Source organism: Streptomyces sp. NPDC001717, assembly GCF_042892775.1.
Taxonomy (GTDB): domain Bacteria; phylum Actinomycetota; class Actinomycetes; order Streptomycetales; family Streptomycetaceae; genus Streptomyces.
Genome location: NZ_JBIAUK010000048.1, coordinates 1 through 51,782, shown reverse-complemented (window position 1 = coordinate 51,782; position 51,782 = coordinate 1). Strand labels below are relative to the sequence as shown.

At 72.0% G+C, this 51,782-nt stretch carries 44 protein-coding genes; 24 read left to right on the top strand and 20 right to left on the bottom strand.

All coding sequences use genetic code 11. The features are described from left to right. The 8 genes from ACFYZL_RS38755 to ACFYZL_RS38720 all read left to right on the top strand — a co-directional run. Positions 1 to 870, top strand: an 870-nt coding sequence (locus ACFYZL_RS38755) for a thioesterase family protein (RefSeq protein ID WP_388685727.1), incomplete at its 5' end; no start/stop codon positions are given. Positions 871 to 940: 70 nt separating this feature from the next. Continuing rightward, positions 941 to 3,349 carry an FAD-dependent monooxygenase gene (locus ACFYZL_RS38750; RefSeq protein ID WP_388685725.1) on the top strand — a complete coding sequence of 803 codons (2,409 nt, stop codon included), beginning with the start codon at positions 941 to 943 and terminating at the stop codon, positions 3,347 to 3,349. A gap of 12 nt (positions 3,350 to 3,361) precedes the next feature. Continuing rightward, positions 3,362 to 4,402 carry a carbon-nitrogen hydrolase family protein gene (locus tag ACFYZL_RS38745; RefSeq protein ID WP_388685722.1) on the top strand — a complete coding sequence of 347 codons (1,041 nt, stop codon included), beginning with the start codon at positions 3,362 to 3,364 and terminating at the stop codon, positions 4,400 to 4,402. Next, positions 4,399 to 5,511 (top strand): cupin domain-containing protein, encoded by a 1,113-nt coding sequence (locus ACFYZL_RS38740; protein ID WP_384752553.1) that lies wholly within the window; start codon positions 4,399 to 4,401, stop codon positions 5,509 to 5,511. The genes ACFYZL_RS38745 and ACFYZL_RS38740 overlap by 4 nt, the downstream gene beginning before the upstream one ends. A 103-nt stretch (positions 5,512 to 5,614) precedes the next feature. Further along, positions 5,615 to 6,526 carry a fumarylacetoacetate hydrolase family protein gene (locus tag ACFYZL_RS38735; protein ID WP_388685720.1) on the top strand — a complete coding sequence of 304 codons (912 nt, stop codon included), beginning with the start codon at positions 5,615 to 5,617 and terminating at the stop codon, positions 6,524 to 6,526. A gap of 9 nt (positions 6,527 to 6,535) precedes the next feature. Beyond that, positions 6,536 to 7,294, top strand: coding sequence for an Asp/Glu racemase (locus ACFYZL_RS38730; RefSeq protein WP_384746554.1), 759 nt, complete (start codon positions 6,536 to 6,538; stop codon positions 7,292 to 7,294). 130 nt (positions 7,295 to 7,424) lie between these two features. Next, positions 7,425 to 8,234, top strand: coding sequence for a PaaX family transcriptional regulator C-terminal domain-containing protein (locus tag ACFYZL_RS38725; protein WP_388685716.1), 810 nt, complete (start codon positions 7,425 to 7,427; stop codon positions 8,232 to 8,234). A 35-nt stretch (positions 8,235 to 8,269) separates the two neighbouring features. Continuing rightward, positions 8,270 to 9,079 (top strand): crotonase/enoyl-CoA hydratase family protein, encoded by an 810-nt coding sequence (locus ACFYZL_RS38720; RefSeq protein ID WP_388685713.1) that lies wholly within the window; start codon positions 8,270 to 8,272, stop codon positions 9,077 to 9,079. Positions 9,080 to 9,156: 77 nt separating this feature from the next. Here ACFYZL_RS38720 and ACFYZL_RS38715 read toward each other — a convergent pair whose 3' ends face one another. The 6 genes from ACFYZL_RS38715 to ACFYZL_RS38690 form a co-directional block, all read right to left on the bottom strand. Continuing rightward, positions 9,157 to 11,067: a beta-galactosidase gene (locus ACFYZL_RS38715; protein ID WP_388685710.1), complete on the bottom strand. Its 1,911-nt coding sequence runs from the start codon at positions 11,065 to 11,067 to the stop codon at positions 9,157 to 9,159. Beyond that, a complete protein-coding gene (locus ACFYZL_RS38710; protein WP_388685707.1) occupies positions 11,064 to 12,101 on the bottom strand; it encodes a zinc-binding dehydrogenase in 1,038 nt (345 codons plus the stop codon). Before ACFYZL_RS38710 ends, ACFYZL_RS38715 begins: the two co-directional genes overlap by 4 nt. Further along, entirely contained in the window at positions 12,098 to 13,093 is a 996-nt protein-coding gene (locus tag ACFYZL_RS38705) for an inositol monophosphatase family protein (protein WP_384746559.1), read from the bottom strand. The genes ACFYZL_RS38710 and ACFYZL_RS38705 overlap by 4 nt, the downstream gene beginning before the upstream one ends. Continuing rightward, positions 13,090 to 14,358 (bottom strand): aspartate aminotransferase family protein, encoded by a 1,269-nt coding sequence (locus ACFYZL_RS38700; RefSeq protein ID WP_384746560.1) that lies wholly within the window; start codon positions 14,356 to 14,358, stop codon positions 13,090 to 13,092. The genes ACFYZL_RS38705 and ACFYZL_RS38700 overlap by 4 nt, the downstream gene beginning before the upstream one ends. A 244-nt stretch (positions 14,359 to 14,602) precedes the next feature. Further along, positions 14,603 to 15,205, bottom strand: coding sequence for an HAD family hydrolase (locus ACFYZL_RS38695; RefSeq protein ID WP_388685702.1), 603 nt, complete (start codon positions 15,203 to 15,205; stop codon positions 14,603 to 14,605). Positions 15,206 to 15,231: 26 nt separating this feature from the next. Beyond that, positions 15,232 to 16,458 (bottom strand): MFS transporter, encoded by a 1,227-nt coding sequence (locus ACFYZL_RS38690; RefSeq protein WP_384746562.1) that lies wholly within the window; start codon positions 16,456 to 16,458, stop codon positions 15,232 to 15,234. A 170-nt stretch (positions 16,459 to 16,628) separates the two neighbouring features. Here ACFYZL_RS38690 and ACFYZL_RS38685 point away from each other — a divergent pair, with 170 nt between their 5' ends. Both ACFYZL_RS38685 and ACFYZL_RS38680 read left to right on the top strand, forming a co-directional pair. Next, positions 16,629 to 17,396 (top strand): DeoR/GlpR family DNA-binding transcription regulator, encoded by a 768-nt coding sequence (locus ACFYZL_RS38685; protein WP_384746563.1) that lies wholly within the window; start codon positions 16,629 to 16,631, stop codon positions 17,394 to 17,396. Between the two features lie 391 nt (positions 17,397 to 17,787). Continuing rightward, positions 17,788 to 18,840 (top strand): LuxR C-terminal-related transcriptional regulator, encoded by a 1,053-nt coding sequence (locus ACFYZL_RS38680; RefSeq protein WP_388685698.1) that lies wholly within the window; start codon positions 17,788 to 17,790, stop codon positions 18,838 to 18,840. A gap of 33 nt (positions 18,841 to 18,873) precedes the next feature. Here the strand turns inward: ACFYZL_RS38680 and ACFYZL_RS38675 are convergent, their stop codons facing one another. The 4 genes from ACFYZL_RS38675 to ACFYZL_RS38660 all read right to left on the bottom strand — a co-directional run bounded on the left by ACFYZL_RS38675 (position 18,874) and on the right by ACFYZL_RS38660 (position 24,613). After that, complete coding sequence (locus ACFYZL_RS38675) at positions 18,874 to 20,019, bottom strand: ABC transporter substrate-binding protein (RefSeq protein ID WP_388685696.1); 1,146 nt, start codon at positions 20,017 to 20,019, stop codon at positions 18,874 to 18,876. A gap of 139 nt (positions 20,020 to 20,158) precedes the next feature. Further along, positions 20,159 to 22,825, bottom strand: coding sequence for a SpoIIE family protein phosphatase (locus tag ACFYZL_RS38670; protein ID WP_388685730.1), 2,667 nt, complete (start codon positions 22,823 to 22,825; stop codon positions 20,159 to 20,161). Between the two features lie 261 nt (positions 22,826 to 23,086). Next, entirely contained in the window at positions 23,087 to 23,785 is a 699-nt protein-coding gene (locus ACFYZL_RS38665; protein ID WP_388685694.1) for a sigma-70 family RNA polymerase sigma factor, read from the bottom strand. Between the two features lie 147 nt (positions 23,786 to 23,932). After that, a complete protein-coding gene (locus tag ACFYZL_RS38660; RefSeq protein ID WP_388685691.1) occupies positions 23,933 to 24,613 on the bottom strand; it encodes a hypothetical protein in 681 nt (226 codons plus the stop codon). A gap of 213 nt (positions 24,614 to 24,826) precedes the next feature. Here ACFYZL_RS38660 and ACFYZL_RS38655 point away from each other — a divergent pair, with 213 nt between their 5' ends. After that, complete coding sequence (locus tag ACFYZL_RS38655; RefSeq protein WP_388685688.1) at positions 24,827 to 26,050, top strand: nitrate/nitrite transporter; 1,224 nt, start codon at positions 24,827 to 24,829, stop codon at positions 26,048 to 26,050. Then, entirely contained in the window at positions 26,047 to 27,141 is a 1,095-nt protein-coding gene (locus ACFYZL_RS38650) for a sugar ABC transporter permease (protein WP_388685686.1), read from the top strand. The genes ACFYZL_RS38655 and ACFYZL_RS38650 overlap by 4 nt, the downstream gene beginning before the upstream one ends. Here the strand turns inward: ACFYZL_RS38650 and ACFYZL_RS38645 are convergent. Continuing rightward, positions 27,138 to 28,358 carry an acyl-CoA dehydrogenase family protein gene (locus tag ACFYZL_RS38645; protein ID WP_388685683.1) on the bottom strand — a complete coding sequence of 407 codons (1,221 nt, stop codon included), beginning with the start codon at positions 28,356 to 28,358 and terminating at the stop codon, positions 27,138 to 27,140. The two genes, ACFYZL_RS38650 and ACFYZL_RS38645, sit on opposite strands and share 4 nt — an antisense overlap. A gap of 143 nt (positions 28,359 to 28,501) precedes the next feature. Here ACFYZL_RS38645 and ACFYZL_RS38640 point away from each other — a divergent pair, with 143 nt between their 5' ends. Together ACFYZL_RS38640 and ACFYZL_RS38635 are read left to right on the top strand one after the other, a co-directional pair. Continuing rightward, a complete protein-coding gene (locus tag ACFYZL_RS38640) occupies positions 28,502 to 30,286 on the top strand; it encodes a CoA transferase (protein WP_388685680.1) in 1,785 nt (594 codons plus the stop codon). Further along, on the top strand, positions 30,283 to 31,971 hold the full coding sequence (locus tag ACFYZL_RS38635) for a class I adenylate-forming enzyme family protein (RefSeq protein ID WP_388685677.1): 1,689 nt from the start codon (positions 30,283 to 30,285) through the stop codon (positions 31,969 to 31,971). Before ACFYZL_RS38640 ends, ACFYZL_RS38635 begins: the two co-directional genes overlap by 4 nt. A 58-nt stretch (positions 31,972 to 32,029) precedes the next feature. Here the strand turns inward: ACFYZL_RS38635 and ACFYZL_RS38630 are convergent, their stop codons facing one another. The 5 genes from ACFYZL_RS38630 to ACFYZL_RS38610 form a co-directional block, all read right to left on the bottom strand. Continuing rightward, the gene (locus tag ACFYZL_RS38630) at positions 32,030 to 32,836 is read right to left on the bottom strand and encodes a metal ABC transporter solute-binding protein, Zn/Mn family (RefSeq protein ID WP_384746573.1); all 807 of its coding nucleotides are present in this window, start codon (positions 32,834 to 32,836) and stop codon (positions 32,030 to 32,032) included. Further along, positions 32,794 to 33,669 (bottom strand): metal ABC transporter permease, encoded by an 876-nt coding sequence (locus ACFYZL_RS38625; protein ID WP_388685674.1) that lies wholly within the window; start codon positions 33,667 to 33,669, stop codon positions 32,794 to 32,796. The genes ACFYZL_RS38630 and ACFYZL_RS38625 overlap by 43 nt, the downstream gene beginning before the upstream one ends. Beyond that, complete coding sequence (locus ACFYZL_RS38620; RefSeq protein ID WP_388685671.1) at positions 33,666 to 34,301, bottom strand: ATP-binding cassette domain-containing protein; 636 nt, start codon at positions 34,299 to 34,301, stop codon at positions 33,666 to 33,668. Before ACFYZL_RS38620 ends, ACFYZL_RS38625 begins: the two co-directional genes overlap by 4 nt. A 140-nt stretch (positions 34,302 to 34,441) precedes the next feature. Beyond that, entirely contained in the window at positions 34,442 to 35,653 is a 1,212-nt protein-coding gene (locus ACFYZL_RS38615) for an RCC1 domain-containing protein (RefSeq protein ID WP_388685669.1), read from the bottom strand. Between the two features lie 52 nt (positions 35,654 to 35,705). Next, positions 35,706 to 36,920, bottom strand: coding sequence for an RCC1 domain-containing protein (locus ACFYZL_RS38610; protein ID WP_388685666.1), 1,215 nt, complete (start codon positions 36,918 to 36,920; stop codon positions 35,706 to 35,708). A gap of 643 nt (positions 36,921 to 37,563) precedes the next feature. On the opposite strand from ACFYZL_RS38610, the gene ACFYZL_RS38605 reads away from it, so the two are divergent. The 8 genes from ACFYZL_RS38605 (at position 37,564) to ACFYZL_RS38570 (ending at position 44,650) form a co-directional block, all read left to right on the top strand. Then, positions 37,564 to 38,088 carry a hypothetical protein gene (locus tag ACFYZL_RS38605; RefSeq protein ID WP_388685664.1) on the top strand — a complete coding sequence of 175 codons (525 nt, stop codon included), beginning with the start codon at positions 37,564 to 37,566 and terminating at the stop codon, positions 38,086 to 38,088. After that, positions 38,085 to 39,320, top strand: a complete 1,236-nt coding sequence (locus ACFYZL_RS38600) for a hypothetical protein (protein ID WP_388685662.1) — start codon at positions 38,085 to 38,087, stop codon at positions 39,318 to 39,320. The genes ACFYZL_RS38605 and ACFYZL_RS38600 overlap by 4 nt, the downstream gene beginning before the upstream one ends. Continuing rightward, a complete protein-coding gene (locus ACFYZL_RS38595; RefSeq protein WP_388685659.1) occupies positions 39,317 to 40,198 on the top strand; it encodes a hypothetical protein in 882 nt (293 codons plus the stop codon). The genes ACFYZL_RS38600 and ACFYZL_RS38595 overlap by 4 nt, the downstream gene beginning before the upstream one ends. A gap of 13 nt (positions 40,199 to 40,211) precedes the next feature. After that, entirely contained in the window at positions 40,212 to 41,627 is a 1,416-nt protein-coding gene (locus ACFYZL_RS38590) for a hypothetical protein (protein ID WP_388685657.1), read from the top strand. A 142-nt stretch (positions 41,628 to 41,769) separates the two neighbouring features. Next, a complete protein-coding gene (locus tag ACFYZL_RS38585) occupies positions 41,770 to 42,483 on the top strand; it encodes a response regulator transcription factor (protein ID WP_384746582.1) in 714 nt (237 codons plus the stop codon). Beyond that, the gene (locus tag ACFYZL_RS38580) at positions 42,480 to 43,919 is read left to right on the top strand and encodes a sensor histidine kinase (protein WP_388685654.1); all 1,440 of its coding nucleotides are present in this window, start codon (positions 42,480 to 42,482) and stop codon (positions 43,917 to 43,919) included. Before ACFYZL_RS38585 ends, ACFYZL_RS38580 begins: the two co-directional genes overlap by 4 nt. Before the next feature lie 99 nt (positions 43,920 to 44,018). Further along, on the top strand, positions 44,019 to 44,426 hold the full coding sequence (locus ACFYZL_RS38575) for a hypothetical protein (RefSeq protein WP_384746584.1): 408 nt from the start codon (positions 44,019 to 44,021) through the stop codon (positions 44,424 to 44,426). Then, complete coding sequence (locus ACFYZL_RS38570; protein ID WP_384746585.1) at positions 44,423 to 44,650, top strand: hypothetical protein; 228 nt, start codon at positions 44,423 to 44,425, stop codon at positions 44,648 to 44,650. Before ACFYZL_RS38575 ends, ACFYZL_RS38570 begins: the two co-directional genes overlap by 4 nt. 694 nt (positions 44,651 to 45,344) lie before the next feature. Here the strand turns inward: ACFYZL_RS38570 and ACFYZL_RS38565 are convergent. The 4 genes from ACFYZL_RS38565 to ACFYZL_RS38550 form a co-directional block, all read right to left on the bottom strand. Further along, positions 45,345 to 46,532: an amidohydrolase family protein gene (locus ACFYZL_RS38565; protein WP_388685651.1), complete on the bottom strand. Its 1,188-nt coding sequence runs from the start codon at positions 46,530 to 46,532 to the stop codon at positions 45,345 to 45,347. A gap of 35 nt (positions 46,533 to 46,567) precedes the next feature. Then, complete coding sequence (locus ACFYZL_RS38560; protein WP_388685648.1) at positions 46,568 to 47,698, bottom strand: MAB_1171c family putative transporter; 1,131 nt, start codon at positions 47,696 to 47,698, stop codon at positions 46,568 to 46,570. Between the two features lies 1 nt (position 47,699). Further along, a complete protein-coding gene (locus tag ACFYZL_RS38555) occupies positions 47,700 to 48,218 on the bottom strand; it encodes a hypothetical protein (RefSeq protein ID WP_388685645.1) in 519 nt (172 codons plus the stop codon). A gap of 369 nt (positions 48,219 to 48,587) precedes the next feature. Continuing rightward, positions 48,588 to 49,034, bottom strand: a complete 447-nt coding sequence (locus tag ACFYZL_RS38550; protein ID WP_388685643.1) for an XRE family transcriptional regulator — start codon at positions 49,032 to 49,034, stop codon at positions 48,588 to 48,590. 292 nt (positions 49,035 to 49,326) lie between these two features. Here ACFYZL_RS38550 and ACFYZL_RS38545 point away from each other — a divergent pair, with 292 nt between their 5' ends. Both ACFYZL_RS38545 and ACFYZL_RS38540 read left to right on the top strand, forming a co-directional pair. Next, the gene (locus ACFYZL_RS38545; protein ID WP_388685641.1) at positions 49,327 to 50,940 is read left to right on the top strand and encodes a PhpK family radical SAM P-methyltransferase; all 1,614 of its coding nucleotides are present in this window, start codon (positions 49,327 to 49,329) and stop codon (positions 50,938 to 50,940) included. 37 nt (positions 50,941 to 50,977) lie between these two features. Further along, a partial coding sequence (locus tag ACFYZL_RS38540; protein ID WP_388685639.1) for a beta-ketoacyl synthase N-terminal-like domain-containing protein occupies positions 50,978 to 51,782 on the top strand: 805 nt, incomplete at its 3' end.

Below are 51,782 nucleotides of genomic sequence, written 5' to 3'. Positions count from 1 at the left end.
ATCACCGGCGACACCTACATCCGCGATGCCGACGGCTACTTCTGGTACGTGGCCCGCAGCGACGACATGATCGTCTCCTCCGGCTACAACATCGCCGGCCCCGAGGTCGAGAAGGCCCTCGCCACCCATCCCCACGTGGAGGAGTGCGGTGTCGTCGGGGCCCCGGACGGCGAGCGCGGCATGCTCGTCAAGGCGTACGTGATCCTGCGCCCCGGGGTCGCACCCGACGCGACCACGGTCAAGGAACTCCAGGACCACGTGAAGCGGACCGTCGCGCCCTACAAGTACCCGCGCGCCGTCGAGTTCGTCACCGAGCTCCCGCGCACGAGCAACGGCAAGCTCCAACGCGCCGAACTGCGCAGGCTCGCCGGATCCGCCGGCCCGCGCCGGGTGGTCCCGACGCCGTCCCGGGCGGAGGACCGCGCCGCCGGAAGCCCCGAGGCCCTCGTGCGGAACCTGCCGAGCATCGTCGTCGAGCGGCGCGTCGAATGGCAGGACACGGACGCGGCCGGCCACTACCACCACTCCACCGTCGTGCGCTGGGTCGAGGCGGCCGAGGCCGCCCTGCTGCGGCGACTGGGGCTCTCGCACCTCTTCGGCAGCACGCCCAGGGTCCACTTCGAGGCCGACTACCGGGCCCGGCTGTGGTTCGGCGAGGCCGTCCGCACCGAGCTGAGGGTCACCGAGGTCGGTACCGGTTCGCTCCACTACGCCTTCACCGTCCGGGGCGAGGGGGAGGGCGTGGCCGCGAGCGGCCGGATGGTCATCGCCCACTCGGCCGCGCGCGCCACCGGCTCCACGGCCTGGCCCGACGACGTCCGCGAGGTCCTCACCAAGGCCGGGCCCCAAGCGCCCGAGCTCTTCGCGTGATGTGTCGAATTCTTGACGATCGCCAAATCGGCGACATAGTCTTTTGCTCGGAACCACTTGGAGGAACACCGTGCGCGTAGCAGTCATCGGAGGGGGGCCGGGCGGGCTGTACTTCGCGGCCCTGGCCCAGCAGCTCTCCCCGGAGTGGGAGATCACGGTGTGGGAGCGCAACGCCCGCGACGACGCGTTCGGCTTCGGCGTCGTCTTCTCCGACGAAACGCTCGACGGCATCGCACAGGCCGATCCGGCCGTGTTCGCCGCCATGTCCGCGCAGTTCGCCCGCTGGAGCGACATCGACGTCCGCTACGACGGCGAGGTCCACGTCTCCGGCGGCCACGGCTTCGCCGCCCTGGACCGCAACCGGCTGCGGGAGATCCTGCAGACGCGCTGCGCGGACCTCGGGGTGACCGTCCACTACGGAACCGAGGCCCCGCCCGTGGGGGAACTCTCCGCCGGCTACGATCTGGTCGTCGCCGCGGACGGGATCCGCTCCACGGCCCGCGACACGTATCAGGGCAGCTTCCGCACGGAGTTGGACGAGCGGCACTGCCGCTACATGTGGCTGTCCACCGACCGCGTCTTCGAGGCCTTCACCTTCATCGTGGAGAAGGGGGACTTCGGCAGCATCCAGGTCCACGCCTACCCGTACGACGGCGAGCGCAGCACGTTCATCGTCGAGATGGCCGAGGAGGACTGGCGGCGCGCGGGGTTCGAGGCCTTCGCGGAACGGGAGTTCGCCCGCGGCGAGAGCGACGTCGCGAGCGTCCGCCGGTGTGAGGAGATCCTGGCCGGCCACCTCGACGGCCACCGGCTGATCCCCAACGCCTCGAAGTGGATCCGCTTCACGACCGTCCGCAACGCCTCCTGGAGCCACGACAACGTCGTGCTGCTCGGGGACGCGGCCCACACCGCCCACTTCTCCATCGGCTCCGGCACCAAGCTCGCCATGGAGGACTCGCTCGCCCTGGTCGCGTGCCTGCACGAACACCCCGACGTGTCCTCGGCGCTCGCCGCGTACGAGGGCGAACGCCGGCCGGTCGTCGAATCCACCCAGCGCGCCGCCCAGGCCAGTCTCGAATGGTTCGAGAACATCGGCCGCTACACGGGCCAGGACCCGCGGCAGTTCGCCTTCAACCTCCTGACCCGCAGCCGCCGCGTCACCTACGACAACCTGCGCGTACGGGACGAGCGGTTCACCGACGCGGTCGACTCCTGGCACGCCGCCCTGAGCGCGCCCCCGGCCATCGGGACCGGTGGCGCGGACAGCGCCCCCGGAGCCGTGCCGCCGATGTTCCGCGCGTTCCGGCTGGGCGGCCTGCACCTGCGCAACCGCGTCGTCGTACCGCCCACCGCCCTGTACACGGCGCGTGACGGCGTCCCCGGCGACTTCGAACTCGTCCACCTGAGCACGCAGGCGCTCGGCGGCGCCGGCCTGGTCTTCGCCGGAATGACGGCGGTGAGCGCCGACGGCCGGGCCACCCCGGGCTGCCCGGGCCTGTACACGGACGAGCAGGAGGCCGCCTGGCGGCGGATCGCCGGCTTCGTGCACGGCCAGTCGGACACCTGCCTGGGCATCCAGCTCACCCACGCCGGCCGCCGCGCCGCGACCGCCGTGCCCCGGCCCGACGGCAGGGCCGCGCCGCTCGGCCCCTCGGGGTGGCCGCTCGTCGCCGCCTCCCCGCTGCCCTGGAACGAACTCGCCGGCATCCCGCGCGAGGCGACCCGCCAGGACATGGACGCCATCGCCGCCGATTTCACGGCCGCCGCCGAACGTGCCCACCGGGCCGGATTCGACGCCCTCGAACTCCAGTACGGACATGGTCACCTGATGTCCGGGTTCCTGTCCCCGCTGACCAACACGCGCACCGACGAGTACGGCGGCGGCCTCGCCGGCCGGCTCCGCTTCCCCCTGGAGGTGCTGCGCGCGGTGCGCGCCGTCTGGCCCGAGGGGAAGGCGCTCGTGGTCCGCGTGTCCGCCGCGGACTGGGCCGAGGGCGGCACCAGCGAGGCCGACGCGGTGGAGATCGCCCGGGCCCTGGCCGCGGCCGGAGCCGACGCGGTCGACGTGTCCACCGGCGAGGTCGTCCCGTACGAGCGGCCCCGGTACGGCCGGAGCTACCAGACCCCGTACGCCGACCTGATCCGCAACGCCACCGGCGTCCCCACGATCGCCGTCGGCGCCATATCCACCCACGACGACGTGAACTCGATCGTCCTGGCCGGCCGGGCCGACCTGTGCGCCGTCGGCCGCGCCCACCTGCACGACCCCCTGTGGACGCTGCACGCCGCGGCCGCCCAGGGCTACAGCGGCCCGGCGGCGCCCTGGCCCGCCTCCTGGAAGGCCGGCAGCGGCCGCCCGCCGGGCGCCCGTACGGACCGCGTCCCGCCCCGCCTCCAGCTGCTCCGCGAGGCCGCGCCGCCCGTGCACCAGCGCTGGGTACCGCCCGTTCCGGCCGCCGCCGCGGCGACCTGCCGCTGACCTGGAGACCCGATGGACCATCTGCCACGCTTCACCGCCGCCGCCGTGCAGGCCGCTCCCGTCTACCTGGACCCCGCGGCCACCGTCGACAAGGCGATCGCGCTGATCGCCGAGGCCGCCGCGGCCGGAGCCGAACTCGTCGTCTTCCCCGAGGTGTTCGTCCCCGGCTACCCGTACTGGAACTGGACGATGAACCCGGTCCAGGGCTCGCCCTGGTTCGAACGGCTCCGGCGCTCCGCCGTCGACGTCCCCGGCCCGCACGTCGACCGGCTGCGCGAGGCGGCCCGCCGGCACGGCGTCGTCCTCGTCATCGGGGTCAACGAGCGCAGTGCGTACAGCCTCGGCGTCCTCTACAACACCCTGCTCACCATCGGACCCGACGGGGAACTCCTCGGCGTGCACCGCAAGCTGGTGCCCACCTGGGCCGAGAAGCTCACCTGGACCGGCGGCGACGGAAGTTCGCTCAAGGTCCACCAGACGCCCGTCGGCCCGCTCGGCGCCCTGGCCTGCGGCGAGAACACCAACACCCTGGCCCGCTTCACCCTTCTCGCACAGGGCGAACTCGTCCACGCCTCCTGCTACATCGCCCTGCCCGTGGCCCCCGCCGACTACGACATGGCCGACGCCATCGCGGTCCGCACGGCGGCCCACAGCTTCGAGGGCAAGGTCTTCTCCGTCGTGGCCTGCTCCACCATCTCCCCGGAGATCGTGGACCTGCTCGCCGGGGACGACGAGGAACTGCGCGAACGGTTCACCCGCCCGCGCAGCGCGCTCTCCGGGATCTTCGGCCCCGACGGCCGTCCGGTCACCGAACCGCTCGTCGACGACGAGGGCATCGTCTACGCCGAGATCGACCTCGCCCGCTGCGTCCAGCCCAAGCAGATGCACGACATCGTCGGCCACTACAACCGCTTCGACGTCTTCCGGCTGCACGTCGACGACCGCCCCCGCACCCCGGTGACCTTCGCATCCGACACCGCGGCCGGCACGGCACCCCCGCCCACCGCACCTCTCCGCGCCGCTACGGCCGGCCCCATCGAGGAGGACTCATGACCACCGACTACGACGACAGCCGGCTGGGTCGCGCCCGGGTGACGACCAGCCCCGAACTCACCGCCTACTACGGCGAACTCGCCGAGCTCGAAGCGGGCGCCCTGTGGACCGTCGCCAACGACATCGAGCCCTGGTACCCGCAGCCCAAGTCCGTCCCGGTGCTGTGGCGTTACGAGCAGCTGCGGCCGCTGGTCCACAAGGCCCTGCCCCTGGTGAAGGCCGACGACGCCGGTCGCCGTGTGGTCATGCTCGTCAACCCCGGCCGCAAGGACGTCAGCGCCGCCGTGGGACTGCTCTACACCGGCCTCCAGATCATGGGACCCGGCGAGGCCATGACCGCCCACCGCCACCAGGCGGCCGCGCTGCGCTTCGTGCACGAGGGCACCGGCGCGTGGACCATCGTGGACGGGCAGAAGCTGAAGGTCGCACCGGGAGACTTCGCCATCACGCCGAACGGCACCTGGCACGAGCACGGCAACGAATCCGAGGACGCTCCCGTGATCTGGCAGGACGGCCTGGACATACCCCTGGTCAACGCGCTGGACGCGGGCTTCTACGAGGTCCATCCCGAGCTGTACCAGACCCCCGGCAAGGTGATCAACTCCTCCGTCCTGACCTACGGCGGCAACCTGCTCCCGTACGGCCTGGAGAAGTGGACCCGGCCCTACTCCCCGCTCCTCGCCTTCCCCTGGGAGCCCACCTACGAAGCCCTCCGCAACCTCGCGAAGGCCACCGAGGGCTCCCCGTACGACGGTGTGATCGCCGAGTACACCAACCCCCTCACCGGCGGCTCCGTCATGCCCACCATGAGCGCCCACATGCAGCTCCTGCGCCCCGGCCAGGCCACGCTCGCGCACCGCCACACCGGCTCGGTCGTCTACACCGCGGCCAAGGGGCGGGGCGTCTCGGTGATCGCCGGGCAGCGCTTCGAGTGGAGGCAGGGCGACATCTTCTGCGTCCCCTCCTGGGCCTGGCACGAGCACCACAACCTCGACCCGTCCGAGGACGCCTGCCTCTTCTCCTTCGACGACTTCCCCGTGATGCGCTCCCTGGGCTTCTTCCGGGAAGAGGCGTACCCCGACAACGGCGGGCGCCAGCCCGCCGCCTGAGTCGCTCCGCCGCACCGGCGCCCGCCGGCCCTGACACCGGCTCCGGTGCGGCGGAGCACCCCGCTTCCCCCCTTCCTCCCCCCTCCCACCCCAAGGAGCAGCCATGCGCCTGGTCACCTACACCCCCACCGCACACGACGCACCCCTCCGCCTCGGGGCCCGGATCGACGACCGCGTCGTCGACCTCGCCGTCCTGGCGAGCCGGGCCGGCGTGCGGCTCCCGCTGGACCTGCTCTCGTTCGTCCGGGCCGGCGCCCCGGCCCAGCAGGCCGCGCGGGAACTGCTGGCCGGCGGCCCCGCGGCCTGGCCGGCCGACGCCGTGCACCGGACCGACGAGATCTCGCTGCACGCCCCACTGCGCCCCGGCAAGATCATCGGTGTCGGCCTGAACTACGTCGAACACGTCGAGGAGTCCAGCCGCAGCCTGGACACCGACAAGGAACGGCCCTCGCGCCCGGTGCTCTTCAGCAAGCCCGCCACCGCCGTCACCGGCCCCGGTCGGCCGATCCTGCACAACGGCGACCTCACCTCCCAGCTGGACTGGGAATGCGAACTGGCCGTGGTCATCGGCCGCACCGCGTTCCGCGTGAGCGAGGAGGACGCGTACGAGCACGTCTTCGGCTACAGCATCGTCAACGACATCAGCGCCCGCGACCAGCGCCGCTCCGGCCAGTGGTTCTTCTCCAAGGGCCAGGACTCCTACGCGCCGTTCGGCCCCGAAGTGGTCACGGCCGACGACATCCGCGACCCGATGGACCTCGACCTCTCGCTGCGCGTCAACGGCGTCACCAAGCAGAAGTCGAACACCCGCCACATGCTCTTCCCCATCGCCCGCCTCATCGCCGACATCTCCTCCGGCGTCACACTGGAACCGGGAGACGTCATCGCCACCGGATCGCCCGCCGGCGTCGGAGCGGGCATGGTCCCGCCGGAGTTCCTCGTCCCCGGCGACATCGTCGAGGCCACCGTCGAAGGCATCGGCACCCTGACCAACCCCGTCGTCGACGCCCGCTGAGGAGCGCACATGTCCCCCCGCACCTACCGCATCGGCCAGATCGTGCCGAGCTCCAACGTCACCATGGAGACCGAGGTCCCGGCGATCCTTCGGGCCCGCGAGTCCATCGCCCCCGAACGCTTCACCTTCCACTCCAGTCGGATGCGCATGACCCACGTGACACCGGAGCAGCTCAAGGCCATGGACGCCGACTCCGACCGGTGCGCCGTCGAGCTGTCCGACGCGCACGTCGACGTCCTCGGCTACGCCTGCCTGGTGGCCATCATGAGCACGGGGCTCGGCTACCACCGCACCTCCGAGGAGCGGCTGCACCTGCGCACCGTGGAGAACGGGGCGCCCGCACCCGTCGTCACCAGCGCCGGAGCCCTCGTGCACGGCCTGGGGACCCTCGGCGCGAAGAAGATCGCACTGATCGCCCCGTACATGCGGCCCCTGACGAAGACCGTCGTCGACTACCTGACCCACGAGGGCGTCGAGGTCCTCGACTACGAGGCGCTGGAGATCCCGAACAACCTGGACGTCGCCGCGCACGACCCCGCCCGACTCCCGGGCCTGGCCAGGGCGCTGAACCACAGCGACGCCGACGCCGTCGTGCTCTCCGCGTGCGTGCAGATGCCCTCCCTGGGCGCCATCGAGGAGGCCGAACAGCTCCTCGGCAAGCCCGTGGTCTCGGCGGCCGTCTGCACCGCCCACCAGATGCTGCGGGCCCTGGACCTCCCGGCGGTGGCCCCCGGCGCGGGCCACCTCCTGTCCGGGGCCTACGCCTGACCGCCGGTGCGCCGCAGCCCGCCGAGCCGTACCGCGACCTGGACGGGGCACCACCGCCCCGGCTGGGTAGGATCGCGTCCGCACACGACGGAAGGCGATCATGGCGGATACTCCGATTCGGCCCAGTTCATTGATCAACACGGTCTACGGAGCGTTCCTGCGGCGCCTCGGAGGGTGGATCTCCGTCGCCGACCTGATCACCCTGATGTCCGAACTGGACGTCGACGGCCCGGCGGCGCGCTCCGCGATCTCCCGGCTCAAGAAGAAGGGCGTCCTGGAACCGGAGCGCCGCGGCGCCACCGGCTACCGGCTCAGTCCCGCCGCGCAGCCCGTCTTCGACGAGGGCGACCGGCGGATCTTCGGCAGCCTGGAGCCGGCGAAACTGAGCGACGGCTGGGCCATGGCCGTCTTCTCGGTCCCGGAGTCCGAGCGTTCGTACCGCTACCAGCTGCGCACCCGGCTGACCTGGCTCGGCTTCGGGAACATCGCCCCGGGTGTGTGGCTGGCGCCGGGCCGGCTCCTCGGCGACGCCCGGGACATGCTCGTCCGGCGCGGGCTGAGCGACTACGTGCACCTGTTCGCCGCGGACTACGCCGCCTTCAGCGACCTGCCCGGGACGGTCAGCTCGTGGTGGGACTTCCCCGCGATCCAGGAGCAGTACGCCGGATTCACCGAGGCGTACGGGCCGGTCGCCGGGGCACTGGACGAGCAGGGCACCATCGACGGCGCCGAGGCGTTCCGCCACTACGTCCCGATGCTCACCCAGTGGCGCCGGCTGCCCTACCTCGACCCGGGCCTGCCCGCCGAACTGCTGCCCGCCGACTGGAACGCGGTCGCCGCGCGCCAGACCTTCCAGCGGCTGAACGACGTACTGGCCGCGCCGAGCCTGCGGCACGTACAGGAGGTCACCGGGCTGGTGGAGGAGACCCCGGAGGGGTAGGGATGCCCCGCGCCCCCGAACATCCGACAGCACCCATGGACCCCTGGAGTTCCGCCGTGGCCACGACCTCCGAACCGCCCGCCGTCCGGATCGAACGCGACGGCCCCGTCTTCACGGTGGTCCTGGCCCGCCCCGGGGTGCGCAACGCGGTCGACGGTCCGACGGCGGCCCTGCTCGCCGACGCCTTCCGTGAGTTCGAGGAGGACGAGGACGCGTCCGTCGCCGTGCTGTGGGGCGAGGGCGGCACGTTCTGCGCCGGCGCCGACCTCAAGGCCGTCGGCACCGACCGCGGCAACCGGGTGGAGGCGGAGGGCGACGGGCCGATGGGCCCCACGCGCATGAACCTGACCAAACCCGTCATCGCCGCGATCAGCGGCCACGCCGTGGCCGGCGGACTGGAACTCGCCCTCTGGTGCGATCTGCGCGTGGCGGAGGACGACGCCACCTTCGGCGTGTTCTGCCGCCGCTGGGGCGTGCCGCTGATCGACGGCGGCACGGTGCGGCTGCCGCGCCTGATCGGCGAGAGCCGGGCCATGGACCTGATCCTCACCGGCCGCCCCGTGACCGCCGCCGAAGCCCACGCGATCGGCCTCGTCAACCGTCTCGTACCGCCGGGGGAAGCCCGGGGCGCGGCGGAGCGGCTGGCCCGCGAGATCGCCGGGTTCCCGCAGCTGTGCCTGCGGCACGACCGGCTCTCCGTACGGGAACAGCACGGTCTGGGGGAGCGGGAGGCGCTGGCGTCCGAACACCGCCACGGCCTCGTCCCGCTCACCGCGGGGGAGACGCGGTCCGGCGCCGACCGGTTCGCGAACGGCGCCGGCCGCCACGGCTCCTGCACCGGCTGACCGGCACGGGCCGACGGCGGCTGTGAGCGGGCGGCGGAAGGCGCGCCGTCAGGTGCGTCCTTCCGCCGCCCGCGTTCTCAGGAGGCCCGGACGCGTGCCGCGTCGGCCTGTTCACCGCCCCAGGTGAGGGCGACGGGGGTGGTCGACGGCGGCTCGGGGGTGGCCAGCCAGCCCAGGAGTTCGCCGTCGCGGCTGACGATCACGGCGGCGGACCCGGCGGGCAGCTCCAGGGCCCGGGCGCCGTCGTCGCCGGTGACCCGGTCCTCGCCGTCGGTCGGGTTGAAGGCGCCGAGGATACGGACGCCCGCCGGCCCGGAGCGGCTCAGTACGCGCGCCCTGCCGTGGGCCGTCGTCCACCGCGGCCCGTCCTGGACCGGCAGCGCCGCGGCGAACGAGGCCACGAAGGCCGCGACCGCTCCGTCGGCGGACCGCCCCGCGGGGAGCGTCAGCACACCGGGGCCGTCGGAGCCGTCGGGCCGGCCGGCCCGCAGCACGGCCACGGGGAGCTCCGTACCGTCGGCGCGCGGTCCCGGGGGAGCGTCGAGCCAGGCCGGGACGATCAGCCGGCCGGAGCGGGCCAGCTCCTCGTGGACGGCGTCGGCGAGTTCCGCGAGGACGGTACGGCCCGTGCGCTGCCAGGCGCCCGCCTCCGGCAGGGTCCGGTCGACGAGCACCACCGCGTCGTGGTCCGGGGTACTGGAGAGCAGCACGTCGCCGAAGCGGTCGAGGAACGCGGAGAGCAGGCGCAGGCCCTCCGCGTTGGCCTGGTGGGCGCCGGACTCGGCGAGCGGCGCCCCGGGGCTGTACGGCGGTGCGTGGAGGTCCGGGTCGACGCCTTCGGAGCGCAGTCCGTCGGGGTCCATGTCCACCAGGGCGCCCCAGGTGCCCGTGGCGCAGGCGGTGTAGACGCTGACGGTGGTGGAGCCCAGCACCAGGGCCAGCAGGGCGTTGAAGACGGGCGTGGCCGGCTCGGCGAAGGTCTCGTCGGTCCAGGTGAACCCCCAGTTGGCCTCGACCACGTCGGTCCCGCCGAGCAGGATCCCGGTCAGGTGGGAGCCGAAGGCGCCGGTGTCGCGCGCCGGGTTGCCGACCCACTCGGTGTGCCCGATCAGGTGCGCCGAGCCCTGGACGGCGCGCTGCCGGGTCGCCCAGGCGTCGAGGGCGGCGCGCGGCGCCGCGGTCCCGGTCAGGGGCACGTTGGCCAGCCGGACCGGGCCCGCCGGGAAGAGCCCGGAGATCCAGTCCCACACGTCGACGATGGCGTGCCCGGACCACTGAGACCACAGCCGGCGCAGGGCACTGGTCCACCGGGTGACGTCCTCGCCGGTCAGCGCGGCCTCGTCGGGCAGGCCGCGTCCGGCCAGCCAGCGGGCGAAGGCCTCGCGGGCGGCGGGCGAGGCGTCCTGCGCGTCCACGGGGAGGTGGGCGTCTCCCGCGGTGCCCTCGTTGCCGAGCTGGAGGGCGACCACGGGGCCGCCGGGGGCGACGGCCCCGGCGACGACCTCGTCGGCGACGGCCTTCAGCCAGACCTCCGTCTCGGCCCGCACCACCGGGTCGAGGAGGCTGGGCAGGGGTCTGCCCTGGGAGGTGAGGACGCTGCCGTCCAGGCCGCGGTAGGGGGTGCGGTCCGGACCGCACAGCCGGTCGGGCAGCCCGCCGAGTTGGACCTCCGCGTGGATGAACGGGCCGGGTTTGAGCAGCACGCCCAGCCCGGCGCGTTCCGCCAGCTCCAGCAGGGAGACCACGTCGCGCTGCGGGTCGCTCTTCCCGGTGAAGTCGAAGGAGCGGCCCTCCCCCTCACCGGTCTCGTGGAACCGCCACGGCAGGTAGCAGGAGACCACGTCCACGCCCAGCGCGCGCAGTTCCCGCAGGTTGGACGCCCAGTTGGCGGGATCGGCCCGGTAGTACGGGTACTCGCCGACGACGACCGGCCGGGCCGCGTCGGGCACCAGCGCGCCGGCCAGCCGGGTGCGCGGTGCCGGGCTCATGCGTCGGCCCCGGCGTACGGCGGTACGAGGACGACCTTCAGCGCGGCGTACTCCGCGCCCGGGACGGCGGCCAGGGCCTTGAACGCCTCCTCGTGGTCGGCGAGGGCGAAGCGGTGGGTGACCACGCGCTCCAGCGGCAGCCGGCGGGCCAGCTCCACGGCCCTGGGGAAGATCATGCTGTTGTAGTCGCCGGCGCCGATGATCTGGAGCCCGCGCTGGAGGAGGGTGAGCGGGCGGACGGTGGCGGAGGCGTTGCTGTTGAAGCCCATCACGACGACCCGGCCGCGCACGGCGGCGTAACGGATGCCCTGCTCCAGGAGGTTGCCCACGGAGTCGACGACCAGGTCGCCGCGTGCGGCGAGTTCGGGGTCGTCCGGGGTGTGGAGGCTGACGCGGCCCGCGAACTCGGGGGCCTCGAAGACCTCCTGCGCGAGGCGCCGTCGGACCGGGTCGGGCTCGACCAGCAGCACGGTGGCCCCGTAGAGCTGTGCGGCCATGGCGGTGACGACGCCCATCGGGCCCGCGCCGACGACCACGGCGGTCTCGCCCGGCGCCAGCCGGCCGGCCTCGATGTTGTTCAGCGCGCAGGCGAGCGGCTCGACGACGACGGCGCGGTCGAAGCTCATGCCGTCGGGTATCGCGTGGCAGAACAGTTCGGGGAGGCGGATGAACTCGGCGAAGGAGCCGTCGTAGTCCAGTCCGACCTCGGTGCCCGCCTTGTGGCCGCAGAAGTTCCAGTGCCCTTCGAGGCAGGTGGAGCAGGTGCCGCAGTACAGGGTGGGGTTGACGATGACCCGGTCGCCGACCGCGAAACGGGTGACGCCGGGACCGGTGGCGTCGACGACGCCGACGGCCTCGTGGCCCATCACCACGCCGGTCTCGGCGGGGAACTTGCCGACGAGCACGCTGCGGTCGGTGCCGCAGATGCCGCTCTGGGTGACGCGGATGACGACGTCGTCGGCGGCCACGGGTTCGGGCTTGGGGTGGTCGACCAGGGCGAGCGTGCGGTCGGCGGTGAGCGTCAGGGCCTTCATGATGCCTCCCTCGCGGACGCGTCGACACCGCGGCCGAGGTCCCAGCGGATGGATTCGAGGAGCTGCTTGTGGAGTTCGGGGGTGGCCGCGGCGATGCAGGACTTCTGGTTCATCGGGCCGAGGTCCACCAGGGAGGTGCTGCCGAGGTCGTCGCCGTAGGCGTCGGTGATCACGACACCGGCCAGCCGGGCGAGGTACACCACGGCCGCGATGTCGTAGGGGAAGAGGTGCAGGATCGAGCCGCGGCCCACCCGAAGGAACGCCTCCTCGGTGTCCGGGTGGTCGCGCAGGACGCGGTTGCCGATGTCGGCGTACGCGTCGAGCTGGCCCGTGATGATGCGGGAGACGGAGAAGGTGCTGCTGTTGAAGACGAAGATGCCTCCGGTGTTCGCCGACCGGTCGACGAGGTGACCGTAGGCCTCGGTCATCAGGTCCATGGGGTGGCCGTTGAACTCGATCGACCAGAACATGCGGGTCAGGTCGGTGTTCCGGCTCAGCCGCGGCACGGGGGCGGGGAAGCCGCCGCTGTCGAGTCCCGCGCGGTCGTCACCGTAGAGCCACGCACCGCTCTTGATCTCCACCAGGCACGCGGCGTCGACGTCGGCGAGGGTGGGCGCTCCGTCGCCGTAGGGGGCGGCCGCGATGGACACCATGCCCATTTCGAGCCCCGCCGAGGTGGGGCGGGTCCCGTCGATCGGGTCGACCACGAGGAGGACCTGCGGATCGGGCGCGAGCTCCACGTAGGAGCCGTCCTCGGTGTACAGGGCGGTCGGGACGGTGGCGTGGGCGCGGAGGTAGTCCAGTACGGCCTTCTCGGCGACCTCGTCGACGTCGAACTGGGCATCGCCGCCGGGCGAGTCGCCGTGGACCGTCCGCTCACGCCCGTGGGCCTCGTAGGCGAGCAGTTCGGAGCGGACGTGCTGCCCGAGGGAGGTGAGCAGCTCCTTCATCGGGTTCGCCGTCTGGTTCGCGGTCGGGTTCGCGGCGCTCATCGGGCCAGCTCCGCCAGGAAGAGGTTCTCCAGCTTGTCGCAGATCTCCTCGGCCTGGTCCATGGTGAGGATCAGCGGCGGACGGATCTTGAGGACGTTGCCGTAGCCGTAGCGCGAGGTGCGCAGGATCAGGCCGTGGTCCATGGCCTTGGCGGCGAGGTGGTTGGTGAGCTTCACGGCCGGCTTGCCGTCCGCCTCGGCGATCTCGAAACCGATCATGAGGCCGACGCCGCGGACGTCCACGATGGCCGGGTAGCGGCGCTTCATGTCGTGGAGGCGTTCCATGATGTGATCGCCGGTCCGCGTGACGTTGGCCAGGAACTCCGGCTGCCGCACGATGTCGAGGGTGACGTTCGCCGCCGCGGCGGCCAGCAGGTTGGCGCCGTAGGTGAAGGAGTGGTGGCTGGCGGGGAGGCCGGCGAGCCGCTCGTTGGTGAGGATCGCCGCGACCTGCGCACCCGAACCGCCGAGTCCCTTGGCCGTGGTGATGGCATCGGGCTCGACGCCGAAGTACTGGGCCGCGAACATGTGGCCGGTGCGGCCGATGCCCGTCTGGATCTCGTCGAAAATGAGGGCGATGTTCTGCTCGTCGCAGAACGCCCGCAGCTTCTGCATGTAGCCGTCCGGGGGCACGATGTTGCCGCCGTTTCCGGATATCGGCTCGATGAGGACGGCGGCGACGCGGCCGGAACTCGCGTAGTCGACGAAGTCCTCCAGCCGGTCCACGCACATCAGCCCGCAAGAGTCCTTCTGCTGCCCGTAGAAGCAGCGGAAGCAGTACGGGTCGGGTACCTGGAGGCTGCCGGGGAAGAGGTTGGGGAACGGCTCGCGACGGAACGAGTTTCCCGACATCGACGTCATCATCATCGTCTGTCCCACGTGGCTGCGGAACAGTGTGATGACCTCGGATTTCCCGGTGGCTAACTGGGCCATCTTGATGGCGCCCTCATTGGCGGCGGACCCGCCGGAAACCTTGGGGTGCACCTTGGTCAGTCCGGCCGGGGACACGTCCACCAGCCGTTCGACGAGCCCGTTGACCGGGTCGCTCTGGTACGAGGAGGTGATGTGGACGACCTTGTCGAGCTGGTCCTTCATGGCGGCGATGACGGCCGGATGCGAATAGCCCAGGCTCAGGTTGAACGTCGCCGAAGCGCAGTCGAGGTAGCTGTTCCCGTCCTCGTCGTAGAGGTAGACACCCTCACCACGCGCCATCTTGAAGTCGCTGACGGGGTAATAGATGTGATCGGTGACGTCTTTGGTATCCATGGTTCTCTCTCACACGGGTCGGGAAAGCATCACGGTCGCGGACGGTGAGGGAAACTCACGTCCGACGGGAACGCGTGGTGTGGAATGGGATGGGGATTCGGCTCGATGCCGGTGGTGGCGGCCCGGAATACTTCACCCGTCACGGACGGGGATCTCGCGGCTGCGCCTTCTCGAATATCCGATCACATTCCAACAGGCCTTGACAAGAGGCGAATTGTGGACGTGAATCTGCTCGCACCGTGATTCATGGCCGGAAAAGCACGGCCTTCAGCTCTTCCGGGGACGTGAACAGGTGCCCCTGGAGTCCGAGGTCGCGCGCCGCCCGGACGTTGTCGGCCCGGTCGTCGACGAACAGGACCTCCCCGGGGGGCAGTCCGAGTGCGCGAAGGCACCACTGGTAGGAGGCGGGCTCGGGCTTGGCGCTGCCGATCCGGCAGGAGAGGCCGCGGACCGCGAACCTCCCCAGCCAGGGGTGGGTTGCCTCGTAGTGGGCGGCCAGTTCCTCGGGGATGTTGGAGAGCAGGCCGAGGACGAAACCCCGCTCGGCGAGGAGGCCGAGCAGGTCCACCATGCTCCGGTCGACCTCGCTCCAGCTCGCGATGTCGGCGGCGATCAGATCGGCGGTCAGCCGGTCGTCGAGCGGTACCCCCAGCCGTGCGCAGACCTTCTGCCAGTAGTCGGGGCCCGCCATCTCACCCCGGTCGTAGGGGGCGCGGTGGGACCAGTACGCCTCCCGGAAGAGACGGGGGTCGCCGCCGGCCGTGCGTTCCAGTACGCCCCGGGACTCGGCGGACTGGACGCGGGCGATCACGCCGAACATGTCGAAGAGAACGGCTTTGGCTTTCATGCTTCCGCTTCCTTGCGTCGTTCACGTCACGGGGTGGCGACGGCGTCCGTGCGCCCCGACGTGCGGGGGTCGTCCACCCCACCGGGGTCGGGGGCGCACCGCCGCAGCCACAGGCTCAGGACGCCGCACACCACGGCGAGGGCGAACAGCACCAGGGGCACCGTCCTCACCTCCATGGTGTCGATGACGCCGCCCAACAGCGGCGGGAAGGCCACGCCACCGATCATCGATGCGGCGATCACGTAGGCGCCGGCCGCGGCCACACCGGGAACGGCGCGGTTCAGCCAGGGCAGACAGGTCGGGAAGATCGGCGCGATCATCAGGCCGACGCCGAAGTACGCGTACGGGGCGAGGGCCGGAACCGTCGCCAGCAGCAGGAACCCGGCCATGCCCGCGCAGCAGACGATCAGGATGGAGGGCGCGGACCAGCGCAGACTGAGGGGCGCGACGACGAACCGGCCGATGGTCATGGCGGCCCAGTACGCGGAGGTCGCGGTGGCGGCGGTGGCGGCTCCGTATCCGACGGCTTCGAGGTGGGTGGGCTCCCAGCCGCCCACGCCCGTCTCGATGGCGACGTGCAGGACGTAGATGCCGATGAACGCCGCGATGATCGGGAGTACGCGGGCCCCGCCCGCCGAGGTGCCCTCGGCCGGCTCGGGCCGGGGTTCCCGGGCGGCCACCCCGCCCAGGGTGACCAGGATCAGCAGGCTGACCACGCCGATCCCGACGAAGATCTCCGGGTAGTTCTCCGCCCCGAGCCAGCCGATCAGGGCCGGGCCCGCGATGGCGCCGATGCCGAAGTGCCCGTTGAGCAGGTTGAGCATGGCGGTGCTGCGGCGGCCGAAGCCGACGGCGAAGAGCTGGTTGAGGCCGTAGTCGATGCCTCCGAACCCCAGGCCGATGACGAACGTCCCGGCGAGGGCCAGGGTCCAGTTCGGCGAGAAGGCGAAGACCGCGGCACCGGCGGCCATCAGTACGTAGGAGCCGCCGAGCAGCGCCCGGTTGTTCAGGCGGCCCCGCAGCAGGTGGTAGATCAGCACGCCCGCCAGCGCGCCGACGAAGTGGGCGCTGAGACTGAGCCCGGCCACGGCCGGGCTGATGCCGTACTCCTCCCGCAAGGCGGGGATCGCGGGCCCGTAGAGCGCCTGCAGGGCGCCGATCACCACGAACGCGACGCACGAGGCGGTGATCGCGACGGTGGTGAGGAGAGGCCTTCCCGCTTCCGGCAGGTCGGCCTCACTGGTGGCGGACATGGCTCTCCTCATCGTCCCCGGGTGAATGAACAGATTCGACGTTCACTACAGCCCAAAATTCACATGGTTTCGCTCACACTACTCAGGATGGATGTTCGTTACAACAGATCGGGTGTGCGAAACGTTCACGGGACGCCTCTGACGGCTTCGTCTGTGCTAAAAGCAGACACATGAACGTGATCGAGAGGCACAAGTTCGTCGTCGGACTGCTCGTGCGGCAGAACCGCGCGACCGTGGCCGAGCTGGCCCAGGCCACCGGGGCATCGGAGATGACCATCCGGCGGGACCTGGAGGTGCTGGAGTCCCGGGGCGCGCTGCGCCGGGTCCGCGGAGGTGCCGTCAGCAGCCTGCCCGGCGGCGTCGAGCCGCCCTATGCGATCCGGGCCATGTCCGGGACGCAGGCCAAGGAGCGGCTGGCGCGGGCCGTCGTCGATCTGCTCACCGACGGCGAGACCGTGGCCCTCGACACCGGCACCACCGCCGTGGCGGTCGCCAAGGCCATGGCCGGCCGTCAGTTCACGGTCACCCCCCTCTCCCTGCACGCCGCCTTCGCCCTCTCCGGGCAATCCGGCATCCAGTTGGTGATGCCCGGCGGGCAGGTGCGCGCCGAGGAACTCTCGTTCCACGGGCAGACCCCCGTGCAGACCTTCGAGGACCTGTGCTTCGACACCTTCGTCCTGGGCTGCTGCGGCGTCGACCCGGTCCGGGGCGCCACCGCCTACGACCTCGACGACGTCCAGGTGAAGCGGGCCGCGGTGGCGGCGGCCCAGCGGGTGATCCTCGTGGCCACGGCGGACAAGATCGGTCGCACCGCGCTGGGTCGCATCTGTTCGATGGAGGAGGTCGCCCTCGTCGTCACGGACGCCCCCGGTGACTCCCCGGCGGTCGAGGCGCTGCGGGAGCGGGGGGTCGAGGTGGTCCATCCGGCGAACGGCTGACCGCGCGGCCGTGACGATTCATGTGGGGCGTCCTTCCTGCTCGGCGCGCATCAGGGGTCGGCGCGCCTCGACCAGCATCGGGGCGCCGACCGCCGCCTTCCAACGGGGTCCGACCGTCGTGTTGTGGACTGTCGGAAAGACGACAGCAAGTGCTTGCAGAAATTTCCGGCCTCTTCTGCGGGTGCTCCGACCGGCCGCGCGGCGGCCTCCCGTCCGGCGGGCCGTCGCGTGGTCTCCCCCAAATCCCGGCGGCGGGAGCGCATTTGCCACTGCCGTCGGTCCTCAGTGGCCCCCGGATAAAGCATGTCCGATACACGTTCCCGGCGCCCCGCCGCGGCCCGGACTCTTCTAGCATCGCGATCGCGACGGATGCGAACGAGAGAGCGGCGACATGGACACAGTCACACTGAAGCGCCCGCAGGACCGCCACCGGCCCAGGGGGCTCACCTCCGCTGAGATGGACCTCTACCGCGAGTTCGCTGAACACGGTCCCCTCCGCAGAAGCCGGTTATCGGCCCGCGAGAACCCCGACACCTTGCTGCGCGCCCTCGACGGCCTCCTCGCCAACGGGCTCGTCCGGCCGATCGGCGCCGACTGCTTCGCGGCCGCCAACCCGACCGAGGTCTCGGAGGAGTTGCTCAAGCGCTGGCAGGAGCGGGTGCAGGGCGCCCAGCTCGACCTGTTGCGTATGCGTGGGCAACTCGCGGAGCTCGCCATCGTGCACGCCGCCCGCCGGGGCGTCCTCCAGGGGCCCCCGCTGGAACGCGTCGAGTCGCCCGCCGAGGTGCAGCGCGTCCTCGACCAGCAGGCCGCGGAATGTCGCCATGAGCTGCTCAGCGCCCGGCCCGGCGGCCCCCGGCCCGCCGCCGACCTGCTCCGCGCGCGCGACCGCAACCGGGACCTGCCGGCGCGCGGCGTGCGGGTCCGCACCCTGTACCAGCACTCGGCCCGCTTCGACCCGCCGACCATGCGGTACGAGGCCGAACTGGCGGAGCTCGGAGCCGAGGCCAGAACGGTCCCGGGCGGCCTCATCCGCTGCCTGGTCTTCGACCGGACCCTGCTCGTCCTGCCCCTCGACGACGTGGAGGGCGGCGCGCTGCTCGTGCGCAGCCCGGAACTGGTCGCGTTCGTCGCCGAGATGATCGAACTGCTCTGGGTCACGGGCGAGCACATCACCAAGCCGCGCGAGAAGGCCCTCGTCCAGGACGTCGCCGATCAGGTGAGACGATCCATCCTGCGGCACCTGGCCCAAGGCGAGGACGACCGGGCCACGGCCCGCGCGCTGGGCATCTCGGTGCGTACCTGCCAGCGCCATGTCTCCGCCATCATGCGGCAGTTGGGCGCGACGAGCCGGTTCCAACTCGGCGCCCTCGCGCAGCGGCACGGGCTGCTCGCACCGGAGGGCCCCGAGGCGACGGGCCCGAACCCGACGGCATCGACGTGAACGCCGTCCGATCCCCCTTCCGGACGCGAGCCCTCAGCGCGTGACGGCCTCGGCCCAGTTCCGGTTGACGGTCTCCCTCGCCTTGTCCCGCTGTGCCTCCGTCGGGAACGCCGGCGTGCCCTCCACCGTCGGCAGGTTCTCCGCGGCGGCCTTGTCGAGGGTGCCGTCCTCCTTCATGGCGTCCATGAGCACGGGGCGTGCGTAGGCGCGGAGCCGGATGTTCTGGCCCTCAGGGCTGAAGACGTACTCCTCCCACAGGCGCGCCGCCGCGGGGTGCGGGGCGTCCTTGTTCACTCCACTGGCGTAGTACTGGGCGAAGCTGCCGTCGAACGGGATGGCGGTCCGCCAGTCGACGTCCGCGCCCTTGTCCCGGAACTCGTCGGCGTACCCGAGGTTCAGGAAGTCCCAGTCGATGCTGATCGGGGTCGTGCCGTTCTCGATCGTGGCCGGGGTCGATTCGACCGGGATGAAGTTGCCGTTCCCGGCGAGCTCGGCGAAGAAGTCGATGCCGGGCTGGATGTCGTCGAAGGAACCCCCGTTCGCGAGGGCCGCCGCCCACACGCCGGCGAAGGCGGATCCGGACTTCGTCGGGTCGCCGTTGAGGGCGACCTTGCCCTTGTACTCGGGCTTGCGCAGGTCGTCGAAGGTCGAAGGGCAGGTCTTCACGCGCTTGGCGTCGCAGCCGATCGAGACGTATCCGCCGTAGTTGTTGCTCCAGCGGGCCTTCGGGTCCTTCTGCTCCTTCGGGATCTCGTCCCACGCGGCGACCTTGTAGGGGGCGAGCAGTCCCTGCTGGGCCGCGGACCGGGCGAACGGGTCCCCCACGTCGATCACGTCCGGGGCGAGGCCCCCGCTCCGGTGCTCCTTCATGGCATTGATCTCGTCCTGGCTGGTGCCCTCCGGATTCTCCACCTTGACCTTGATCCCGTACTTCTTCTCGAAGCCGTCGATGAGCGCGCCGTAGTTCGCCCAGTCGGCCGGGAGCGCGATCGTGTTGAGCGCGCCCTCCTTCCTGGCCGCCGCGGTCAGAGCCGTGATGCCGCCGGCGTCCGGGGCGGAGGTGGCCACCGCGGGCGCCCTGGGAGCAGAGACGGATTCCTCTCCGCAGGCGCCGAGGGACGCCGCCGTGAAGGCCAGGGAGGCGGCGACGACTGCTGTCCGGAGACGAGGTGCGGGCACTAAGGCTCCATGGCGGGCGATCGCGTACCGGTCGAATCCAGCGTACGTTCACCGGCCCCGGCGGCGCAGTCCCAGCGGGCGGTGTCCGCCGTCGTTCCCCGCCGTCGTTCTCCGCGGCGGGCTCCCCGCCGGCGCGTTCTCAGAGCGGCTCGTCGTCCCACCCGGCCAGCAGCTCCTCCTCCCCGACCTCCTCGGACGGCGCGCCCCCCTCGTGGAGGGCCTGCTCGCTCCAGATGATCTTGCCGCGCGGGGTGTACCGGGTGCCCCAGCGCTGGGCGAACTGAGCCACGAGGAACAGCCCGCGGCCGCCCTCGTCGGTGTCCTCGGCCCGGCGTACGTGCGGGGACGTGCTGGACCCGTCGGAGACCTCGCAGATCAGGTGGCGGTCGTACAGCAGCCGCACCCGGATCGGCTCGGTCCCGTAGCGGATGGCGTTGGTCAGGAGCTCGCTGAGGATGAGTTCCGTGGTGAACGCGATGTCGTCCAGACCCCACTCCGACAGGCGGCGGGCGCAGGCGTTGCGCACCTTCGACACCTCCGCGGGATCCGGGGGCACCTCCCACCCGGCGATCCGGGCGGGGTCCATCAGCCGGGTGCGGGCCACCAGCAGCGCGATGTCGTCCGTGGGCCGGGTGGGCAGCACCGCGTCTATGACTGCGGTGCAGGCCTCCTCCGGGGTGCGGGCGGGCCCGGACAGGGCGGCGCGCAGAGCGGCCAGACCCGCGTCGGGATCACGGTCCCGGCCCTCGATCAGCCCGTCGGTGAAGAGCGCCAGCGTGGAGCCCTCGGGCAGGGTCAGCTCCGCGGTCTCCCTGGGCAGACCCGCGCCCAGACCCAGCGGCGGCGAGACCGGCACCTCGGGGAAGGACACCGTGCCGTCCGGGAGCACCAGGGCGGGCCCCGGATGACCGGCGGTCGCGGCCGACACCCGCCCCGAGACGGGATCGTAGACGGCGCACAGACAGGTGGCCCCGGTGATCCCCTGCCACTCCTGCTCGTCCGTGTCGATGTGGGCGACCAGCTCGTCCAGGTGGTTCAGGAGCTCGTCCGGAGGGAGGTCGAGCATCGAGAAGTTGTACACGGCGGTCCGCAGGCGCCCCATGGTGGCCGCGGCGTGCAGACCGTGCCCGACGACGTCCCCGACCACCAGCGCCACCCGCGCGCCCGGCAGTGGGATGACGTCGAACCAGTCGCCGCCCACACCGGCCTGGGCCGCCAGATAGCGGTGCGCGACCTCGACGGCGGTCTGCTCCGGTACGCCACGGGGCAGCAGGCTGCGCTGCAGCGTGTCGGCCACGGTGTGCTCGCGGGTGTAGCGGCGGGCGTTGTCGACCGACAGCGCGGCCCGGGCGGTCAGCTCCTCGGCGAAGGACACGTCCTCCTCGTCGAACGGCGGGGAGTCCTGCGCCCGCCAGTACCCGGCCATCCCCAGCGCGACCCCCCTGGCCCGCATGGGCACGGCGATCAGCGAGTGGATGCCGCGGTCCAGGAGCCGCTGGGCGTTGTCCGGGTCCTGGGCCCGCCAGCGCTGGGCGGTGCGCAGGTCCGCCTCCAGCACCGCGTGGCCCCCGGCCAGCCCTGCGGCCATCGGGCTCGACGGCACGAACCGGATCAGCCGGCCGACGGGGTAGAGCGGGTGGTCGCCCCGCAGGCCGACGCGGGCGGTGCGGCGCATCTCGGTGGTCACCTCGGGCGGCTCCTCGCCGCGCAGCACCGGGTCCAGCAGGTCGATCGTGACCACGTCCGCGAAGCGCGGGACCGCCACCTCCGCCAGTTCCTGCGCCGTGCGCTCCACGTTCAGCGTCGTCCCCACCTGCACCCCCGCGGCGTAGAGCAGGTTCAGCCGTTCCCGGGCCACCTCGGCCCGGCCGGACAGGGCCCGCAGCTCCGTGGTGTCCCTCAGCGTCACGACCGTCCCCGTCGACCCGAAGGGTGCCGTGGGCCGGATGTTCACCGCCAGCAGCCGGTCGGCCGCCATGTGCACCTCGTCGGTCGCCGCCCGGCCCGACGCCAGCCGCTCGGCGATGCCCTCCTCCAGCCCCAGGCCCGTCACGGGACGCCCCTCCGCGTCCGCCGGCAGGTCCAGCAGCCGCCGCGCCTCGTCATTGGCGAGCAGCAGCCGTCCGCCGTCGCCGACGATCAGCACGCCCTCCCGGACCGCGTGCAGCACCGCGTCGTGGTGCTCGTACATCCGCGTCATCTCGGCCGGCCCCAGGCCGTGGGTGCGCCGCAGCAGGCGCCGGCTGACCAGGGCGGTGCTGCCCGCGGACAGCGCGAGCACCACGGCCGCGCCGCCGAGGACGACGGGCAGCTGCCGGTTCACCATGCCCTTGACGTTCTGGACCGTGACGGGGGAGGAGACGATGGCGATGACCTCGCCCCGGTCGTCCTTGACCGGGACCACCGAGACCACGGACTGCCCCAGCGACCCCTTGAAGGTCTCGGTGAACGACTTGCCGGCCGCCGCCTTGGAGAACGGGCCGACGACGTGCCTTCCGAGCTGCCGAGGGTCGCTGTGGGTGATGGTGACCCCGTTGAGCGTGTACGTGTTGATGCCGTCGACCCCGGCGATCTTCCGGGCCGCCTCGGCGCTCGGCTGGAGCAGCGCGGTGGGATGGGGGCTGCGCAGGGCGGCGACGATCCCCGGGGACTCCGCGAACGTCCCGGCGGCGGCGAGCGTACGGTGCCGGGCGTCGTTCATGGCGGCGCTGCGGCCCTGGACCACGAGCACCACGACCACGGCGGCGACCAGAAGGACCACGAGGGCCAGCTGGAGGAGGAACACCTCACCGGCCACGCTGCGCACACTCAGCAGGGAGGACAGCCGCTGCGCCCGCCCCGCCCCTCCCCCGGCGGGAGGGGCGGGCTCCTCGCGCTCCCGTTGGCCGTCCGTGTCCGGGCGCCGGGGAGCGGCGGAAGGGCTCGCGGCCGAGCGGAGCAGCCGGCGCCTGAGTCCTCCCAGGTAGTTGCTCACCCGTCCATTTTCCAACCTCTGCGGCGTGTCGGCAGCGCGCGCGGCGGTCCCTCCGGTGCGGGTCCGGCTCCTCCCTCGTGTGCCTGCGGGTGATCAGACCAACGACGGTGTGAGCGCGACCGGGCGGACCGCGGGGGAGAGGCGTCCCGCGTCATGGAGGGGCGGTCGGTTCGGCGGGGTCGCGGCCGCTTCGGGGTCCGTCAGGAGGGCGATCAGCGTGGTGCGGGCGCGGGCCACCCGGGAGCGGACCGTGCCGATGGGACAGCCGACGGCGACGGCGGCCTCGGCGTACGGGAGGCCGAGGAGCTGGGTGAGGACGAACGCCTCGCGACGCTCGGCGGGCACGGCCGCCAGGAGCTCCGCGAGGGCGACGCCGTCGTCGAAACCGGGAAGGCCGTACGGCTGGCTCTGCTCGGCGGCGGCCTGCCAGTCGTGCCGGTCCGACAACCGGGGGCGGGCAGCGGCATGGCGCACGCTGTCGACGACGGTGCGCCGGGCGATGGACAGGAGCCAGGTACGGGCGGAGGAGCGGCCCTCGAAACGGGGGAGCGCGGCGAGCGCCCGCAGGAACACGTCCTGCGTGAGGTCTTCGGCCGCCTGGGGATCCGCGCTGAGGTACGCCACGTACCGCCAGACGTCGCGGTGCAGGGCGCGGACGAACCGGTCGGCCTTCGCGGGGTCCCCGTCGCGGGCGGCGAGGGCCAGTCGCGTCACCTCCGCATCGGAGTCGGGGGTGTGCCGGGCCGGCCTTTCGCCGGCGGGACGGTGCTGGGTAAACAGGGCAGGAGTCATCGCCACGGGTCCTTAGGGGCAAGGTGTCCGGCACCGCGCACGGCGCGGCACCGGTGAAGGGGGTACGGCCTGCCGGAGGGCATGGCCGATGCCCGAGGCGCGACAGGAGGGAGAAGGTCCGTCAGCGCACGCTCGGGGAACCTGCTGTCACAGGACAGCGGTTCCCGTCGGCGGGCCCCTCGACGTGATGGCGTGGACGAGGAACAGCTGCGGGAGCGCGCGGGCGCGCCGCGGCCGGCGTACGCGGACGCGCGGCCGTACGGGAGCCGGGGCGAGCCCGAAGAGCAGCCGAAGCGGTGTCCAGAGCCGGCCCGCGACGGCGCGCAGGATGCGGAAGGCTCCCCGTTCGCCGTGGGCCAGCCACAGGCCGCAGAGCAGAGCCGCCAACAGGTGCGCGGCGATCATGCCGACCGGGGACATGCCGACCGGGGACATGTCGACCGGGGACATGTCGACCGGGGACGTGACGGCCATGCCCGGCATCTCGTGCATCCCGGCCATGTCGTCCATCCCGGCCATGTCGTGCATGCCGTGGTGGGCGTACGACGTGCCGGACGGCGGGGAAGGCGGCAAGACGGACTGGGCCAGGGAAAAGCCGGAGTGGAGCGCCGCCTGGACCGCGACCGTGGCCGCGATCACCGTGCACGGCCCGCGTTCACGGCTCGCGAGGCACCAGGCCGCGGTCGCCGTCCCCACGAACCCCGCGGACATCGCCCACCAGGGCACGGCCGTAGCGGACATGAGCACGTGGCCGACGGACGCGAGCAGCACGCAGACGGCTGCGAACATCGCAGCCCGTACCGCTCGTAAACCGTGGCCTGGCGTCATGGCGGTTCATCCTCGCATCGGCCTTCAGGGCTGTGCAGGGGGGTGCGCACTTCCTGACAAGTTCTCGACCGCGGGTGTGTCACCCCGTGAAGTCCACACGTCCGCAAGCCGGTTGTGGCGCAGGGCACAGAAGGAGGAGGGAACTGCGGCGCCGGTCCATCCGACTGCCTTCCCGGTCGGTGGTGAGGTTCAACATCGGGGACGGAGATTTCTGTGGCGACAGGGAGGACGCAGGCGGCGACCGCTCCGGCGGCGGGCGGCCCGGCCCGGGAAACTCGACGCCTGACCGCACTGCTCACCTGCGCCATGGCGTTCTCGATGCTCCAACTGTTCCTGATCGGTGCGCTGGGGCCGCGCCTCGTCGAGGGACTCGGGATCTCCCCGACGGTGTTGGGGCTGACGACCACCGTCGGATTCGGGACGGCCGCAGCTCTCTCCCCGGCCGGAGGCCGGCTGGTCGACCGCGTCGGGCCCCGACGCTCGCTGGTGCTCCTGCTCGTCGTCTCCGCCCTCGCGCTCGCCCTCATCGGTGCCGCTCCGGGGGCGACCCTCCTCCTGGGCGCGGTCGCGCTGGGCGGCGTACCCCAGGCCCTGGCCAACCCCGCCACCAACAAGGCGATCCTGGCCGCGGTCCCGCAGGCCCGGCGGGGTGCGGTGACCGGCCTCAAGCAATCCGGCGTGCAGTTGGGCGCGTTCGCGGCCGGACTGCCGCTCGCCGCCCTCGCGGGCGGACTCGGCTGGCGGGGCGCGGTGTGGACGGCGTCCGGGGCGGCACTCCTCGCCGGGGTGTGGGCGCTGCGTGCGCTGCCCGCCGACCCGTCCGTCCGGCCGGCCCCTTCCGTTCGCACGTCGTTCGCACCGCGGGGGATGGTGGCCTGGTTGGCGGGCTTCTCGCTGTTCCTGGGAGCCGGGATCGCCTCCGTCAACACGTATCTCGCCCTGTACGGGGTGCGCGCTCTGGGCATGGGCCCCACCGTGGCCGGTGGCCTCGTCGCCGTCCTCGGCGTGGCGGGCGTCCTCGGCCGCGTCGGGTGGTCGAAGGCCGCCCGACCCGGCCGGGCCGAGTGGCTGCCGGCCCTGCTGGCCGGCGGGGCCGTGGGCGCCGCGGCCCTGTTGGCGGGCGGGCTGTCGGCGCGTCCGCTCGTGTGGGTCGGCGCCGTCGCCGTCGGAGTGTTCGCCGTCTCCGGCAACGCCGTCTCGATGGTGCTGGTCATGCAGCGCTCGGCCCCGGGCCGGGCGGGACAGGATTCGGCGCTCGTCGCGGCGGGGTTCTTCGCCGGATTCGCGGTGGGCCCGCCGCTGTTCGGCCTCCTCGCGCAGAGCGGGCGGTACGGGGCCGGATGGCTGTTGGTCGCGGTCGAGTTCGCGGCGGCGGCATCGGTCGCGTTCCTCTGGGCCGTACGGGACCGGCGCGTGGGGACGGGGAAGGCGGCATGACCTCCGACGAATGGGCCGGCCGGGCGCTCACCGCCGTCATCGACCGGGTCACGGTGACCGAGGCCGAGGTCGGCATCCGTTTTCCGCTGTACGCCGACCCGGTCGACGGGCGGTGGCAGACCACCGGCCGAGGGTCCTGGACCGGCGGCTTCTGGGCCGGACTGCTGTGGCTCCGCGCCCGCCGCACCGGGGACGGGGCGCACCGGCGGGCCGCCGTGGACTGCACGGCCCGGCTCGCGCCGTGGGCCGGTGCCGACACCGCCACCCGGGGCCTGATCTTCTGGTACGCGACGGCCCAGGTCTCCGACACGGCCGAAGCGGTCGCGCTCCGGGCGGGGGCGGCCCGTGCCTGTCTGGACTCCTACGACCCCGAGGCGGGCGTCGTCCCCTGGGGCGCGGCCCTCGGCGGCCCCCGCCTCCTGGCCCGCGCGGACGCCGTACCGGGGCTGGTGCCCCTCCTGGCCGCGGCGGGACCCGAGGGGCCGGCCGTGGCGGCGGCCCACCTCCACCGCCACCTGGACCTCTGCCTCGGCGCCGAGGGAGCGGGGAACGGCGGCCGGCCGCGGCCCGCCTGGCGGTTCGACCCGGCCACGGGGTGGCACCCCCACGAGGATCCGCCACCCGGCTGGAGCCGCGGCGAGGCGTGGCTGCTCCTGGCCGTGGCCGACGCACTGCTCCACCCCGAGGTGGCCGGCCACCGGCCGGAGCGGCTCGCCCTCGCGGCGCGAGAACTGCTGCTGCGGGCGGAGGTGTTGACCGGGCGGCTCGTCCCGCCCAACGAGGCGTCCCGGCCGCTGGGGCCCGTCGACACCTCGGCCGCCGCCATCACCGCCGTCGCCCTGCTCAAGCTCGCCCGGGCACGGGGACCCCGGGCCGCGGTGTGTTCGTCCCGGGCCGTGGCCATCCTGCGCCGGCTGACCGAGGCCCACCTGACGGGACCTGGCCCGGACCGTCCGGCGGGCATGCTGCTGGACGGCTGCTACGACGCGACCAAGGACCTGGCGGTGCGCCACGAACTGATCTGGGGCGACTTCTTCCTGGCCCTCGGCCTGGCCGCACTCGACGACCTCGTCGACATCGCCCACGTCTAGTGCTCGGCCGTCCCCTCCGTCCCGTTGCCCCGCCCGTAGCCGCGCAGCACCCGGCGGGCCACCGAGGTGATGTGCAGCTCGTCCGGGCCGTCGAGGATCCGGGCCGCCCGTCCGACGCGGAACAGGGCGGGCAGCGCCGTGTCGGGTCCGAGCCCGGCCGCCCCGTGGACCTGGATGGCGGAGTCCGCGACCTGCTGCAGCATCCGCGCGGCGGCCACCTTGGCCAGACCCACTTCGGTACGGGCGTCCGCTCCGGCCGCGATCAGGGCGACGGCCTCGTGGACCAGGGGGCGGGTGGTGCGCAGCGCGAGCAGCGCGTCGAAGACGTGCTGCTGGACCAGTTGCCGGCCGGCGAGGGGACCGCGGGATCCGCCGCGCGTGGCGGCGCGTTCGCACATGAGGTCGAAGGCCCGCTGGGCCTGGCCGAGCCAGCGCAGGCACCGCAGGGTGCGGCCGAGCGCCAGCCGCTCGCCCGCGATGTCCAGTGCGTCGCCGCCCGCGCCGAGGAGGTGGTCGGCGGGCACGGACACCCGGTCGAGCTCGATCTCGTACTGGTCGGCAGCGCCCAGCACGGGCAGTCGGCGGACGACCCGGAATCCGGGTGAGTCGGTCGGCACGAGCAGCAGGGAGAGGCCCTCCCGGTCGCCGGGCGCCCCGGCCGTGCGCGCCATGACGGTGACGAGACCGGCGCCCGCCGCGCCGGAGGTGAACCACTTGCGGCCGCTGACCCGCCAACCGCCGTCGGGCCGGGCCTCGGCGCGGGTGCCGGTGAGGAGCGGGTCGGTACCCGGCACGTCCGGTTCGGTCATGGCGTAGCAGGCCCGCAGCTCGCCCGCGACGAGCCGCTCCAGGTACTCCTCGCGCACCCGGGGGCTGCCGTGGCGGTTCAGCATCGTCACGTCGAGCAGCGGTGCGGAACCCAGCGCGGCGGGACCGTGATCGCTGGCGCCCTCGGTCTCGGCGAGCGCCGCGTACTCACGGAAGGTCAGGCCGCCGCCGCCCAGCTCCGCGGGGAGCGGCAGGGCCCACAGCCCGGCGGCGCGCGCCTCGGCCCGCAACTCCGTCAGGGCGGCGCCGGCATCCCGTCCGCCGGTGTCCAGCACCGACTCGGACGGGAACACCCTCGTGCGGACGAACGCGTCGACCCTCTCCCTCAACTCGCCTGTAGGTGGCGCGAGTTGCGTCGACCCGTCGTGGGCCGTGCCCGAAAACGTCACCGTGTTCCTCCTCGTTCCCGGGAACCCGTGGGAACTGCTGTCCGACTCCCTGTCCGAGGAACTGGTCGGGTGCGCACCCCTGGGAGTTCCCGCGATCCGTTCGACCTGGGCGACGGCCACCGCCGCGCCGGGAGAGGAGAGGCATGGCGTCCCCCGCAACCACGCAGACGGTCCGGCCGCTCGACGCACTGCGCTTCGGCACCTCGGGGCCCCCGCAGATCACCGACGTCGTCACCGCACACCTGCGGCTGCTCGGAGCGAGAGCCGACGGCCTCGCCGACGACGACCGGTCGGGCCGCGTCACGCTCTCCGGAGGCGGCTTCGAGCCGGGCCGCGCGACCGCCCGCTGGGCGAACCCCGGCAGCGGCCTCGTCGACGAGGCGACCGTGCAGGCCGCCACCGGCATGATGGCGGTCCACGGCCGGCGCGACGGAGCCCCGCGCGGCCTGGCCGCCGACTACGCGGCGACGGCGACCGCCGTCCTCACCGTCCAGGGACTGCTCGCGGGCCTGGTCGGTCAGGCCCGCGGAGCCGAGCCCACCCACGTCACCGTCGGCGCCGACCGCGCCGGACTGCTCGCCGTGTCCCAGTACCTCGCCGCGGCCGGCGCCGATGAGGGCGAAGCCGCCGAACTCGCCCCGGGAGGACCGCCCTTCACCTCGGCCGAGGGAGTGCTGTTCGAGCTGGAGACCCTGGACCCGGGGGCGTGGGCCGCGTTCTGGATGGCCCTGGAGGCCCCGGCCGACGCGATACGCGCGGGGTGGCGGCCGTTCCAGTTCCGCTACGCCACCGCCTGCGCGCCCATCCCCCGGGCCCTCCACACCGTGACCCGCTCACACCCCCTCCCGCGGATCCGGCGGGCCGCACTGGCCTCCGGCGCCGAGGTGTGCGTCCTGCGCACCCTGGCCGAACGCGCCCTGGAGGCCGACGGCGCCGCACCCTGGTCGCTGCGGCCACTGGCCGACGGCCTCCCTTCAGGGAACCCGCGCAGACAGGCCGGCCCCGCTGCCCGCGGGCCGCTGGCCGGACTCACCGTGCTGGAGGCGGGCCGCCGCATCCAGGCACCGCTCGCCGCCCACCTGCTCGGGCTGCTCGGAGCCGAGGTCATCCGGATCGAGCCACCGGGCGGCGACCCGCTGCGCGGCATGCCGCCCGCCTGCTCCGGGATCTCGGCGCGCTGGCTCGCCCTCAACCGGGGCAAGAAGGCCGTCGAGATCGACATCAAGTCCGAGACGGACCGGCGCCGGCTGCGGGAGATGGCGGCGGACGCGGACGTCTTCCTGCACAACTGGGCACCCGGCAAGGCCGCCGAGCTCGGGCTCGACGCCGAAGACCTCGCCCCCGTCAACCCGACCCTCGTGTACGCGTACACGAGCGGCTGGGCCGACCGCCTCCAGGACGCCCCCATGGGCACCGACTTCATGGTGCAGGCCCGCACCGGCGTCGGCGAGGCCGTGCGCCCCGAAGGCGAGCCCCCGGCACCTTCGTTGATGACGCTGCTCGACGTACTCGGCGGCCTGCACGGCGGCGAGGCCGTGCTCGCCGGACTGCTGCTGCGCGAACGCACCGGCCGCGGCGTCCGGGTGGACTCCTCGCTCCTCGGCGCCGCCGACACCCTGACCGGCCCCGCCCTGCGGAGGGTGGCACGCGGGGAGAGCCCCCGGCGGCCCGCCGGTTTCCGGCACCCCCTGCCCACGGCCGACGGCTGGATCGCCCCCGCCGACCGCAGCGCGGTCGGCGCGGCCGCGCACGACCTGCGCGACCTCTCCACGGCCGACGCCCTGGCCCGGCTGGCCGCTCACGGCCTCACCGCCACCGCCGTCACCACCGACCTCGCCGACCTGCACCACGACCCGCGGTTCGCCGGCTCGATCAGCCGCGACGCGCACGGTGCCCCCGCCGTTCCCGACCCCTGGAGCTTCGCGTGACCGTCGCACTGCACGACCTGCTGCCCGCCGAACTCCGACGCTCCTGGGTGGTCGACGGCACCTGCCCCGACCTCGACCTCTACAGCCTCTTCCGCGCCCGCCAGATCGCCGACCTGCACCGCACGGCCGTCCTGGATGCCAAGGGAAAACTCTGCTACACCGCTCTGGACCGCAAGGTGCGATGTCTGGCCACCGGTCTGAGAGACCTCGGCATACGCGAGGGTGACGTGGTCGGCGTACAGCTCCCGAGCGACCGGAACGCCGTCATCGCCGATCTGGCACTCGCCGCCCTCGGCGCCGTCGCCCTGCCCTTCCCCGTGGGCCGCGGCACCATCGAGGCCGAGTGCCTGCTCCGCCGGGCCGAAGCCGTCGCCGTCATCGCCGCGATCGAACACCGCGAGTCCCGCCACGCGGCCGGCCTGCGCACGCTCTCCCGGGCCCTGCCCGCCCTCCGGCACGTCGTCGCGGTCGGTCCCGGTACCGCCCCCGAAGGAACGGTCCCGTGGTCGCAGCTCGTGCGCCGCGACCCCGGCGGCTTCGTCCCCGCCCGCCCGGACCCGGACAGCGCCGCCCGGATCCTCGTCTCCTCGGGCTCGGAAGCCGAGCCGAAGATGATCGCCTACTCGCACAACGCGCTGGCCGGCGGAAGGGGGAACTTCCTCGCCTCCCTCATCCCCGACGCGGCGCCCCCGCGCTGCCTCTTCCTCGTACCGCTGGCCTCGGCCTTCGGCTCCAACGGGACGGCCGTCACCCTCGCCCGGCACGGCGGCACCCTGGTCCTGCTCGACCACTTCTCGCCCGAGGCCGCCATCGCGGCGATCCGCGAGCACGAGCCCACCCACGTCCTCGGCGTGCCCACCATGGTCCGGATGATGATCGAACGCCTCGACGCGACCGGCGAGCGGCTGCCCGCCCCCACCGCGCTGGTCCTGGGCGGTGCTCCGCTCGACGCGACGACCGCCGGCGCCGCCGCGAAGGCGTTCGGGTGCCCCGTGGTCAACCTCTACGGCTCCGCCGACGGCGTCAACTGCCACACGGGACTGGCCCATACCGTCCCCCCGACCGACGCGGCGGGCGTCGTCGCGGGCCACCCCGACCCCAGGGTCGCCGAGATCCGCATCGCCGACCCCGAGACCCACGAGCCGCTGCCCGACGGCGACATCGGGGAGATCATCTCCCGGGGCCCCATGACCCCGCTGTGCTACGTGGGCGCACCCGATCTGGACGCCCGCTACCGCACGCCCGACGGCTGGGTCCGCACCGGAGACCTCGGCTACCTCGACGCCGACAGCGTCCTGCACGTCGTGGGCCGCCTGAAGGACATCGTGATCCGCGGCGGCGCCAACATCAGCCCGGCCGAGGTCGAACGTGAACTCCGCTCGCACCCGCAGGTCCGCGACGTGGTCTGCGTGGGCGTCCCCGACCCCCTGATGGGGGAGCGGCTGGCGGCCTGCGTGGTGACGCGGGGCCCGCAGCCCCCGACCCTGGACGCCCTCGGCGCTCACCTGACGGCGCGGGGCCTGGAGCGGCGCAAGCACCCCGAACGGCTCCTGCTGGTGGGGGAGGTACCCCTGACGGCGGCGGGCAAGCCGGATCGGACCGCCCTTCGGAAACGTCTGGGCGGGGGCCTGCCGCAGGCACCGTACGGACTGCCCGGGACGGTGCCCCTCGCCGAGGCCGGATGACCGACGGGCCCGGCAGCCGAGTGCTGCCGGGCCCGTCGCGGTCGTCGCGCCGCCCGGATCAGGAGCCCCCCATGGCCTTCTTCAGCTCGGCGGCCGCGTTGCGGTAGACGGGCAGCAGGTCGAGGTCCTCGCCCGGATAGTTGACGATGGCGACCTGCTTGGCGCCCGAGTCGGGCAGGACCGTACCGGTCGACATGTGCGCGTTGTCCAGTACGAGGGCCGGCTTCTTGGCGGACAGCTCCGCCAGCTGCGCCGGGGTGACGGCCTCGGGGCCGTACGTGCCGACCGTGGTGGCGCCCGCGAGCTTCGCGGCCCAGACGGTGAACACCTGCGTGACCACGGACGGGCTCTTGCCGCCGGGCCAGGCGGCCCGGACACCCTCGTCCAGCTTCGCGTACTCGACGTCGAAGCCGCTCTTCCACTTCGTGGCCGCCTCCTGGGTGCCGAACAGCGCGCCCAGCCTGTCGACCTCGGCCTTGACCTTGTCGGGGTCGTTGTCGAGGTTCACCTCGACCAGCTTCGCCTTGGAGCCGACGGCCTCCTTGATCTTCGCGGCGTACGGCTCGAAGGGCGCGTACAGCACGAAGTCGGCCTTGGCGACGGCGGCGAGATCGGAGGGCTTGGGGTCGTAGTCGGGGGCGTGGTGGACGGACTGCGGCACGATCACCTTGACGTCCCGGGCCCCGGCGGCCTGCGCGAACGCGCCCTCCCAGGTGGTGGTCACGACCACGACGGGCCTGTCCTTCCCGGCGGCCGGAGCGCCGTCGGAGGCCTCGGGCCCGGTGCTGTTTCCGCAGCCGGCGACGAGGGCGAGTGCCGCGCTCAGTGCGATGAGGGAAGTGATGCGGACGCGGGTGCGCGCCATGAGCCGATTCTCCGTTCGGGGATGAAGTGCACCGCGAGGACGAGCGCCCCCGCGGTCAGGACGAGTACGGGGCCGGGCGGCCAGTCCAGCCACAGGGCCAGCAGGAACCCGGTGGCGGTGACGGCCACGCCGATGCCGACCGCCCAGAGGGTGATCGATTTCAGCGAGTCGCCGAGGCGGCGCGCGGCGAGCGCGGGCAGCAGGGTCAGGGCGTCCACGAGCAGGGCGCCGGTGAGTTTGATGGCTCCGGCGACGGCGACCGCGACGAGTACCAGCAGGGCGGCGGTGAGGACGCGTACCGGCACGCCGGAACACTCGGCGAGCTCCCGGTCGTACAGGAGCAGCCCGACGTCGTGCCGCCGCCACCAGAACAGGCCCGGTACGACGGTCGCCAGCACCCCCAGCACGACGAGGTCGGGCGTGCCGACGGAGAGGATCGACCCCCACAGCAGGGCGAAGGCACCCGACGCGTTCACCCCCGACACCGCGAGCAGCAGCAGTGCGGCGGCGATGGCGAGGCTCATCAGCAGGCCCATCGCCCCGGACAGCCCGTCCGGTGTGCGGGCGAGCGGTGCGACTCCCGCGCCGGCCAGTGCGCAGGCGACGAGCGCGCACAGCATCGGGTCGAGCCCGGTGAGCAGCCCGACGGCGATGCCGAGCAGGGCCACGTGCATCATCGCGAACCGGACCGGCATGATGTCGAGCCCGACGATGACCACCCCGATGACCGGCAGCCCGATCGCCGCGAGCAGCAGGGCGAGCCCAGCCCGCTGGACCGGCACCAGTTGGAGGAGTGCGCCGAGGTCGGCGCCGGCGAGGGTCGCCGAGGTCACCGCACCTCCCGCAGCCGGCCCGCGGCCATCTCCAGTACGCGGTCGCAGCGGTCGGCCAGGGCCCGGTCGTGGGTGACGACGACCAGGGTGACGGGCAGGGAGGTCAGGACGTCCGCGGCCTCCGCCTGCCCGTCGAAGTCGAGGGCGGCGGTGGGCTCGTCGGCCAGCAGCACCTGGGCGCCCGCCGCGACGCAGCCGATCGCCCGGGCGAGGTACATCCGCTGCAACTGGCCGCCGGACAGGGTGTGCAGGGGGCGTTCGACCAGCGCCCCGACCCCCAGCCGGGCGGCGGCTTCGGCCGCCTCCGCGGGCGCCGTACCGGCGGCGAGGAGCTCGCGCCCCAGCAGGGGGAAGCGCCCGGCGGCCGGCTTCTGGGGGATCCAGGCGCAGGCGCGCCGCCGCCAGGCCCACTCGGCGGCGGAGCCGGCCTCCCGGCCGCCGACCGCTATGGAGCCGGTCGTCCGCCGGTGCAGGCCGAGCACCGCGCGCAACAGGGTGGTCTTCCCCGATCCGTTGGTCCCGGTGAGCGCCACGCGCTCACCGGCGGCGATCTCCAGGTCCACGTCGGAGACCGCCTCCACGCGGCCGTGCCGGCAGGCCACCGCCCGCATGCGCACATCCAGCCCGCCCATCCCGCACCTTTCCGCCGCTCCGGACCACGTGGAGCGACGGTGTCCGCCGCCCGTGTCCCAGTAGTCGGACGGCGAGGGGCGTCGGTTCCCGCGAACCCGGGATCGGGCGGGCGCGACCCCGTGGTCATGCCGCCGTCCGGTCAGTACGCGTAACCGGACTTGCCGTTCGTGGGGGCGGCCACGTGGCTGATGTCGCTCCCCGGAGGAAGGGCGACGACCGGAGAGGTCGACGCGGTGCTGCCGCTGCCGTTGCCGAGCTGACCGCCGGCGTTCGAACCCCACGCGATCACGGAGCCGTTGTCGAGTGCGGCGATGGTGTGGTCCGGGCCGCCGGCGATCTCCTTCACGCCCCGGACGGAGTCGATGGGAACCGCGGTGGTCCGATCGTCCGTGGATCCGTCCCCGAGTTGTCCGGAGTTGTTGTCTCCCCAGCCTCTGACGCTTCCGTCGTCCAGGACGGCGAAGCTGCCGTTCGTGGTCGCGGATACCCTGGCGACCGAGTCCAGGTACTGGACGGTGACGGGTACCGCGCTCTTCGTCGTGCTGTCATTGCCCAGTTGGCCGTCGGTGTTGCGGCCCCAGGACTTGACGGTGCCGTCCGCGGCCAGCGCCAGGACGTGGTTGCAGCCGACCGAGATGGCCACGACGTCGGCGAGGTCCTTGACCTGCTTGGGGGTGTTGCTGTTCGCTTCGGCGCCGGTGCCGAGGCGGCCGTCGGAGCCCGAGCCCCAGGCCCAGACGGTGCCGTTGTCGCGCAGGGCGACGCTGAAGTCGCAGCCGGCGCCGATGTCGACGACCCTGTCCAGGCTCTGCACGCGCACCGGGGTCTTCTGGACTCCGCCGGGGTCGGCGGCCGTGACGCCGTTGCCGAGTTGTCCGGAGGCGTTGCCGCCCCAGGACAGGACACGGCCGTTCTGTACGGCGAGGGCGTGGTTGAGTCCGGCGGCGACGTGGCTGACGCCCGAGAGCCCGGCGACCGCGGCCGGGGCGTACTGGATGGTCAGGGTGCCGTTTCCGACCTGCCCGGAGGTGTTGGCCCCCCAGGACATCACGGTGCCGTCCTTGAGGAGGGCGACCGCGAACGCCGTGGCGGCGGTGGCCGGGGTGCCGGTGGTGGCGTCCGTTCCGCCTGCTGCCAGTTCCTGTACGTCCTGCCGGGCGATTCCCAGGACATTGGTCGGGGTCAACTGCTGCTGGGTGTTGCCGTTGCCGAGTTGGGCGCCGGAGTTGTTGCCCCAGCTGCGGACCCACGGGTTGCTGCTGTCCGCGCGTGCGGTGAAGGTGGGTGCGCCGAGTGCCGTGAGGGCGAGCGCGGTGGTGAGGGTGACGGTGGTGGTGCGGGCGAGGGGCATGCCTGGGCCTTTCGACGGGGCGGGGGAGGCGGGTGCGTTCGAGGCGTTCACATCAGTACGCGTACGAGGTGTTGCCGCCGAGCGAGGCCGTGACGTCCTTGATCGCGGATCCCTCGTCGAGGATGTCGACGGGCGCGTAGCGGGCGGTGTTGGTGCCGTTGCCGAGCTGGCCCTCGCTGTTGTCGCCCCAGGTGAAGACCTTGTCGGCGGTGACGGCCATACCGTGACGCGCGCCCGCCGCCAGGTGCTGGACGCCTTCCAGGCGGCGGATCTCGATGGGCGCGGTCCGGTTCGTCCGGGAAGCGCCGGCCTCGAAGTTCTCGTCGGGTTCCAGGAGTTGGCCGTACTGGTTGCTGCCCCAACCCCAGATCCTGCTGTCGCTGGTGCGGGCGTAGTTGTGGTCGGCGCCCGCCTCGATCTCGACGACGCCCTCCAGCCAGTCGACGTCGACCGGCACGGTGGAGGAGGTGGTGCTCGAATCGCCCAGCTGGCCGTAGAGGTTGTACCCCCAGGACTTGACGGTGTTGTCCGAGGTCCTGGCGAGGGCGTGGTGGCAGCCGGCGTCGATCTCCACGATGTCGTCCAGTCCCTGGACCTTCACGGGTACGGAGCTCAGCGCGCGGCTGCCGTTGCCGAGTTGTCCGTGGACCCCGCGCCCCCAGGCGTACACGGCGCCGTTCTCCAGGAGGGCCAGGCTGAAGTCGCAGCCCGCCGAGATCCGCGAGACCCTCGGGGGCAACTGGACCCGGTCCGCGACCGTGCGGCCTTCGCCGGTGCGGTTGTTGCCGAGCTGGCCGTAGGCGTTGTTGCCCCAGGAGTAGACCTGCCCCCGGGTGTCGAGGGCGAGGGCGTGCGACCCGCCGGCGGCGATGTCCTTGATGCCGTTCAGGCCCGGGACGGTGGCGGGCACCGCCTGGGCGGCGCGGCCGCCGTTGCCCAGCTGGCCGGAGGAGTTGTGCCCCCACGCCTTGACGGTCTTGTCCGTCAGGGCGAGGACGAAGGAGTCGGACGAGGAGGTGCCTCCGGCCGACATCTTGTCCACGTCGTTCCTGAAGAGGCTCGTCACCGAGGCGGGGGAAAGGCTGTCGGCGCGGGAGCCGTTGCCGAGCTGTCCGGTCCGTCCCGCACCCCAGGCCAGAACGGTCGGATTCCCCTCGTTGGCGCCGGCCGACGGGGTCGCGGCCGGTACGGCGGTCAGTGCCACGGCTGCCACGGCGGCGGTGGCGAGCGTGCGCGGGGCCAGGTTGCGGCTCTTGGGACGGGACATGGAGTCTCCTCGACGAGGGGTGGGGGGCAGGCGGGGACGGGCCGGAGTGGCAGCGGGCCCCGGCGCGCGGTGTTCGGGGACGCGGCAGGGCGCACGGTGCTCGACGGTCGGGAAGGTGCCGAGGGCGTACGAGGCCCATGGCGGTGTCGGACGGACACCGGCACGCGAGTCAGGGATACCAGCGGATCGCCCGAATGATTCCGGAGTGTGAGCGGAAACCGCCGAACCCACCCGTGCGCCCGCCCTCCGTACGGGTTGCGGTGATCGGCGGCGGGCCTGCGCCGTTGCGGTGAAACCGGGATCGCCGCGGCGCGTTGCGGTGCGTTTCGCGCGAACACGGCCGGTCGGCCGCGGCCACGGGGGTGAGCCGATCGCGTCCGCACGGCGTGTCGGTGGCCCGCGGCGCATCGAACGGGTTCCGCGCGCCGGCGTCGTCGGCGGGCCGGGAGGGTCTGCCCGCGTGTCGGCGGCCCCCGAACGGCTGTGGATCCGGCCGTTTCCACGGACCCCGTACAAGATCGGCCGATGAGGTGAGGCACCACCGCACCCCGCTCGGCGCATGGAAGGGAAAAGGACGACTGGTTACTTTGAGTGCACACCCAGGTCGGTGTCACCCCCCTCTTCGCTGTCCCCCGGAGTGGTCATGCCCCCATCCGTTCGTCGGTCGCGCCCTCTGCTCGTACTCGCGTCCCTCCTCGCCGCCACCGCCCTGTGCGGGCCCGCCACCACGGCGGCAGCCGCGGCGCCCGTACCCCACACCCGCCCGGTGCCCGCCGACGACGAGGAACCCTGCCCCGGCGGCGAACCCAAACCGTGCGGCGCGGCACCGGCGGAACGCGACACCGTCGAGTCCGGCCGCAAAGACGTCACGAAGGACATCGGCAAGGCCAACGGGGACATCTCGGACGCCAAGAAGCAGATCGCGGAGTGCCGGCCCGAATCGAAGACGTGCATGACCGGCCTCGCCGGATCCGGGGCGGATGAACACAAGGGCATGGACGAGACCCGCCAGGGCCTGGACGCCTTCAAGCCCGCGCCGGCCGACAACGCCACCGGGGTGGTGAAGGGAGCGTGCCCGGCGTTCGCCGCCGCACTCCCCGCCGTGCTCGCGGCACCGGGCGGCGGCCCGTCCGAACTGACCGAAGTCTGCGAGCTGATGAACCCGTGACCGACGCGAACCCCTCCGCCCGCCGCCCCGGTACCTCCGGGGCCGTCGCCCTCGCCGCCACCCTGGCGCTGGTTCCCGCCCTCCTGCCCTCACGCGCGGCCGCCGAACCCCCGCCGAAGGCCCCCGCGATCCCGGCCGTGCAGGCCTTCGACGGAGACAAGCCGCTGGCCTCGGCGGCCCGTGTCCGCGAGTACTGCGCGGCCCACCCCGGAGGCTGCCGCTTCACGATCGATCCCCTCGCGTCCGGCGAGTACTACAGCGCCGTCAAATCCTTCGGAAACGCCGTGGTCAACTGCACCCGGGACCCGGTCACCGTGGTGCGCGACATCACCCTGCGCACCAGCAGCACCGACAACCTCGGCGGCGAGATCACCGGCAAGATCGCCGTCGAGGGCCAGATCAGCGCCACGGGCGAGGTCACCGCCGGGGTCAGCGCCAAGGGCACCGGGGAATTCACCACGCCGAACAAGCAGCAGGGCCCCAGCGCCACGGTAGGTGCCGAGGCGGGGGTCAACGGCAGCGGCAAGGTGGGCGGCTCCGTCGGCGTCAAGGCGGCCTTCGAGGGAGCGTTCAAACTCTCCTACCAGCGCAGCTGGGTCACCGACCAGACCGAGAAGACCACCTACACCACCACCGTCCGGTCCGGTGAGGCCCTCGCCTTCGGTGCCAGCGCCGCCATGCAGCGCGTCGCCGGCACGCTCACCACCGGCACCGGCCTCAGCGCCCGCAAGGTCGTCGTCGACGGCCCGTCCACCGTCAACAACAGCACCTTCATGGCGGACACGTTCCAAGTGCCCCGCTCGGTGTGCGACCGCTCGGGCACCAAGGGCAAGAGCGACGTCGAGATCAACGCCGAGGCGGCGCGGCAGATCGCGGCACGGCAGGAGAAGAACCGGACCGCCGCGGAGACAACCGCCAAGGGGATCAAGGCCGTCGGCGACAAGATCGCGCAGTGCCCGCCGGACTCCGCCACCTGCATGGAGAACCTGTCCGGCAAGGGCGAGCGGGAGGAGGGCGGGATCAAGGGCATGGCCGACACCATCACCTCCTTCCGGCCCGAGCCCTCCGACAACGGCGCCGAGGCGGCCTCCACCGTCTGCAAGAACTTCCCCGCAGCCCTTCCGGGGGGCGCCGCGGAGCAGGGCCAGGCACCCTTCCCCGCTTCCCGGGTCTGCTCGCTCCTCGGATCCGAAGCCGCACCCACCGCCCCGGAGAAGGGGAGCGCCCCATGAACCGCACGGCCCTTCGCCGCAGTCGACTGCTGCTGCCCGTCCTCGCCCTCGGCCTGGCCGTACCACCGGCCGGTACGGCCGCCGCCGACGCCGGTGCCCGGCCGGGCCCGGAGGCCGTACCGGTGGCCCGGGGCCTGACCGCCGACGACCGCGAGGTGCGGACGGACGAGATCGTGGAGTACTGCGGAACCCGGCGCGATGCCTGCACCTTCCTGATCGACACGTCCCGCAGCCGCGAGTACGCCACCGCCGTCACCTCCCTGGGCAACGCGGTCGTCAACTGCACCACCGACCCGATGACCGTCGACCGCACCGTCACCCTGCGCACCGGCAGCTCCGACAACATCGGCGGAGAGATCTCCGGACGGGCCACGACCGAGGGCACCGTCACCGCGACCGGCGAGGTCACCGCCAACCTGGCCGACGAATCCTCCAACGGCCACAAGACGCCGTACCTCAACACCGGCCCCACGTCGGAGAACGGCACCAGGAACACCGTCTCCAGCGGGTCGAGGGAGTCCGGTTCGACCAGCGTCAAGCAGGCGTTCGAGACGGCCTACAAGTCGACGTACTCACGCGCCTGGACGACCGAGAACACCGAGACCACCACCTACCGCACGACCGTCAAGCCCTACGACATGCTCGTCTTCGGCGCGAGCGCGGCGATGCGACGCGTCGTCGGAACCCTCGTCACCGACCGGGGCGAGAAGCTCACCGACGTGGCGGTGGACAGTCCCTCCATGGTCAACGCGAGCCGGTTCGTCGCCCAGACGTACGCCGTCCCCGACGGCCTCTGCGGACGCAAGCGCCCCGGCGGCGACACCGCCGCCGACGAGGACAACGCCCTTGCCGACCACGGCCGACGCCCGCCCCGCTGAGGAGTCCACCGCCATGTCACACCCCCGCCGTCCGGCCGTCCGCCCCACCCTGCTCACCCTGGCCGCCACGGGACTCCTGCTCCCCGCGCTGCTCGCGACCGATGCCGCGGGAGCGGACGAACCCACCGGGGCCGCCGCGGCCGCCGTGGAGAACGAAGTCCCCGTACTCAACGGAGACTTCGCCGATCCGGCCATCAAGGGCGACCAGTCCACCGTCGCCCTGAACCACTGGACCGGCCTCAACCAGCGCTTCTCGGCCGCCGCTTCGGGCCGGACCGACGGCGCGAACGGCGTCGGCCTCTCCAAGGCAGACAACACCCTCCAGCAACGGCTGCGCGGCGTGCGCACCGGATCGAGGGTCACCGTCACCTACGAAGACAGCCCCGCCGTGGCCAAGGAATGCGCCCCACAGGAGGTGGCCGACGGCCAGCCCTACACGGTGCACGGCAGCGGCGGCCCCGTCCAGGCGATGACCACGGCACCCGACCCGGGCCGCACCAAGGGCAAGCCGGGGCCGGGACGCTGGACGAAGCGGACGTACGAGTTCACCGCCGACGAGAACGAGCCGCTGCTCACCTTCACCTCGAAGGTCACCGCCACCCTCGCACAGATGCCCTGCTCGCCCATGGTCACCCGGATCCGCGCCGTCGAGGTGCCGCTCCCCGCGGACAAGACGATCGACAAGTACGCCCTCGGCACCGCCGAGGCGTACAAGGACAACGAACGCGAGGCCTGGCTGCACAACGCCGCCGCCGCGTGCAACGGCGAGAACGCGTGCACCTTCCAACCCGACCCGCGCGGCTCGTTCCGGTACTACGACACGTCGCGGGTGATCGGAGAGGCCTTCGTCAACTGCACCCGCAACGCACTGGACCACAGCCGCACCCTCTCCTACACGGAGCGCGGCCACGACAGCGTCTCCCAGACCTACGCCGCCGCCCATCTCCGCCTCGACGAAGTGGCCAGGCTGCCCACCACCGGGGACCGGGCGGAGGACAGGAAGCGCCTCGCCGCCCGCCCGATGGCCGCCCAGCTGGCCCTCGCCTACGAGACCGCCTGGCAACGCCCGTTCCAATGGTTCAGCAGCGACCAACGGACGGTCGTGGAGCGGATCCAGCCCGGCGAGGTCAGCTGGGTTGAGCTGCAGCCCAGCCGGGAGCGGGTCGAGGGGTGGTTCGTGAGCGGGAAGGACGACTACCGGCTGCACGCGGTGATCGACGCCCCGTCCCGTGCCGTGCCGGACCGCATCTTCCAGCGCACGGGCCCGATGGCGGAAGCGGAGAAGCAACGCTGCGCCGCAGCCCGACCGATGACGACGACCCCCGTGGGAAGCGACACCCCGGCCGCCTCGGCGGACAAGGGCCTCCTGGAGGTCTCCCCACCGACCGCACCGAGCGTCCGTCCGGCACGCAGCGTCCCACTGCCCTGATGTCACCGTCCGGCTCCCGGCCGAGGACGGCACCCTGACGCCCACCTGCGGCCGGGTGCGCGAGGCGGTGGCGGATCACCGCCGCGGTACGGTTCGGTCCGGGAAGCGTGGGACGGGCTCTGCCCGGCAAGGAGGAGACGTCATGGCCGCCGGACGAATACTCGTCGCGGACGACGACGCCGCGATCCGCCGCTCATTGGAGCGTGGCCTGCGGCTGAGCGGCTTCACCGTGCTGCTCGCCGAGGACGGGCCCCGCGCGCTGGAGCGGCTCGCCGGGCCCGGCGCCGACGTCGTGGTGCTGGACGTGTCCATGCCCGGTCTCACCGGCATCGAGGTCTGCCGCGACCTGCGTACCCGCGGCGACGAGACGCCGGTGCTGATGCTCTCCGCGCTGGACGAGCTCGCCGACCGGGTCGCCGGTCTCCAGGCGGGAGCGGACGACTACCTGGTCAAACCCTTCGCGCTGGAGGAACTGGTGCTGCGCGTCCAGGCTCTGCTGCGCCGCCGCCCCGCTCCGCCCCCGCCCTGCGACCTGTTGCGCGTCGGCCCGCTGGTGATCGACGAAGCCACCCGTCGGGTAGTGCACCATGGGGCGGAACTCCATCTGACCGGACGCGAGTTCGGCCTGCTGGTGCAACTGGCCAGGAACGCCGGAATCGTGCTCGGCCGGGACCGGCTGCTCGACCGCGTCTGGGGCTACGACTTCGAGGTGCGTTCCGATGTGGTCGACACGTTCGTCAGCTACCTGCGCCGCAAGCTGGAGGACGGCGGCCGCCCCCGGATGATCCACACCGTGCGCGGTGTGGGCTTCGTGCTCCGGGTCCCGGAGATACCGGAAGGACGCGGCGGCGCGTGAGACTGTCCACCCGGATCGCGCTGTCGGTCACCGTGATGGTGCCCCTGCTGGTGCTCGCCGCCGGCCTTCTGCTGCTGGCGCTCGTCAACCGCGACCTGCGCCACCAGCAGGACGCCCGGCTGCAGGAGCGGGCCACCGCCGTCCTGCCGGACGTGCGGACCTTGCTGAACGCCGAGCGCAACGGCCGGCCGAAGGTCGAGCAGAACCAGAACCGCAAAGTGCTCGGCGGCGCACTGGACGCCGGGGTCAGGGTGGTCGCGGCGGACGGCGCGCCGGTCCTGACCGGTGGACCCCAGCCCGACGGGACCCTGCCCGCCACCGAGGGCGGCCCGGTCACCGTACGGGCCAAGGGCCACACCTGGCGAGTGCTGACGGTCAAGGTGGAGGGCCCGTCGCCGGGAACGCTCTGGCTGTCCTCGCCGACGTCGGCATCCGACCCGCAGATCAACGCCGTACGGCGCCGCATGTTCCTGGTGGCGCTCCTCGCGGCTCCCGTCTCCGGACTGCTCGCGTACGCCGTCGCGGACCGGGCCACCGTCTCCCTGCGCCGGCTCAGCCGCCGGGCCGCCCACCTGGATCCGAGCACCGGAGCAGCGGGCTTCACGGCCGCCGAGCGCTCGCGGATCACGGAGGTCGACGAGCTGGCCTCCTCGATCGCCGATCTGCTGGCCCGGTACGAGGAGCAGGCAGGGCGCACGACACAGGCACTGGACGCCGCCCGCTCGTTCTCCTCGGCCGCCTCGCACGAGCTGCGCACCCCCCTGATGAGCATGCGGACCAACCTCGATGTCCTGTCCGCCCACCCCGATCTGTCCGCCACCGAACGCGCCGAGGTGGTCCAGGACCTCCAGGACGACCACGCCCGGATGCAGGAGTTGCTCACCGCGCTGAGGACGCTCGCCCAGGGCGACCTGGTGGAGGTGTCCGCCTTCGGTCCGCTCGACCTGGCGGAGTTGGTCGACTCGGTGGTCACGGAGACGGGGCGTCGACACCCCACGGCGAGGGTGAGCTCCGAACTCCCCTCCGAACTACGGTTCTTCGGCTGGGACACGGGCCTGCGGATCCTGCTGGCCAACCTGCTGGGCAATGCCGTGGCGCACGGCCACCTGCCCGGCGAGCCGGCCGTGATCACCGTACGGTTGCGTGCGGACGGCGGCTCCGCGCTGCTCACCGTGGACGATGCGGGGCCCGGTATCCCGCCCGCCGACCGGACGGCGATCTTCCGCCGCTTCCACCGCCGGCCCGACAGCCCCGGTTCGGGGCTCGGCCTGACCCTGGTCGCCCAGCAGACGGCGCTGCACCGCGGCACGGTCACCGTCGCCGCGCCGCCCGGCGCCGCGGGCAGCCGGTTCGAGGTGCGACTGCCGGTACTGGTCGCCGACACGACGACGCTGCGGCTGCCGGTGGTGCGGGACTGGATCTCCCGCAGCGGCTGACCCGACGGCTCACAAAGAAACCACAAAGACGCCCGCTACGGTCCTGCCCGGTCGGACCGCGCACGTGTCCGACCCTCGTGGATGCGAAGGAGACCCTCGATGCGCCCGAACCGCACGGCAGCCGCTGCCATCGGAACGCTCACCCTGGCCGGCGTCCTCGTCGCCGCCCCCGCGCAGGCGGCCACGCCCAAGCCCGCCGCCTCGAAGGGGGCTCCGAAGGGCGACGGCTCCAAGGCGATCTGCAAGCGACTGCCGGAGACCGACAAGCGGATCGCCGCCGCGATCACCCGGCTGGGCGCGGACGCCACCGTGCCGGGCTCGATCGCTCGGCTGGAGCAGCGCGTGGCCAACGCCAAGGCCGAAGGCCACACGGAGGTCTACACCTACCTCAACAACCGGCTCACGTTCCGCAAGAACCTGCTTCCCACGCTGAAGGCCCGCCAGACCGACCTGAAGTCCGTCGGCACCTGGTGCGCGTCCCAGAACGCCGCGGGGAGCCAGAAGTGATCAGCCGTCGCGCCCGGGGCCTCGCCCTCGCCGCCCTCGCGTCGACGGCCGCCCTGCTGCTCACCGGCTGCGGCTCGAACGCCGACCCGGCGCCCGACCGGGCCGCGCGGACGCAGACCGAGGGCGGTGCGGACGACGCACAGGCCAAGGAGATGCAGCGCATGCTCGACGGCGCGAACGAAGCCGCCGACCAAGCCGACTCGGACGCCACCCAGAACAACTGACGCGCCTGCCCCCTCCTGCCCCGTTCCCCCTTGCGGGGCGGGGGCCCGGCCCGGCCGGGGCGGCCTCCGCCTCGACGGCGTACCGGAAGGGCCGCGTCCGGTCGGTACGAGTCCCGCACGACCAGGGGACAGCTGACCGGACATGCGAAGCGTTGTAGGCTGCCGAGACCGCCCTTGACCTGCGTGAAGCGGGCAGGGAGCAGACAAATCGAGAGTATTCGCATGCTTCGTACCATGTTCAAGTCCTACATCTGATATCCGGACGTTTCCGCAGGTCAGCGGCGTGTCGTCGGGACTTCGGTCAGCAATCGGTCAGCATCAGCCCCTCGGTTGGTCACGGAGGTACACCAGTCGGCGGTCGTGCACGCTGCTGGTGCTGAGACTTGTCCGCGCGCTGAAGCCCGGCTACCCGCCACCGCAGGCTCGGGCTGCCTTGGAGCGCCGATTGCGCCGGACCGAGGCAGAAGCAGAGAGGCTACGAGTGCGGCCGGCGCGAACGAGGACAGGACGTCTGGACAGACGGGCGCCGTGACCTGCCCTCAGTTGTGTCGATCGGAGCCCTTCCGCGCCCCGTCACGCCAGCGGTGATGGATGGGTGCCTGCCCGAGTGCATCGGGCGCGACATCAGGGCGCTGGCCGGGCAGGGGCAGAGCTGTACGCGCATCGCGGAGAACGCTTCGACCCGAGCCCGCGCCTATGGTCGGGTGTGGGGGCGGCCGGCGGACATGACCAGGCGGATGTCGCGGAGGGCGGAGAGATCGGTGAGCGGGTCGCCGGTGACCGCGAGAAGGTCGGCGCGGTAGCCAGGGGAGAGGCGGCCGGTATCGGAGGCGACGCCCAAGGCCGTGGCGGCTTCGACCGTGGCCGAGTCGATTGCCTCGGCAGGCGAGAGACCGATGTGGCGGAAGAACTCCAGGCTTGAAACGAACCCGTCGAAGACCGCGTGCGTGACGCCCGCATCGGTGCCCGCGATGAGACGCACCCCCTGTTCCGCCATCCAGCGCAGGCGGCCGAACATCTCCTCCGCCCGCTCGGCGCCGAACCGCTGCGCGAAGCCGCGCCAGTCGGGGCTCGCCGCCGGGCACACCCGGATCTCCTTCGCCACGATGTCCGCGACGAGATCGTGCCGTACGTCGAATCCGTCCTGGGCCATCCAAGTGCAGTGCTCCAAGGTGGTGACCCCGGCCGTGACCGCGGCCTCGATGCCGATGGTGCCGTGAGCGTGTGCTGCTACGGGCAACCCGGCCCGGCGTGCCTCGGCCACCACCAGGCGCAGCTCGGCGGTGGTGAACTGAGCTTGCCAGACCGGCGGACCGCCCTTGGTGATACCGCCGCCGGTGGCCATCACCTTGATCACATCGACGCCGTCCTCGGCGTTGCGCCGGACGAGCTTGCGCAGGGCAGCCTCGTCGTCCACCTCACCGCCGAAGAACCAGCAATGGCCACCTGGGCGTGTCAGAGGGGTACCGGCGCTGAGGATGCGGGGGCCGATGACCTCGTTGTGTGCGATCGAGTCGCGCAGCCGCAGAGCCAGGCCGTTGCGGTCGCCGAGGTCCCGCACGGTCGTCACACCCGATTCGAGCAACTGCCGGGCCCGCTCCATCATCCCGGCCAGCAGATCGACGTCGTCCGTGGCCAGCAGCGCCGTCACGGGATCGGGTCCCGCGTCGAGCGCGAGATGGACATGGCAGTCGATCAGGCCGGGAAGCAGGGTGCCGTCGGGGAACGCGAAGGTCCTGGCCTCGGAGGAGGCCAGGACCTCGATCTCGGGCCGCAGGCCTGTGGCGACGATCGTCTCGCCCCGGACGAGTACGGCCCCGTCCAGCAGCCGCTGACCGCCGGGGCCCGTCACGACCTGCCCGGCCGAGATCAGATATTCCATGGAATGTCACCTTCGTGCAGGTCGCTTCGGAAATTTCAGTCAGGCAGGGAGGTCCGCAGCGCGTCCGAGAGGAGGACGAGTTGGCGCACGTCGTCGTCGAGGGCGTCCCCTCGGGGCAGAGCGATCGCGACAGCCCCTGAGGGCGCCGGTGCCCCGGCTACATACGCCTTCAGTGCGCGGTTCAAGTGGTCCGCTACCACCTGGGGCGGTAAGTGCTCGACCGGCCCCGACTCCTTGAGCTGCGAAAGGTACGGACTGAGTCGCACGAGGCCGTCGCGGCATTCGATCACCCGGCGGTAGTACCGGTGGTGCACGCCCCGGGGATTGAGTCGACCGGGCCACCCGTCGGACGGCGCCCGGTTCAGGGCGTTCTCGGGGAATGCCTCGTGCAGGGCCACCCACAGCGGGGTGAGCCGCTGGTGGGTGCGCCGGTGCCGCCGCCACAGACGGAGCGAGGTCACTCGGCTCGCTGCTCCTGGATAGTTGACGCCGATGACGAACAGCGGGATCGCCAGGTCCAGCAGCAGCTTGACACCGCTGGTCACAGCCATTGGTACGGTGCCGTGGAACGCGCGGACCACTACGAGAACTCCGCGGACGGCGTCGGCCCCGACCATGCATGTCAGTGAAACGGCGACCAGGCGCAGTCCGATGGCCAGCGAGCTGCACGCATCCCCGATGTATCGTAGGGTCCACCGCAGCGCCATCGCGAGCGCGTACACCAGGTAGACCCCGGCTGCCAAGTAGAAGACGGCGATACTAGCCACCTGCATGTTCGCCGTCGCATAGACATGGGCGCGCTCGCTGCGCGGGGTCGCGAGCGTGGCCGCCGTGATCACGACTGCGGTGACCGCGAGCGGGATGAGTTCGATCCGGGCGCGTCGGCGGCCTGTGCGTGGATCCGACGCCGATTGCAGGTAGAAGCACATCAACCAGTACGCGGTGCCGAGCAGCAAGATGTTCTGAATCAGTTTCGCCGTACCCGTGCCCACGGTGGCGTCGACGTCTGCGGCGACGCTCCGCAGCCCCATGGGGAAGGAGAGCGAGGCGCAGATGATGCAGTAGGTCACGGCCCGGAGCGGCCGGTCGTGCGGGGCCTTGGCGATCTGGTGGAGCATGCGGACGAGGGCGAGGAGGAGCACCACGCCGAGCAGGGCGGTCAGCATGTCACAGCCACCCGCGCCGATCGGTCAGAGCCGTTTGGACGCGACGCGCCGCGGAGTCCCGAGGGGCCAGTTCGGCAGGGGTGTTCATGACGCAGGCCCATTCGAGAATGATGGTGGCCATCATCTCGGCCTCGCGCTCGTGTTCCTCGTCGTACGACGTCCGTCCGAGGAGCCGCTTGACCATGTCGGGCGAGATGTTTGGCGTGATCGCGCAGAGCAGCGCATCGTCGAGCCCGCCGCTCTGGTGGTCGGCCAGGATGTGCCCGATCTCGTGCAGGATGATGTGGTCCTGGTGGGCCTTGCTGGTCTCCTGCTGGTGGAAGATGTAGTCGGTGGTGTCGGTGGCGATCCACAGTCCGTACGGGCCGCTCGCCGGCAGTCTGTAGGGGACGAGCTGAATGGGGCGGTTGCGGCGCTCCCCCAGAAGTCTGCACAGGACCCTGACGTTCAGTGGTGGCTGGACCCCCAGGGACCGGAGTTCACGTTTGCAGCGCCGCCGTAACTCTCGATCTTTCAGCAATGTTTCCGTTCCTCCCCCAGGCCTCACCGGCCCCATGGCCTAATCCAACATGAGTCGGCTTCGGACAGACAGGTGGAATCAGGTCATGATCGCGGAGTTTCATCGAAGCGACCTGCTCGCGTCGCAGGCCCCTTGCGCGCTGGATGAGTCCGCCCCTCGCGCGCGGCCGTGCTCGAACGCGCGCCCATGCCTCCGAGAGAACCGTGGCAGGGGCCTCCGGGGCCCGGGGGAGCGACGCTCGACCCGGCTCCGGCACCCTGCCCGGGGACACGGGCGTGGCCGGATCCGCATGTCGAGTCCTGGCCACTCACGTGGGAGCTGGTTCGCGCCGGTTCGTTTGGCGTGAGGCTTTGCGGGTCGGAGCGGGCTCTACAGCGGGGCGGGTGGCCCCGACGGGTCCTGGTCGATTCCCTCCAGCTCCCGGACCCGCTCGATCACCTCGCTGATGGAGTGGAGGCTCCGTTCCGAGAGGCCGGCGGTGCGCAAGGCGATTTTCTGGACGTTGGTGTCCCGCAGGGCCCGGAGCAGAGCCAGCTCGCTGTTGACCGCCTGGGTGACCTCGTCGTCGAAGAAGTAGGTGGGCGGCACACCGAAGAAGCCTGCCAGTCCCTCGAGGTGACGCAGGGTCGGATTGTCCCGCTGTCCCTTGCGCAGCAGCCAGATGTAGCTGCCGGAGATGGGTACGCCGGATGCGGTGATCTCGCGTGCGACCTCCTCTACGGAGTAGGGACCACGGCCAGCAGGGGTCATGCTGGCGAACAAGTGGTTCAGCTTGCTGGACAGGCTGTTGGTGGGCCTGTTCTCGGATTCGGTCATGCGCGCCCCTCCGGGTTCGAAGGCGTACCTTACTCGCTGGCAACCTCGCTGACTGGTATGTACCAGTAGATCGATCGGGTTCCAACGTCAGTTGACGCATCTCGACCGATCTGGATAACCTCCCGGAGGTTCATCGACTGATGTGCGACGCCGCCTCCAAGTTTGGCAACACCAGTCGGAAGGGGTGTGTGACTGCCGGGCGATGGTGTGTCCGTGCGTCCCCACGGTGAACTTCCCCCTTTTCTGTGTTCCGCTCGTGCTGTCTCCGCATCGGATTGAGGGTGTTTTGTCGATGGACTGCTTATTGGTGGGCTTCAACGACACGGATTTCGCCGAGTACGTCGAGACCGTCAAGCTCATGGGGGAGGGCTCCGGCGCGTTCCAGGACCTGCGGCTGGCCTACGTTGAGCACGAGGGGCGTCCGCTGCGCGCGCTGGACCTGCTGACGGAGCTCCACAACGCCGAGAACCCGCAGGCTCCGCAGTACTTCCACAACTCCGACTTTCTCTGGCCGGTGATCACCTACCTCGGTAGTTACCTGCACCGCTCCGGGCTCAGCTTCGACTACGTGAACCTCTTCCACCTGGAGAAGGAGCAGCTGCGGAAGAAGCTCGTCTCCCAGGACGTGCTCACCGTCGCGATCACGACCACCCTGTACGTGTCGGCCCAGCCCATCATCGAGATCGTGAACTTCATCCGGGCCCACAACAAGACGGCGCGGATCGTAATCGGCGGCCCCTATGTCGCGAACCAGGCGCAAATGGTCTCCGGGCCGGACCTCGAGGCACTGCTCGACTACCTCGGCGGCGACATCTATGTGATCGGCCGCGAAGGGGAGAAGACCCTCAGCCGTGTCATCCACGCCCTCAAGGGGGACGGGGACCTGTCGAAGGTGCCGAACCTGGCGTACCGCAAGGGGGACACGTTCGCACTCACCCTTCCCGAGGTCGAGTCGAACGACCTGGCGGAGAACATGGTCGACTACAGCCTCTTCCCCGCCGAGGCGATCGATGCGTTCGTGACCACCCGCACCGCGAAGTCCTGCCCGTTCTCCTGCTCCTTCTGTGGATTCCCGCAGCGGGCCGGTAAATACACCTACCTCGACATCGACTACGTGGAGAAGGAGCTGGACCGCCTCAGCCGCATCGGTTCAGTCACCACGGTCACCTTCATCGACGACACGTTCAACGTGCCCAAGGTCAGGTTCCGCGAGATTCTCCGCATGATGATCGACAAGGGGTACGGATTCCGCTGGAACTCCTTCTACCGCAGCGACCACGGTGACAACGAGACCATCAAGCTGATGCGCGAAGCCGGATGCGAAGGTGTCTTCCTGGGCATCGAGTCCGGCAGCGACGACATGCTGAAGCGGATGAACAAGACCGCCCGGCGCAAGGACTACCTCACCGCCCTGGAGGCCTTCAACGACGTGGGCATCTCGGCGTACGCCTCGCTCATCGTCGGCTTCCCCGGCGAGACCGAGGACACCGTGGCCGAGACCCTGAGCCTCATCGAGCAGGGCCGTCCCGACTTCTACCGGGCTCAGCTGTGGTACGCGGACCCGGTGACGCCGATCTGGCAGAAGCGGCAGGAGTACGGAATCCAGGGCGAGGCGTTCAACTGGTCCCACAACACCATGGATTCCGACACCGCCTGCGACATCATCAACGACATGTTCACCTCGGTGAAGAACTCCATCTGGTTGCCGCAGTTCGGGTTCGAGCAATGGAGCCTGTTCTACCTCCAGCGCCGGGGCATGAGCCTTCCGCAGATCAAGGACTACCTGCGGGGGTTCAACGCCGCCGTTGCCGAGCAGATCGACGAGCCCGGACGCCGGGAGATCTCACCGGACCTTCTGGCCGGGCTGCGGGAGAGCTCCCGCTTCGTCGTGCCCGCGCGCAGCTGATCACAGGATTCCAGGACGAGAGGAGAACCGATCCTTCATGCCTTCCGACGACGGGGCTGGTGTAAACCGAGCCGAAGATCTCGCTGATGCGGTGGCGGTTGTGGGTATGGCCGGGCGTTTTCCGGGTGCGGGGGATGTTGCTGCGTTCTGGCGGAATGTGCGGGAGGGTGTGGAGTCGGTTTCGTTCTTTTCGGAGGATGAGCTGGCTGCTGAGGGTGTTTCGCCTGAGGTGTTCAAGCATCCGGATTATGTGCCGGCGAAGGCGGTGCTGGACGGGTGGGACCGGTTCGACGCGTCGTTCTTCGATTTCAGTGCGCGTGATGCGGAGTTGATGGATCCGCAGCAGCGTTTGTTCCTGGAGACGGTGTGGCTGGCGATGGAGGACGCGGGGTACGCGCCGGGCGGGATCGGCGGCGGCCGCGTCGGCGTCTACGCCGGCGCATCCTCATCGACGTATTTGCTGACACGGATCGCCGGACATCCGAGGGCCGCAGAACTGCTGGCCGATTTCCAGACCCAGCTCGGCAACAGCGGTGACTTCCTGGCCAGCCGGGTGGCGTACAAGCTGAACCTCAACGGTCCGGCGATGACGGTGCAGAGCGCCTGCTCGACGTCGCTCGTCGCTCTGCACCAGGCCTGCCAGGCACTGCTGTGTGCCGAGTGCGACATGGCCGTCGCAGGAGGGTCCGCGATCCAGCTGCCGCAGCGTACCGGCCACCTCTACCAGCGGGGCGGAATCCTCTCACCGGACGGTCATTGCCGGGCGTTCGATGCGTCTGCCGGTGGGACGGTGGGTGGTTCGGGTGTGGCTGCCGTGGTGTTGAAGCGGTGGCAGGACGCGG

Excerpts from the sequence above, each read along its gene's own strand:
- ACFYZL_RS38560 (WP_388685648.1), bottom strand. The coding sequence starts at position 47,698 with ATGCTGACCGCCCTGCTCGGCGTGGTGCTCCTCCTCGCCCTCGTCCGC.
- ACFYZL_RS38640 (WP_388685680.1), top strand. The coding sequence starts at position 28,502 with ATGGCGTCCCCCGCAACCACGCAGACGGTCCGGCCGCTCGACGCACTG.
- ACFYZL_RS38545 (WP_388685641.1), top strand. The coding sequence starts at position 49,327 with ATGGACTGCTTATTGGTGGGCTTCAACGACACGGATTTCGCCGAGTAC.
- ACFYZL_RS38595 (WP_388685659.1), top strand. The coding sequence starts at position 39,317 with ATGAACCGCACGGCCCTTCGCCGCAGTCGACTGCTGCTGCCCGTCCTC.
- ACFYZL_RS38730 (WP_384746554.1), top strand. The coding sequence starts at position 6,536 with ATGTCCCCCCGCACCTACCGCATCGGCCAGATCGTGCCGAGCTCCAAC.
- ACFYZL_RS38740 (WP_384752553.1), top strand. The coding sequence starts at position 4,399 with ATGACCACCGACTACGACGACAGCCGGCTGGGTCGCGCCCGGGTGACG.
- ACFYZL_RS38650 (WP_388685686.1), top strand. The coding sequence starts at position 26,047 with ATGACCTCCGACGAATGGGCCGGCCGGGCGCTCACCGCCGTCATCGAC.
- ACFYZL_RS38615 (WP_388685669.1), bottom strand. The coding sequence starts at position 35,653 with ATGCCCCTCGCCCGCACCACCACCGTCACCCTCACCACCGCGCTCGCC.
- ACFYZL_RS38565 (WP_388685651.1), bottom strand. The coding sequence starts at position 46,532 with ATGGAATATCTGATCTCGGCCGGGCAGGTCGTGACGGGCCCCGGCGGT.
- ACFYZL_RS38620 (WP_388685671.1), bottom strand. The coding sequence starts at position 34,301 with ATGGGCGGGCTGGATGTGCGCATGCGGGCGGTGGCCTGCCGGCACGGC.
- ACFYZL_RS38695 (WP_388685702.1), bottom strand. The coding sequence starts at position 15,205 with ATGAAAGCCAAAGCCGTTCTCTTCGACATGTTCGGCGTGATCGCCCGC.
- ACFYZL_RS38700 (WP_384746560.1), bottom strand. The coding sequence starts at position 14,358 with ATGGATACCAAAGACGTCACCGATCACATCTATTACCCCGTCAGCGAC.
- ACFYZL_RS38710 (WP_388685707.1), bottom strand. The coding sequence starts at position 12,101 with ATGAAGGCCCTGACGCTCACCGCCGACCGCACGCTCGCCCTGGTCGAC.
- ACFYZL_RS38720 (WP_388685713.1), top strand. The coding sequence starts at position 8,270 with ATGGACCCCTGGAGTTCCGCCGTGGCCACGACCTCCGAACCGCCCGCC.
- ACFYZL_RS38575 (WP_384746584.1), top strand. The coding sequence starts at position 44,019 with ATGCGCCCGAACCGCACGGCAGCCGCTGCCATCGGAACGCTCACCCTG.
- ACFYZL_RS38745 (WP_388685722.1), top strand. The coding sequence starts at position 3,362 with ATGGACCATCTGCCACGCTTCACCGCCGCCGCCGTGCAGGCCGCTCCC.
- ACFYZL_RS38660 (WP_388685691.1), bottom strand. The coding sequence starts at position 24,613 with ATGACGCCAGGCCACGGTTTACGAGCGGTACGGGCTGCGATGTTCGCA.
- ACFYZL_RS38610 (WP_388685666.1), bottom strand. The coding sequence starts at position 36,920 with ATGTCCCGTCCCAAGAGCCGCAACCTGGCCCCGCGCACGCTCGCCACC.
- ACFYZL_RS38705 (WP_384746559.1), bottom strand. The coding sequence starts at position 13,093 with ATGAGCGCCGCGAACCCGACCGCGAACCAGACGGCGAACCCGATGAAG.
- ACFYZL_RS38550 (WP_388685643.1), bottom strand. The coding sequence starts at position 49,034 with ATGACCGAATCCGAGAACAGGCCCACCAACAGCCTGTCCAGCAAGCTG.
- ACFYZL_RS38690 (WP_384746562.1), bottom strand. The coding sequence starts at position 16,458 with ATGTCCGCCACCAGTGAGGCCGACCTGCCGGAAGCGGGAAGGCCTCTC.
- ACFYZL_RS38680 (WP_388685698.1), top strand. The coding sequence starts at position 17,788 with ATGGACACAGTCACACTGAAGCGCCCGCAGGACCGCCACCGGCCCAGG.
- ACFYZL_RS38735 (WP_388685720.1), top strand. The coding sequence starts at position 5,615 with ATGCGCCTGGTCACCTACACCCCCACCGCACACGACGCACCCCTCCGC.
- ACFYZL_RS38715 (WP_388685710.1), bottom strand. The coding sequence starts at position 11,067 with ATGAGCCCGGCACCGCGCACCCGGCTGGCCGGCGCGCTGGTGCCCGAC.
- ACFYZL_RS38630 (WP_384746573.1), bottom strand. The coding sequence starts at position 32,836 with ATGGCGCGCACCCGCGTCCGCATCACTTCCCTCATCGCACTGAGCGCG.
- ACFYZL_RS38585 (WP_384746582.1), top strand. The coding sequence starts at position 41,770 with ATGGCCGCCGGACGAATACTCGTCGCGGACGACGACGCCGCGATCCGC.
- ACFYZL_RS38665 (WP_388685694.1), bottom strand. The coding sequence starts at position 23,785 with ATGACTCCTGCCCTGTTTACCCAGCACCGTCCCGCCGGCGAAAGGCCG.
- ACFYZL_RS38685 (WP_384746563.1), top strand. The coding sequence starts at position 16,629 with ATGAACGTGATCGAGAGGCACAAGTTCGTCGTCGGACTGCTCGTGCGG.
- ACFYZL_RS38605 (WP_388685664.1), top strand. The coding sequence starts at position 37,564 with ATGCCCCCATCCGTTCGTCGGTCGCGCCCTCTGCTCGTACTCGCGTCC.
- ACFYZL_RS38590 (WP_388685657.1), top strand. The coding sequence starts at position 40,212 with ATGTCACACCCCCGCCGTCCGGCCGTCCGCCCCACCCTGCTCACCCTG.